The organism is Rhizobium sp. X9, assembly GCF_018873185.1.
Taxonomy (GTDB): domain Bacteria; phylum Pseudomonadota; class Alphaproteobacteria; order Rhizobiales; family Rhizobiaceae; genus Agrobacterium; species Agrobacterium oryzihabitans.
This window is the reverse complement of sequence record NZ_CP071312.1, coordinates 1,090,228-1,135,000: the sequence shown is the minus strand read 5'-3', so window position 1 is coordinate 1,135,000 and position 44,773 is coordinate 1,090,228. Positions and strand designations below refer to the sequence as shown.

At 59.2% G+C, this 44,773-nt stretch carries 36 protein-coding genes (2 of these 36 running past the window's edge); 24 read left to right on the top strand and 12 right to left on the bottom strand.

Annotation, left to right across the window (positions count from 1 at the left end; genetic code table 11):
• Positions 1 to 1,282, bottom strand: partial view of a formimidoylglutamate deiminase gene (locus tag JZY08_RS20095; protein ID WP_216333364.1) — the 5' portion only. Its footprint begins 65 nt before the window's first position; the window shows 1,282 of its 1,347 coding nt (coding positions 1-1,282); it begins with the start codon at positions 1,280 to 1,282; its stop codon lies beyond the left edge, outside the window.
• Positions 1,283 to 1,398: 116 nt separating this feature from the next.
• On the opposite strand from JZY08_RS20095, the gene hutI reads away from it, so the two are divergent.
• The 6 genes from hutI to JZY08_RS20065 all read left to right on the top strand — a co-directional run bounded on the left by hutI (position 1,399) and on the right by JZY08_RS20065 (position 8,553).
• Positions 1,399 to 2,658, top strand: coding sequence for an imidazolonepropionase (gene hutI / locus JZY08_RS20090; protein WP_216333363.1), 1,260 nt, complete (start codon positions 1,399 to 1,401; stop codon positions 2,656 to 2,658).
• A complete protein-coding gene (gene hutH / locus JZY08_RS20085; protein ID WP_216333362.1) occupies positions 2,655 to 4,190 on the top strand; it encodes a histidine ammonia-lyase in 1,536 nt (511 codons plus the stop codon). The genes hutI and hutH overlap by 4 nt, the downstream gene beginning before the upstream one ends.
• A 1-nt stretch (position 4,191) precedes the next feature.
• Complete coding sequence (hutG, locus tag JZY08_RS20080) at positions 4,192 to 4,992, top strand: N-formylglutamate deformylase (RefSeq protein WP_216333361.1); 801 nt, start codon at positions 4,192 to 4,194, stop codon at positions 4,990 to 4,992.
• An 11-nt stretch (positions 4,993 to 5,003) separates the two neighbouring features.
• A complete protein-coding gene (gene hutU / locus JZY08_RS20075) occupies positions 5,004 to 6,689 on the top strand; it encodes a urocanate hydratase (RefSeq protein WP_003498018.1) in 1,686 nt (561 codons plus the stop codon).
• A gap of 216 nt (positions 6,690 to 6,905) precedes the next feature.
• Positions 6,906 to 7,937 (top strand): alpha/beta hydrolase, encoded by a 1,032-nt coding sequence (locus tag JZY08_RS20070; protein WP_216333360.1) that lies wholly within the window; start codon positions 6,906 to 6,908, stop codon positions 7,935 to 7,937.
• 46 nt (positions 7,938 to 7,983) lie between these two features.
• On the top strand, positions 7,984 to 8,553 hold the full coding sequence (locus tag JZY08_RS20065; protein WP_216333359.1) for a HutD family protein: 570 nt from the start codon (positions 7,984 to 7,986) through the stop codon (positions 8,551 to 8,553).
• Between the two features lie 12 nt (positions 8,554 to 8,565).
• Here JZY08_RS20065 and JZY08_RS20060 read toward each other — a convergent pair whose 3' ends face one another.
• The 4 genes from JZY08_RS20060 to JZY08_RS20045 form a co-directional block, all read right to left on the bottom strand.
• Positions 8,566 to 10,044 carry a M81 family metallopeptidase gene (locus JZY08_RS20060; protein WP_216333358.1) on the bottom strand — a complete coding sequence of 493 codons (1,479 nt, stop codon included), beginning with the start codon at positions 10,042 to 10,044 and terminating at the stop codon, positions 8,566 to 8,568.
• A 72-nt stretch (positions 10,045 to 10,116) separates the two neighbouring features.
• Positions 10,117 to 11,205 carry a D-TA family PLP-dependent enzyme gene (locus tag JZY08_RS20055; RefSeq protein WP_216333470.1) on the bottom strand — a complete coding sequence of 363 codons (1,089 nt, stop codon included), beginning with the start codon at positions 11,203 to 11,205 and terminating at the stop codon, positions 10,117 to 10,119.
• A 31-nt stretch (positions 11,206 to 11,236) separates the two neighbouring features.
• Positions 11,237 to 11,632 carry a RidA family protein gene (locus JZY08_RS20050; protein ID WP_035242947.1) on the bottom strand — a complete coding sequence of 132 codons (396 nt, stop codon included), beginning with the start codon at positions 11,630 to 11,632 and terminating at the stop codon, positions 11,237 to 11,239.
• 318 nt (positions 11,633 to 11,950) lie between these two features.
• Positions 11,951 to 13,336, bottom strand: coding sequence for an FAD/NAD(P)-binding protein (locus JZY08_RS20045; protein ID WP_216333357.1), 1,386 nt, complete (start codon positions 13,334 to 13,336; stop codon positions 11,951 to 11,953).
• Between the two features lie 427 nt (positions 13,337 to 13,763).
• On the opposite strand from JZY08_RS20045, the gene repA reads away from it, so the two are divergent.
• The 6 genes from repA (at position 13,764) to JZY08_RS20015 (ending at position 19,721) form a co-directional block, all read left to right on the top strand.
• Positions 13,764 to 14,978, top strand: a complete 1,215-nt coding sequence (repA, locus tag JZY08_RS20040; RefSeq protein ID WP_080600398.1) for a plasmid partitioning protein RepA — start codon at positions 13,764 to 13,766, stop codon at positions 14,976 to 14,978.
• Positions 14,975 to 15,988, top strand: coding sequence for a plasmid partitioning protein RepB (gene repB, locus JZY08_RS20035; protein WP_216333356.1), 1,014 nt, complete (start codon positions 14,975 to 14,977; stop codon positions 15,986 to 15,988). Before repA ends, repB begins: the two co-directional genes overlap by 4 nt.
• Positions 15,989 to 16,174: 186 nt before the next feature.
• A complete protein-coding gene (repC, locus tag JZY08_RS20030) occupies positions 16,175 to 17,443 on the top strand; it encodes a plasmid replication protein RepC (RefSeq protein WP_216333469.1) in 1,269 nt (422 codons plus the stop codon).
• 475 nt (positions 17,444 to 17,918) lie between these two features.
• Entirely contained in the window at positions 17,919 to 18,131 is a 213-nt protein-coding gene (locus tag JZY08_RS20025; RefSeq protein WP_003497996.1) for a hypothetical protein, read from the top strand.
• A gap of 66 nt (positions 18,132 to 18,197) precedes the next feature.
• Positions 18,198 to 18,482, top strand: coding sequence for a hypothetical protein (locus JZY08_RS20020; protein WP_216333355.1), 285 nt, complete (start codon positions 18,198 to 18,200; stop codon positions 18,480 to 18,482).
• A gap of 39 nt (positions 18,483 to 18,521) precedes the next feature.
• Positions 18,522 to 19,721 (top strand): low temperature requirement protein A, encoded by a 1,200-nt coding sequence (locus JZY08_RS20015; RefSeq protein ID WP_003497992.1) that lies wholly within the window; start codon positions 18,522 to 18,524, stop codon positions 19,719 to 19,721.
• Here the strand turns inward: JZY08_RS20015 and JZY08_RS20010 are convergent.
• On the bottom strand, positions 19,718 to 21,187 hold the full coding sequence (locus JZY08_RS20010) for a glycosyl transferase family protein (protein WP_216333353.1): 1,470 nt from the start codon (positions 21,185 to 21,187) through the stop codon (positions 19,718 to 19,720). The genes JZY08_RS20015 and JZY08_RS20010 overlap by 4 nt on opposite strands.
• Before the next feature lie 147 nt (positions 21,188 to 21,334).
• On the opposite strand from JZY08_RS20010, the gene JZY08_RS20005 reads away from it, so the two are divergent.
• Both JZY08_RS20005 and soxR read left to right on the top strand, forming a co-directional pair.
• Positions 21,335 to 23,443, top strand: coding sequence for a TonB-dependent siderophore receptor (locus JZY08_RS20005; protein WP_216333351.1), 2,109 nt, complete (start codon positions 21,335 to 21,337; stop codon positions 23,441 to 23,443).
• A gap of 161 nt (positions 23,444 to 23,604) precedes the next feature.
• Complete coding sequence (soxR, locus tag JZY08_RS20000) at positions 23,605 to 24,060, top strand: redox-sensitive transcriptional activator SoxR (protein WP_035242944.1); 456 nt, start codon at positions 23,605 to 23,607, stop codon at positions 24,058 to 24,060.
• Between the two features lie 29 nt (positions 24,061 to 24,089).
• Here the strand turns inward: soxR and amyA are convergent, their stop codons facing one another.
• From amyA to JZY08_RS19970, 6 genes are all read right to left on the bottom strand, one after another.
• Positions 24,090 to 25,577: an alpha-amylase gene (gene amyA, locus JZY08_RS19995; protein ID WP_216333349.1), complete on the bottom strand. Its 1,488-nt coding sequence runs from the start codon at positions 25,575 to 25,577 to the stop codon at positions 24,090 to 24,092.
• 133 nt (positions 25,578 to 25,710) lie between these two features.
• On the bottom strand, positions 25,711 to 27,441 hold the full coding sequence (locus tag JZY08_RS19990) for a biotin carboxylase N-terminal domain-containing protein (RefSeq protein WP_003497983.1): 1,731 nt from the start codon (positions 27,439 to 27,441) through the stop codon (positions 25,711 to 25,713).
• 17 nt (positions 27,442 to 27,458) lie between these two features.
• Entirely contained in the window at positions 27,459 to 29,054 is a 1,596-nt protein-coding gene (locus JZY08_RS19985) for a 5-oxoprolinase/urea amidolyase family protein (RefSeq protein WP_216333468.1), read from the bottom strand.
• Positions 29,055 to 29,061: 7 nt separating this feature from the next.
• Positions 29,062 to 29,871, bottom strand: a complete 810-nt coding sequence (locus JZY08_RS19980) for a putative hydro-lyase (protein ID WP_216333347.1) — start codon at positions 29,869 to 29,871, stop codon at positions 29,062 to 29,064.
• Positions 29,872 to 29,883: 12 nt separating this feature from the next.
• Positions 29,884 to 30,651, bottom strand: coding sequence for a LamB/YcsF family protein (locus JZY08_RS19975; protein WP_216333346.1), 768 nt, complete (start codon positions 30,649 to 30,651; stop codon positions 29,884 to 29,886).
• 79 nt (positions 30,652 to 30,730) lie between these two features.
• Positions 30,731 to 31,972, bottom strand: a complete 1,242-nt coding sequence (locus JZY08_RS19970; RefSeq protein WP_026363401.1) for an NRAMP family divalent metal transporter — start codon at positions 31,970 to 31,972, stop codon at positions 30,731 to 30,733.
• A 265-nt stretch (positions 31,973 to 32,237) separates the two neighbouring features.
• On the opposite strand from JZY08_RS19970, the gene JZY08_RS19965 reads away from it, so the two are divergent.
• The 10 genes from JZY08_RS19965 to cysG form a co-directional block, all read left to right on the top strand.
• Positions 32,238 to 32,903, top strand: a complete 666-nt coding sequence (locus tag JZY08_RS19965) for a GntR family transcriptional regulator (RefSeq protein WP_216333345.1) — start codon at positions 32,238 to 32,240, stop codon at positions 32,901 to 32,903.
• Between the two features lie 101 nt (positions 32,904 to 33,004).
• Positions 33,005 to 33,592 (top strand): ANTAR domain-containing response regulator, encoded by a 588-nt coding sequence (locus tag JZY08_RS19960; protein ID WP_216333344.1) that lies wholly within the window; start codon positions 33,005 to 33,007, stop codon positions 33,590 to 33,592.
• Positions 33,593 to 33,629: 37 nt separating this feature from the next.
• Positions 33,630 to 34,925 (top strand): CmpA/NrtA family ABC transporter substrate-binding protein, encoded by a 1,296-nt coding sequence (locus JZY08_RS19955; protein ID WP_216333343.1) that lies wholly within the window; start codon positions 33,630 to 33,632, stop codon positions 34,923 to 34,925.
• A 379-nt stretch (positions 34,926 to 35,304) separates the two neighbouring features.
• Positions 35,305 to 36,597 (top strand): CmpA/NrtA family ABC transporter substrate-binding protein, encoded by a 1,293-nt coding sequence (locus tag JZY08_RS19950; RefSeq protein WP_216333342.1) that lies wholly within the window; start codon positions 35,305 to 35,307, stop codon positions 36,595 to 36,597.
• 115 nt (positions 36,598 to 36,712) lie between these two features.
• The gene (gene ntrB / locus JZY08_RS19945; protein ID WP_216333341.1) at positions 36,713 to 37,606 is read left to right on the top strand and encodes a nitrate ABC transporter permease; all 894 of its coding nucleotides are present in this window, start codon (positions 36,713 to 36,715) and stop codon (positions 37,604 to 37,606) included.
• A gap of 13 nt (positions 37,607 to 37,619) precedes the next feature.
• Complete coding sequence (locus JZY08_RS19940) at positions 37,620 to 38,417, top strand: ABC transporter ATP-binding protein (protein WP_216333340.1); 798 nt, start codon at positions 37,620 to 37,622, stop codon at positions 38,415 to 38,417.
• Positions 38,418 to 38,422: 5 nt separating this feature from the next.
• Positions 38,423 to 40,870 carry a nitrite reductase large subunit NirB gene (gene nirB / locus JZY08_RS19935; protein WP_216333338.1) on the top strand — a complete coding sequence of 816 codons (2,448 nt, stop codon included), beginning with the start codon at positions 38,423 to 38,425 and terminating at the stop codon, positions 40,868 to 40,870.
• Positions 40,871 to 40,875: 5 nt separating this feature from the next.
• Complete coding sequence (gene nirD / locus JZY08_RS19930; RefSeq protein ID WP_082185233.1) at positions 40,876 to 41,211, top strand: nitrite reductase small subunit NirD; 336 nt, start codon at positions 40,876 to 40,878, stop codon at positions 41,209 to 41,211.
• Positions 41,212 to 41,425: 214 nt separating this feature from the next.
• Positions 41,426 to 44,074 (top strand): nitrate reductase, encoded by a 2,649-nt coding sequence (locus tag JZY08_RS19925; protein ID WP_216333336.1) that lies wholly within the window; start codon positions 41,426 to 41,428, stop codon positions 44,072 to 44,074.
• A protein-coding gene (cysG, locus tag JZY08_RS19920) for a siroheme synthase CysG (RefSeq protein ID WP_216333334.1) crosses the window boundary here: on the top strand, positions 44,046 to 44,773 show its 5' end (the start). The gene runs 766 nt beyond the window's last position; only the first 728 of its 1,494 coding nucleotides appear in the window; the start codon lies at positions 44,046 to 44,048; its stop codon lies beyond the right edge, outside the window. The genes JZY08_RS19925 and cysG overlap by 29 nt, the downstream gene beginning before the upstream one ends.

The following is a 44,773-nucleotide window of genomic DNA, read 5'->3' as shown; positions in this document are numbered from 1 at the left end:
GCCGGCCCGATTGCACCAGCTTTTTGCCACGCACCCAGACGGTATCAACATGGACGCCACTCGCGAATATCCACTGGTCGATAATCTGGGATGCTGGAAGATAGGGAACGACCGAGATATCAAGCGCGACAAAATCGGCGCTTTCTCCCTCTTCTATTGCATTTCGTGAGGCCAGCGCCCTGCCACCACCCTCGAGCGCCTGCCGGAACAGTTTTTCACCCGTGGAACGGCCGGCATCGGCAATGACATTGCGCGCCCGAAGCGACAGGCGCTGCGAATATTCGAGCATCCGCAATTCTTCCGGTACGGAAATCAGAATATTGGAATCGGACCCGACACCGTAGTGGCCACCCTGCGCGATGAAATCCGGTGCGGGAAAAATGCCGTCGCCAAGATTGGCCTCGGTGATGGGGCAGAGACCGGCAACGGCGCCGCTTTTGGCCATGCGGCGCGTTTCTGCTTCGGTCATATGCGTTGCATGGATAAGGCACCAGCGGTCATCGACGGTCGCATTCTCCAGAAGCCACTCCACCGGCCGTGCGCCGGAAAAGGCGAGCGAATCTTCAATTTCCTTTACCTGTTCCGCGACGTGAATATGGATCGGCCCGCCTTTTGCCAACGGTTCGATCACCGCCAGCTCGTCGCCGGTCACGGCGCGCAGGCTGTGTGGCGCGATGCCGAGTACAGCACCCGGCAGCCTGTCCACCACGTTTTGCGCGCCCTGCATCAGCCTTTCGTAACTGTCGAGCGAATGGATGAAACGTTTCTGCCCGTCGATCGGCGCCTGGCCGCCGAAGCCGGAATGGGCATAAAATACCGGCAGCAAGGTGAGGCCGATCCCCGTAAGCGCAGCGGCCGCGCCAATGCGTTCGGCCATTTCGGCGATATTGCCGTAATGCGAGCCGTCTCTGTCATTGTGCAAATAATGAAATTCGCCGACCCGCCCGAAACCGGCCTCCAGCATTTCCATATAGAGCTGGGCGGCAACCGCCTCGACATGGTCAGGCGTCATCGACAGCGCAAACTTGTACATGACGGTGCGCCAGCTCCAGAAACTGTCATCGGCGGGCCCGCGAATTTCGGCAAGTCCAGCCATGGCCCGCTGAAAAGCGTGGCTGTGGAGGTTGGGCATGGCAGGGACGATCACGGCATGGCGCTCATCCTGCGACTGCGGGGAAACACCGGTTTCGACCGACAAAACAGCGCCGCCATTGATGACAATGCGAACATCCTGCACCCATCCATGCGCCAGAAGCGCTGCGCCCGCGTGAATTGCCGTCATGCCACTCTCTCCTCTTGGTCTCTTCCAGCGAGGCCACTTTCAACCGTGAAATTGCGGCTTGCCAAGCGCATTATTATGTATATACATTTGGCGCACAAAAGAAAGGCGAAAAGCAAATGCCAGGGAACAAATCTGCAAAGGGAATGGCACCGGAAAACGCCACTTCATTGTGGCGCAATGCTCGGCTCGCGACATTCACCCCTTCCATGGAAGGCATCGGCGCGATCGAAAATGCCGCCATTGCCGTCCGTAACGGCCGCATTGCCTTTGCCGGGGCTGAAAGCGATCTGCCTGCCTATCTGGCGGCAGCCGACGAGACAATCGATTGCAGTGGACGCTGGATCACCCCGGCCTTGATCGACTGCCACACCCATCTGGTGTTCGGCGGCAATCGCGCCATGGAATTCGAGATGCGGCTGAATGGCGCGACCTATGAGGAAATCGCCAAAGCCGGCGGCGGCATCGTCTCTTCGGTGCGCGATACGCGCGCGCTTTCCGAAGAAGCGTTGGTTGCGCAGGCACTGCCGCGTCTCGACACACTGCTGGCCGAGGGTATTTCAACCATCGAAATCAAATCCGGTTACGGTCTCGATATCGAAACCGAACTGAAAATGCTGCGCGTCGCGCGCAAGCTTGAGACGCTGCGCCCGGTGCGGATCGTCACCAGCTATCTCGCCGCGCATGCGACGCCCGCCGAATATAAGGGCCGCAACGCCGATTATATGACGGATGTGGTCCTGCCGGGGCTCGACGAGGCCCAAGCCGAGGGTCTGGTGGATGCGGTGGATGGTTTTTGCGAAGGCATCGCCTTTTCCGTTGAGGAAATGACCGGGGTTTTCGAAAAGGCAAAACAGCTGAAGCTTCCGGTCAAGCTGCATGCCGAGCAGCTTTCCAACCTCGGCGGCGCAGAGCTTGCGGCATCTTACGGCGCGCTTTCCGCCGATCATCTGGAATATCTCGATGAAGCCGGTGCAAAGGCGCTGGCGACAGCGGGAACGGTGGCCGTACTTCTGCCCGGCGCCTTTTACGCACTCAGGGAAAAACAGGCCCCACCGGTTCAGGCCCTGCGCGATGCGGGCGCTGACATTGCACTTGCGACCGATTGCAATCCGGGCACTTCGCCGCTCACCTCCCTGCTGCTGACCATGAATATGGGTGCCACGCTTTTCCGGATGACGGTGGAAGAGTGCCTGACGGCGACGACGCGCAATGCCGCAAAGGCGCTCGGCCTGCTTGCGGAAACCGGCACGCTGGAAACAGGAAAATCCGCCGATTTCACCATCTGGGACATCGAACGCCCGGCCGAGCTTGTCTACCGCATCGGTTTTAATCCGCTCCACGCCCGCATTTTTAAGGGACAGAAGGTTTACCCATGACTATCACGCTTCACCCCGGCAACGTGACTCTTGCCGAACTTGCCGCGATCTACTGGGATAACGGCACGGCCAAACTCGACCGTTCTTTCGATGCCGGCATTGAAAAAGCGGCGGCACGCATCGCCGAGATCGCCGCCGGCAATGCGCCGGTCTATGGGATCAATACCGGTTTCGGCAAACTCGCTTCCATCAAGATCGACGCAGCCGATGTGGCGACGTTGCAGCGTAACCTCATCCTGTCGCATTGCTGCGGTGTTGGTGCGGCCCTGCCGGAAAATGTCGTTCGTCTGATCATGGCGCTGAAGCTGATTTCGCTCGGTCGCGGCGCATCCGGCGTGCGGCTGGCACTGGTGCGATTGATCGAGGATATGCTGGAAAAGGGCGTCATTCCTTCCATCCCGGAAAAGGGTTCGGTTGGTGCCTCCGGCGATCTCGCGCCGCTTGCCCATATGGCCGCCGTGATGATGGGCGAAGGCGAGGCTTTTTATGAAGGCGCGCTTCTGCCCGCCGGCGAGGCGCTCGCAAGAGCCGGGCTGACCCCGGTCGTTCTCGCCGCCAAAGAAGGGCTGGCGCTGATCAACGGCACGCAGACCTCGACGGCGCTGGCGCTCGCCGGTCTTTTCCGCGCCCACCGCGCGGCACAGGCGGCGCTGATTACCGGCGCGCTTTCCACCGATGCCGCCATGGGTTCTTCCGCCCCCTTCCATCCCGATATTCACACATTGCGCGGCCATAAGGGCCAGATCGATGCGGGCGCTGCCTTACGCAACCTGCTGGAAGGATCCGAAATCCGCGTCAGCCATATCGAAGGTGACGAGCGCGTTCAGGATCCCTATTGCATTCGCTGCCAGCCGCAGGTGGACGGCGCCTGCCTCGACCTTCTGAGACAGGTGGCCCGCACGCTTGAAATCGAAGCCAATGCGGTGACGGACAATCCGCTGGTGCTTTCGGACAATTCCGTCGTGTCAGGCGGCAATTTCCACGCCGAGCCGGTGGCGTTTGCCGCCGACCAGACGGCGCTCGCCATCTGCGAAATCGGCGCGATCGCGCAGCGCCGCGTGGCGCTTCTGGTCGATCCGGCCCTCTCCTATGGCCTGCCCGCCTTCCTTTCGAAGAAACCGGGCCTGAATTCCGGCCTAATGATCGCCGAAGTCACGTCCGCCGCGCTGATGAGCGAGAACAAGCAGATGGCGCACCCGGCTTCCGTCGATTCGACGCCAACCTCAGCCAATCAGGAAGACCACGTCTCCATGGCCTGCCATGGCGCGCGACGCCTGCTGGCCATGACGGAAAATCTCTTCGCCATCCTCGGCATCGAGGCACTTTCGGCCGTTCAGGGCGTGGAATTGCGTGGGCCGCTGAAAACCAGCCCTGAGCTGCAAAAGGCAATCGCCGTGCTGCGGCAATTGATCCCCTCGTTGGAGGAGGACCGTTATATGGCGCCGGATCTGAAGGCGGCATCCGACCTCATCGCCTCCGGCGCTCTGGTTTCGGCTATTTCGGAAGGCATCCTGCCGAAGCTGGAGGTGTGAGGTGCGCGTCTTCGACATCAGAGAGGGTTCATCGCCGGTCATTCTCGGCCTGCCCCATACCGGCACCGAGGTTCCGGCGGAAATCTGGCAACGTCTGAACGACAATGGCAGGATACTCGCCGATACCGACTGGCATATTCACGATCTCTATGCAGATCTGATCCCCGATGCGACGACGGTTCGCGCCAATTTCCATCGTTATGTGATCGACGCCAATCGCGATCCCCAAGGGGTCAGCCTCTATCCGGGGCAAAACACCACCGGCCTCGTTCCGGACACCGATTTCGACGGCAAGCCGATCTGGAATGATGGGCAGGAACCCGATCAGGACGATATTGCCGATCGGCTGGCCACGTTTCACGCGCCCTATCACGCGGCGCTTGCGGCGGAAATCGAGCGGGTAAAGGCCATCCACGGCATCGCCATTCTCTATGATTGCCACTCGATCCGCTCGCATATTCCTTTCCTGTTTGAAGGCAAGCTGCCGGATTTCAACATCGGCACCGATATGGGCAGGACCTGCGACCCGGCGATCGAAAAAATAGCCGTGGAAGTGACCTCTGCCGCAGAAGGTTACGACTGCATTCTGAACGGGCGTTTCAAAGGCGGCTGGACAACGCGCCATTATGGAAAGCCGGAAACCGGCGTGCACGCCATTCAGATGGAGCTTGCACAATCCACCCATCTTGCAAGCGAGACGCCGCCCTTTGCCTATGACGCGGAAAGGGCGGAAAGCCTGCGCGTCCATCTCAAAACCATTCTGACGCGCCTCGAAAATTTCGCACTTGCGACAAAACGATAAGGGGAAACCACATGATCAATCCGCGCCACAATATCCGCGACGTCCGCGCACCGCAGGGCACTGAACTCAATGCCAAGAGCTGGATGACGGAAGCGCCGCTGCGCATGCTGATGAACAATCTCGATCCTGACGTGGCCGAGAACCCGCATGAACTGGTGGTCTACGGCGGTATCGGCCGTGCTGCCCGCACCTGGGAGGATTTTGACCGCATCGTCGCGACGCTGAAGGATTTGAACGAGGATGAAACGCTCGTCGTACAATCGGGCAAGCCGGTCGGTGTTTTTCGCACCCACAAGGATGCGCCGCGCGTGCTGATCGCCAATTCCAATCTCGTGCCGCACTGGGCGACCTGGGATCACTTCAACGAGCTGGATAAGAAGGGTCTCGCCATGTACGGCCAGATGACGGCCGGCTCGTGGATTTACATCGGCACGCAAGGCATCGTTCAGGGCACCTATGAGACCTTCGTCGAGGCTGGCCGTCAGCACTATGGCGGCAATCTGAAAGGCAAATGGATCTTGACCGGCGGTCTCGGCGGCATGGGCGGCGCACAGCCGCTGGCGGCCGTGATGGCCGGCGCCTGCTGCCTTGCCGTCGAGAGCGACGAAACCCGTATCGATTTCCGCCTGCGCACCCGTTATGTCGACGAGAAGGCAAAGACGCTGGATGAAGCTTTGGCGCTCATCGACAAGTGGACCAAGGCCGGGGAAGCCAAATCCGTCGGACTGCTCGGCAACGCGGCCGAAATCTTCCCGGAACTTGTCAAGCGTATGAAGAATGGCGGCCCGCGCCCCGATATCGTCACCGACCAGACATCGGCCCACGACCCGCTCAACGGTTATCTGCCGATTGGCTGGAGCGTTGCCGAACACAAGGCCAAGCGCGAGAGCGATCCCAAAGCCGTCGAAGCCGCCGCTCGTGCCTCGATGAAGCAGCATGTCCAAGCCATGGTCGCCTTCTGGGATGCCGGCGTGCCGACATTGGACTACGGCAACAATATTCGTCAGGTCGCCAAGGATGAAGGACTGGAAAATGCCTTCGCCTTCCCCGGCTTCGTTCCAGCCTATATTCGTCCGCTGTTCTGCCGTGGCGTCGGCCCGTTCCGCTGGGCGGCCCTTTCCGGTGATCCGGAAGATATCTACAAGACCGATGCCAAGGTGAAGGAACTGCTGCCCGACAACAAGCATCTGCACAATTGGCTGGACATGGCGCGCGAGCGCATCGCCTTCCAGGGTCTGCCGGCACGCATCTGCTGGGTCGGGCTTGGAGACCGCCATCGCCTTGGGCTTGCCTTCAATGAAATGGTGAAGAACGGCGAGTTGAAGGCGCCTGTTGTCATCGGCCGCGACCATCTCGATAGCGGCTCCGTCGCGTCGCCGAACCGCGAGACAGAGGCCATGAAGGACGGCTCGGACGCCGTTTCCGACTGGCCGCTCCTGAACGCACTGCTCAACACGGCGTCGGGTGCGACCTGGGTTTCCCTGCACCACGGCGGCGGCGTCGGCATGGGCTTCTCCCAGCATTCCGGCATGGTCATCTGCGCTGATGGTTCCGACGATGCCGCCCGGCGGCTTGAGCGGGTTCTGTGGAATGACCCGGCAACCGGCGTCATGCGCCATGCCGATGCCGGTTACGATATTGCCGTGGAATGCGCGAAGGAACAGGGCCTGCGCCTGCCCGGCATCCTTGGCAACTAAGGGATAAAACTCGGCGCAGTCTTCGGGCTGCGCCGTTTATCTGATCGGAGAGGACGACCGCGATCCGCCTTCCCTTGCACATTGCCGAATGCGGTGCCTCATCCGTGCCGCGTCGGCGGCGGTGGAACTTCTGCGCTCTCTGCGGCTTTGCTCGTTGCTGTTTTTAACCGACCGGCTTTATGCTCGTTTGAAAGCCGCGCTAACCGTGAGGCGGGCATGAAGGACATGGTAGATCGAAGAATGGCGCACAGGTTCCTCCCGCTTGCCTTTACCCTTGTTTTCGGAGCGCTTTTCCCGCTTTCCGCCACACAGGCCACGACTTCCGAAAAAGAACATATCGTTCCCGTGCGAATTGATGTGGGCGGCTACAAGCTGAACAGCGTCTTGTTCGAGCCGGGAAAAAGCGCCGATCTTCCGCCGATCCTCTTCATTCACGGGGCGAGCGCCAGCCTTTACGATCCGATGTACTCCTTTCTCACAAAGCTCCGCGGCCGGGCGCAATTGCTGTTTGTCGACAGGCCGGGGCACGGCAACTCGGATATCGGCAGCAAAGGCAATATTCTCCCGGATGGGCAGGCCGACGCCATCGCACTTCTTATGAAGAAGCGAGGGATTCCGAGAGCCATTGTCGTCGGGCATTCCTTTGGCGGCGCCATTGCGGCGGCGCTTGCCGTCCGTCATCCAGATATGGTCACCGGCCTCGTATTTCTCTCTCCCGCGGTCTATCCGTGGGAAGGCGGAATTGCCTGGTATTACACGGCGGCAAACGCGCCCTTCACCGGCCCGCTCTTCAGCACCTTCATTGCGCCGCCCGCCGGTCTTCTGGCGCTGGATCAGGCAACGCGCGGCGTTTTTGCACCCAATTCCAGGCCCGCCGATTATGTGGAGGCAACGCATGCCGTGGCAGCCCTGCGGCCCAAGGCTTTCCGGCACAATGCCCAGGAAGTCGCGGCCCTCAACGAATGGGCGCGTGGAGCTTCGTCGGACTATCGGCGCATCAAGGCGCCGACTGTCATCATAACGGGTCATACGGACACCATCGTCTCACCAGAGGTACATTCCCGTCACCTCGCCAGAGATATTCGCGGATCCACTTTGATCGTCGTGCACAATCTCGGGCATAAATCCGACTATGTCGCCAACGACCTTGCCATCGCCGCCATCGAAAAAGTGGCCGGCCGGCCGTCGGATCTCAAGACGGCGCAAAGAGCGGTCGAGCGACGCATCGAGAATGATCGCGGATCATAAACCTCCGCTCCCCCGCCCCCAATAACGACCCGATTCTGGACATCACATGAAAATATTGCGCGCTTCCGAATACAAGACCATGCCGTGGAAAAACGGAGGCGGCGTTACGGTGGAAATCGCCATCCACCCGCCAGGTGCCTCCATGGATGCATTCGACTGGCGCATCAGCATGGCGACCGTCGCTCAGGACGGACCGTTTTCCAGCTTCCCAGGCATAGACCGCACACTTGCCATTATCGAGGGAAACGGCATGGCGCTCGCTATTGCAGGAGATGAGCCGGTGCCGCTGACGACAAAGAGCACCCCTCTGCCCTTTGCTGCGGATGTTCCCGTTGACGCGACCCTGATGGATGGCTCGATCGTCGATCTGAACATCATGACCCGCCGCTCATCCTTCAGCCACAGCGTGGAAAGGCTCTCCGTCAGCTATTCCGCGGAAGCGGGAACGGGCACGACGATGATCCTGTCGCTCCATCCTTTGACGGTTTCCTTCGGTAACGATAGTGCCCGGCTGGAGGAGCTGGATAGCATTTTCATCCCGGACAGCCTGCCTTTCACCGTCAGGCCCGACCATGATGACGGCGCGTTCTTTCTGATCACGCTGCGGCGGATATAAGCTGCCGTAGCCTCAATCCAGACCCAGCGGATCGGCCAGCCTTGGCCAAAGTTGCAGGCTTGCCTTGCGATAGGCGGTTTTTGCCGGGTCGGTCGGATAGGATGTCGGCGCGGCGATATAGACGATCTCCGAGGCGATCGGCGCAAACCCGGCATGAAAGTGGTTTGTGGACTTTACAAGCAGCACGTCTTTTCTGGCAAAATCGATGCCGAGATTGGAAAAGATATCCGGCTCATAAGTCTGCGTTCTGCTGGTAATGAGAATGATATCGATCTCCGTTCCAACCGGTCTTACAACGGCGGCGCGGCCGAGCGTAACGCGGCTGTTACGGAAACTCTGCCAGCCAGCCTCTGCGGTGCGCATCACCCTGATCCGGAAATCCAGCGGTTCACCGCCTTCAGGACTGGATTTGCCGCCGATGCGCAGATCGATCTCGGCCCCCTCACCCGCCGCATGACAGAAGGACACGGCAATCGGATCCCAGATCGTCGCAACACCGATATTATCCATGCCGCGCTCCACCATGCGCCGCAGAATATGGGTGGCGTCACCCGCGACGCCACCGCCTGGATTGTCCCATATATCCGACACCACGACCGGCATATCCGGATTATTGCCGCGGATATTGAGCGCCATGTCCAGGCCAGCCTCCGTGTCGAGCATCGGCATCGCTGTCAGCTTGCGCATGGCATAAAGCTCATGGCCAAGCTTTTCGGCCAGCGCGTCGCCCTTTGCCCTGTCATTATCTGTGACGACAACGATGCGTGTGCCCATATCCGGCACATCGCCAGCCATGAAACCGTGAATGACGGAAATCGACAGTATGCCATCCTTGCCCTCCAATGCCTTCAAACGGTCGACATAGGAACGCATCGGCTCGCGGCTGGTCGGATAGATGGTGATCATGCGGCAGTCGAAAGTGGAGATAACCGGCCTGATTTCTCCACGCAGGGTGCGCAGCGCCATTTCCACCACATGCTCGCCGCGTTCCTCGAAATCCGTATGCGGGAATTCCAGGAACGTTGCCATGATGTCGAGATTGGCGACCCTTAGCGCCGTCAGATGGCTATGGGGATCAAATTCGGCCGCGATCAACACATCCGGGCCGACCAGCGCGCGTATCCGCGACAGGAAATCGCCTTCGGGATCGTCATAACCCTGTGCCACCATGGCGCCATGCAGGCCTAGAATCACCGCATCGACCGGCAAGGCCGCCGTGAGCTCCGCAAGAATCGTATCGCGCAGCGTTTCATAGGTCTGGCGCTGGATGAGCCCCGCCGGCTCCGCCCAGCACGATGTGCCCTCGATGACCGTGAACCCCTCCATTTTGCCACGACGGCGCAGGATTGGCACCGGCGACGAGCAAAGCGTTGGCGTTTCCGGATGCTCGCCCGGGCCGGCGTAAAAGGCCGCGCGGAAAGCGTCCATATCCGTTGGAACGGGTGAAAACGTATTGGTTTCGGTGGCGAGTGATGCCGTAAATATGCGCATGACTGTGTTACTCTTTGCCGGTGCCGGTTGGTCCGAAGCACCCATTTCGCTAACTTAATTAGCCGGGTAATATTACCAGACGGTACCGCGCGCTGCGACATCTTCCACGCGCGTTACCAGGCCATTTCGATGGAAAACCATTCGGTCGAAGAGATTGCTGACGACGCAGGTGTGGTTCGGCACGACCTTGACGACATCACCAATGTCAGGCCGGGCGGAACTGCAGGCCGACAAATCGACAACCGCATGTTCTTCCGAAAGCGAAATGATCTTTGCGCCCTCATACCCCTCGATCATGCCGTAATCGCTGAAACCCAATAGATCGGAGGTCAAGGCCTTCGAGCCGCAATCAAGCACGGCGCGATCGGCGGTAGGTCTCGATACCACGGTGGCGAGGACGTGCATTGCCAGATCGCCAACGGTGCAATGTCCGGCGCGCAGCATCGAACGGTCATTATAGACATAGGTGCCCGCCCGATGTTCGGTGGCGGAAGGAACAAGGTGAGCCGAGAAAAAATCAGGTGAGCCGCCGCTTGAGCGGACCGGGCAATCAATGCCTTTTTCCGCGAGCAGCGCCATGGTTTCGCGTATGAAGTCTTCCACCTTTTCCGCCCCGCCAGGGGCCGGATAGGTCAAAATGCCCTTGAATTTGAGGCCCGTCGCCGCGACGATCTTCTCCGCAAGCTCCAGCGCTGCCCGTGGGGTCTGCACGCCGCAACGCTTTCCACCCGTATCGCATTCGACAAGCACTGCAAGCGGTCTTTCCGCATCAAATGTGCCGGCAAGTCCGGCAACCGTTACAGCACTGTCGGCAACAACGCTCAGTCTGCCGATGCGCGCGTTCAGCGACTTTAATCGCGCAAGTTTTGCCGGGCCGAGAATATTGTAGGTAATCAGGATGTCGTCGAACCCGGCATCCGCGAAGACCTCCGCCTCGCTGACTTTCTGGCAATTGATGCCGATGGCGCCCGCCTGAAGCTGCTGTCTTGCGATAGCCGGTATCTTGTGCGTCTTGATATGGGGACGGAAAGCTTTGTCATGGCTATCGAGATAGGATTGCGCCCTCAGAATATTGGCAGCAAGCCGGTCCTCGTCGATCACCGGCATTGGTGTCGAAATCGCATCGAGTGGTGTGCCTGCATCAGGCCAGGGATAGGTCATCATATGCTCTCAAAATCAGCAAAATCGGGCATCAAGCCAGCGGCTTATAGGCGATAACATCCATTTCCACCTTGGCATCCACCATCAGGGGCGACTGCACGGTCGATCGTGCCGGCGGATGATCAATGAAATATTTCTGGAAAACGGCATTGAAGCTCGAAAAATCACGGGCATCATCCAGCCAGACATTGACCTTAACAACGTCAGCGAGCGTGCAATCGGCAAGCGCCAGGACATCCTTGATGTTGGCCACAACCTGCTCGGTCTGCGCCACGATGCCACCGGTCACCACCTCACCGTCAACAGTCGGCACCTGACCGGACACATAGACAAAATCTCCGGCCCGGACGGCTTTAGCGAAGGGTCGGCGCTGACCGCCAGCCTGACTATCAGCCGTCTCGAACCGCACCAGCCTGTGTTTTTCCATGATCGCCTCGCAAATAATTTTCATCAATCTCGTATTTTTATCGTTTTATAGCCGGTTTGGCAGCGATATTCCATAAGCGATGTAAATTATTTAGCAAATCCGCAAATTCAACGTTTTTGACGCAAAGAACGCGCATCTTATTCCGGCCGCCGATAGGCGTCCGCATCACAGGCTGCCACAAACCGATAGGGATAGATTCGTTACAATAAGAAGGCGAAGTTTGCCGCGGCTAACTTCAGAATCCAATACTATCAGGAGCTGCCATCGCCGTCGAAATGTCTTACAAACCAACCCGTTTCCAACTGCTTTCTTACTCCGTCAGCCGTGCGCCGATATCCGCCCATTCGACGTCACTCTTTCCGTCACACCTTGGGCAATGTTCTGTGACTGGACACGAATATCCGGAACGGCAGTTATCTCCCAGAAACGGCCTGCCGTCAGTGCGCCGGCGGCAAAAAGGCCCGGCCAGACTTCTCCGTCCGCTCGATGCAAGCGGGATTGCGCGTCAACCTCTACTCCCAGACCAAGGCGATCGAGCAGGAGGATGCCATCACCATGCATCGTTTCGAGAAGACGTGAGTGGCCGATCCCTGCTCGCTCCATACCCGTGCAATTGACGACCCAGTCGACCTGAAACTCCCTGACGTCCTGCGTATGCCTGCGGCGATAAGAAACCGTGATTCCGTCTTCCTGCTCATAAAGCGAGCGTAGATAACCGGCATGAATCTCAAGAACGCCGTCAGAAAGGAGCTTCTCAAACGCCTTATGGACTTCAGGCGCGATGCGGTGCCGATGTATATTCCACCAAGGCAAGGCGTGGCGAAGAAAGCGACTGCGTTGCACGGGCGTCAGGCGTTGCCACAGGGCCTGCGTTATCGGTCGCAAGCCGTCCATCACCGTGCGCCAGGGCGCACCGTCCTTCACCTGTTTGCGTAGTGACTGCAACAGTCGGCTGATCTCCGTAGACCCATCGGCCAACTGAAGGTCGGCTGCAGTCAGTGGCGGACTGATATGGGGATGCGGCACCAGCCCTCGCCGGGACAGAACGTGGATCGGACCGCGATGGCCCTTTCCTCGCAAGGTAAGGACCTGATCGATCATCGTGAGACCAGAACCAAGAATACAGATGCGATCACCCGCCCTCACTTTCGACAACCATCCGGGTTGCCAGCAGTGACCGATGACGCGCTGTGGTCTCTCTTCTTCTTTCGCGACGGTTTGCACCGGCAAACCGGCCGCCCCCACACCCAGACATAAAACAACATTATGCGCACGCAACGTCTCGCCATTCTCCAGACTAAAGGAAAATGCGCCATCGCGATCCGGCCGGCAGGCGGAAGCCTTTGCACGGATGAAATCCACCCTCGCCCGCTGGTCCCGGCTTCGGAGCAAGGAGGCAAGTCTGTCTCTCAGATAGAGACCGTAGTCCCCGCGCGAGGCGAACAACAGGGGATCCCGTCCGATCCCGTTCTCGCGTAACCAGTCAAGAAAATCATCGGGCCGGTCCGGGAAGACGCTCATCCGCCCCGCAGGCACATTCAGTCGATGATAGGGCAGCTCCGTTCGGTAGGCGGTGCCGCGCCCGAAATCTGACTCGTCCCCGACAATGGCTACTGAGGCCTCAGGCGGTAGCGAGGACAGGAGATGAGCGGCGGTACAGATGGCCGAAAACCCCGACCCGACGATAGCGACATCATAGGACATTCTTTCCTCCAACCTGCGACGGTATGAACACGGTCAGACGGTGCCGAGCGCGTGGATACCCTAGTCGTTGAGTAGAGATTAAACACCTCCGAATGTCTACCCTTCACTTCCTTCTCTAGCACGGTGACCGTGCGGTCAGGTTGCCAAAGTTAGCCGCGGCAAACTTTCCGACCGTTCTCCATCAACGACGTAAAACAATGGAAAAAAGCGACATCGCCGCGTGAACAAAAGCGAAGTTAGCCGCGGCTAACCGTCAAACTGTCACAAAACGCAAATCTGATTCTTCCACAATGCCTTAGCGGCACTTTCGCATCTGGGAAAAAAGCCTATTGCGCCAAAAAGAGAATCGGCGCTTATATCTCAGTTGCGGAAAAAACCGCCTTTTTCGGAAAAAACCGCTACTGCAATATCGAGCGAAAGAAGACAGATGACACAGAGTGCCGACTCAAGACTTGCTGCAGGGGCACCCGACCTCACGAGCCTTATACAACAGCATTCGGCTGCATTGTCAGCCCAATTGCAGGCGCATAACGCAAATACATTTTCACCCCATACCGAAAAGAGCATGCGTCATTTTTCGCCTGCTGAAACCGCTCGGCTGATTGGTATCGGCGAAGCCTATCTTCGTCAGATCGCCGCCGAGCGTCCCGAGCTGGATGCAGCGCAGGCCTCCGGTCGCCGTTCCTATTCTGTCGAGGACATGGACGAGATCAGGCGCTTTCTCGATCAGGGCGCACGCGGCACTCGTCGTTACCTGCCCCATCGTCGTGACGGTGAAGAATTGCAGGTCATCGCCGTCATGAACTTCAAAGGTGGTTCGGGCAAGACGACGACCTCGGCGCATCTGGCGCAATATCTGGCGCTTCGCGGTTACCGCGTGCTCGCCATCGATCTCGACCCGCAGGCAAGTCTGTCTGCGCTCTTCGGCCACCAGCCGGAGATCGATGTCGGCCCGAACGAAACGCTCTATGGCGCAATCCGCTACGATGATGAACGCCGGCCGATGGCTGAGATCGTTCGCGGCACCTATATTCCCAATCTTCATATCGTTCCCGGCAATCTGGAGCTTATGGAGTTCGAACACGACACGCCGCGCGCTTTGATGCGCCGCGCACCGGGCGATACGTTGTTTTTCGCCCGCATCGGTCAGGCTATCGCCCAGGCCCAGAACTTCTATGACGTGGTGGTCATCGATTGCCCGCCACAACTCGGTTACCTGACGCTTTCTGCACTGACTGCTGCGACATCGGTTCTCGTCACCGTTCATCCGCAAATGCTGGATGTGATGTCCATGAACCAGTTCCTTGCCATGACGGGTGATCTTCTCGCTGAAATCGGCCGGGCTGGCGCACGTTCCGACTATAACTGGATGCGTTATCTCATCACTCGTTTCGAACCGAGCGATGGGCCGCAGAACCAGATGGTTGCTTTCCTGCGCTCGATCTTCGGTGAAAACGTCCTCATTCACCCGATGCTCAAGAGCACGGCCGTCTCGGATGCCGGATTGACCAACCAGACGCTGTTTGAAGTGGAAAGAACCCAGTTCACCCGCTCGACCTATGATCGCGCGCTGGAAGCCATGAACAACGTCAATGGTGAGATCGAGGGACTGATTAAAAAAGCGTGGGGTAGGGCAGCATGAGCAGGAAACAGATATTCGCCAATCTCGGCACGCCGGGTACCGACAACAATGACGCCACTCCAGAGCGGTCGCGACCACGCATCCGGCCAATTCTCGGCTCTCCGGAACTTGTAACGGATGTCGTCAATTCGCCTGTCGGCATGATCGGCCAGTCGCTGAACGAGGTATCAGAACGCGCCAAGCGTGCTGAAGCGATCGAAAAGCAGCTCGCAGAGGGCCTGACAATCGTTTCTCTCAATCCGGCGGATATCGATCCCTCTTTCATTCCCGACCGCATGCCGGCCTCGGAAGAGGCGGATGCCGGTCTTGTGGAAGCCATTCGCGAGCAGGGCCAGCAGGTCCCCATTCTGGTGCGCCCGCATCCCGATTTCCCGGGCCGTTATCAGGTCGCCTTCGGTCATCGCCGCCTGCGTGCCGTGACGAGCCTCGGTATTCCCGTCAAAGCGGTCGTGCGCGATCTCAGCGATGAACAGCTGGTTGTTGCCCAGGGGCAGGAAAACAACGAGCGCCGCGACCTCACCTATATCGAAAAGGCCCGCTTTGCCCAGAAACTGCAGATGCGGTTTCCAAGGGACACGATCATGGCCGCAATGTCGCTGCATAAGGGCGACCTTTCCAACATGCTCTCTGTTGTCGGCCGCATTCCGGAGGATCTGGTTGATCTCATTGGCCCGGCGCCAAGCGTCGGCCGCCGCAACTGGATGGATCTAGCCGATCAGCTCTCGTCATCGCAGGTCAAGGAAGCGGCGCGCGCCTATGTAAGGGAACCGTCCGTTGCCTCACTTCTTTCGGAAGAACGTTTCAAGTCGCTTCTCGATTTTCTGAAACCCAAAGCACAGGCGAAAAAGACCGGTGTCTGGTCATCGGAAACAGGCGGACGACTGGCAAAGGTTGTCGAGAGCGACCGAAAGCTGGACATATCCATCGACAAGAACGAAGCGCCGGAATTTGCCGATTTCGTTCTGGAACATCTTCAGGCGCTGTTTGCCGAATACCGGTCCAAGCAGTGATTTCTAATCTTAACGACTAACAGGAGACGCATCACAAAAGAAAAAAGCCCCCGAACGTTGCCGCACGGAAGCCTTTCTTTGATCTAAGCAACCAAAGAATCTCATTTCCGCGAATCATAGTCAAGAGTCTTTGGCATCGAATTTTTCGGTGAGCGATTTTCTTTTGCCTTGTGAAAGGTGAAAGACATGGACAGCATATGTGTAACGACGCCATTTGGGCGGCGAGCGATGTCGTTTGGCGTTCTCGCAACCCAGTTTGCCGCGCAAAAGAACAAAAAGACTGAGACGGTCGATAAATGGAAACTCTATCGTTCGGTCTGTGAAGCAAGACCATTGCTCGGTGTGACCGATCGTTCTCTCGCAGTCTTGAACGCGCTTTTGAGTTTTTATCCGAAAAACGAACTGTCCAGCGAAGCCGGACTGGTGGTTTTCCCTTCCAATACGCAATTATCGCTGCGTGCCCATGGCATGGCGGAACAGACTTTGCGCCGGCATCTCTCGGCCCTTGTCGAAGCCGGCCTCATCATCCGCAAGGATAGCCCGAATGGAAAACGCTATGCCCGCAAACACAGGGGCGGAGAGATCAGCGAGGCCTATGGTTTTTCACTCGCACCGCTTCTTTCCCGCAAATCAGAAATCGAGGAGCTGGCCGACCGTATCGTTCGTGAGCGGCTCGATCTTCAGCGCCTTCGTGAAAACATCAGCCTTTGCCGTCGCGATATCCAGAAGCTTTGCGAAATGATTGCTGCAAGCGGTAAGGTCGAGACCTTCGAAGGGTTTCAGACGCGCTATAATGCGATCGCCCGTTCCCTTGGACGCAATTCAAAGCCTGCCGAACTCAAGGAAATCGCCGGTTTTCTGGTCTCTCTGCGCGCTGAAGTGACCAACTATCTGGAAAATATTGAAAAATCTGAAAAAATGGGCGGCAATGACTGCCAAAATGAGCGCCTCATAAAGAATTCAGAATCCGAATCCATATCTAAACCGCAGGATTTTCGTGAACCGGCTAGCGTTCCACCCACAAGCACGGTTGGCATCCAGCCAGCCTATGCCGCAGCCATCAGCGCAAAACCCTCAGCACATCCGCCCAAGCCTGTTGTTCATAAGCAATTTTTTGTTCCTGATATTGTTTTGGTTTTGAAGGCTTGCCCGGATATTTCCCTCTATGCCCCTGGAGGAACCGTCACCGGCTGGCGTGATCTCGAAGTGGCAACATCCGTGATCAAAACCATGTTCAATGTCAGCCAGTCAGCTTATCAGGATGCCATGGCTACCTTCGGACGGCAGGGAACTGCGGCCATCCTTGCATGCCTGCTTCAAAAGGCGGATCAGATAAGCTCACTCGGCGGATATCTGCGCAATCTGACACGCAAGGCCCATGAGGGTGGTTTCGATCTTCAGGCCATGCTTCTGGCGCAGCTCCGCGGGCGGCAGGACGAGATGGAGAGGGGCTGACGGGGTGAGTAGCCGCGGAACCCCGCCTCAGCTTGCGGAAAACCCCGTCTGAAGTTACATTGAGGTCGTTCCTGCAAGATTCGAAAGATTCGGTGTGAGGCTGGTGATGTCTAAACGAATATCCCTGCCAAATGGCAATCTATGGTTAATGCAAGGTAGTGAAAACTAAGTGCCGATTAGCTTTCGTTTGCGTTTTTCCGCTATTGGTTTCAATCGCTTGAGTCCGGATGTTTTTTAACCGAACTGACCGTGATAGAGACGGGAAAAGCGGTTTTCATGCATAAGTCACCACCGCAGGACCGTCGTTGAAGAGCACTAAACAGTGTTGGCGACAGGGCGGGGGCGAGAAACAGCCAGTCCGACTGGCGAGCGGCAATCCGGAGCACAAAGAAAACGTCAGGCTTCGAACTCATGAAATTGAACCTTCGCTGAGATGCCACGTTCTATTTCATCACTTCAACGGATCACTGGCATTATGGTTTTCTCGGACGATATGGAGCTCGCCGTCGCTCTTTACATGGCGGACATTGCCTTGCCCCGGCACATGGCCGTTGAAAAGCTTTTGAAGGCGGGACTTGAAGACGCGGGTTATTTAACCGGAGGTAAGGGTCGGCCGCCGGAAATCGTCGATGGGCAGACAAGCGCGGACTATGTGCAATATCGCACCTATCTGGACGAGGATAGCTGAAAGACGGCGGGAACCAAACCGGACGGGGGCTGTTTATGGCGCAGTCAATTGTGTCAGGATATTCCGATGTTTCCCAAGCCCCTCCTTCTCGCGGCAATTCTCATCTCCGCGCCGAGCTACCCGATATTCGCTCAGCCTCTGGAGGTCAGCACTCTGGAACCCATAAAGACCCGTAGCGCCGCAGTCTCGCCTATAGAGACCGCATCCGACTACATTACCGATGTCTCCGGCAAGAAAGTGCGTCTGGTGGGCCCGCGTTTTTATCCCGACAATGCACGGGCGCTGCAGTTTCCGGGCCGAGCCTCAACCATTGATACTTCGGCTGAAGAAGACCGTCTGTCGCAGCGATGAAGCAATCGCAATAACGCATACTTGACGAACAGGGGCAGAATGGGAACCGAGAGCGAAACGTCCGGGCCGAAACCGGATGCGCAAAGCTGGATCAAAAAGGAAGGGCAGGAGGCCGAAAAGGCGACCTTTCCTGAACTGTTCTTCGATCTGGTCTTTGTTTTCGCGCTCATCCAGCTTTCCCACGCGCTTGCCAAGGACTTTGGACCGACGGCCGCACTTGAGGCGGGCATTCTGATATTGTCGCTTTGGTGGCTGTGGATACACACCACATGGATCACCAACCTGCTGAATACGGAAAAGGAGCCGGTCCGGCTTCTGCTCTTCGTTCTGATGTTCGGCGGGGTGCTTTTGGCAATCGCGCTACCGGAGGCATTTGCGGAACAGGGTTTCGTGTTCGCGCTGATCTATAGCGCCATGCAGGTGGGCCGAAGCCTGTTTGCGCTTTATGCTTTCAAGGGAGAAGACCGGCAGTCTTTTCTGGTTTTTGTGCGGGTGACGATCTGGCTCGTCATATCGAGCCTGTTCTGGCTCGCTGGCGGGCTCGCCGATCTGACGGATCGCATCCTGCTGTGGGGTATCGCGCTGGCGATCGAATATGCCGGACCCGCCTGCCGTTATGTCGTGCCGGGATTAAAAGCAAGCGATGCGGACAAGCTGCATCTCTCCGGCGAGCACCTTGCGGAGCGCTGTGCGCTTTTCGTCATCATCTGTCTCGGGGAAACGATCCTCACCACGGGCCGCACGGCCACGGAATATATGAACTCCGGCCTGACATTTATCGTCTTTTGTTCTGCCTTCGTCAGCACGGTGACAATGTGGTGGATCTATTTCCATCACGGACAGGAAGAGGCTTCCAGAAAGGCTGAACATGCGGACGAGAAAGCGAAGATTGCCCAGAATCTTTTCAACTACGGGCATCTGCCCATCGTGGCCGGCATTATCCTGACGGCAGTGGGAGAGGATTTCAGCCTGTCTCATGCCCATGAAGGGACGACGATGAGGGAGTCCATCGCCATTCTTGGCGGTCCGATCCTGTTTCTGGCCGGTAATATCGGCGTCAAGATTGCCGCCACCTATCAGCGACCCATCTCGCATTTTGCAGGCGTAGCAGCACTTTGCCTGCTTTTGCCGGTGCCGGGCGTGCCGCTTTTTGTGCTGCAACTGGCAAGCACCGGCATTCTGCTGCTCGTTGCCCTCTGGGAATATCTGGCGCTGAAAAAATCAGTCGCCAACGCCTAGGCAGTGGCGAAATTGCGTGCCCTGTCGTTCCATAGCCGCAGGCTGCGGGCATAGGCCTCTTCGAAAGGCAGCATCATATCATTGACCAGCATCAGGGCGATGGCTGCGGTGGAGACGATGATGGTTTCCGCTCTCTCGTCTCTCGCCGCCCCCGTCCAGACGGCGCGCCAATATTCGAAGGTGGTGAACATGGTCGGCATTTCGGCCGGTGGAGTTTCGCGGGCGGGAATGACGAACTCAACATCCTCGCCCTTGGAAAGACCGAAGATGCGGGTGCTGCGAAAGGGGGTAAACTGCGCGAAATCCCGTGTATTGCCGAGAATGGCCAAGCTCTCGACGGAAAGCAGCCGCGCCGTATCGCGATGAAGCTCCTGATAGGAGGGGCGGGCGACGCCGATGATGGTGCTTCTGGCGCGAAGCGGATTGAGAAGATGCACGACCGTATTGAGCGGCAGGCGCATTTCCAGAATGCCGTGCAGGCCAAGCAGGCTCTGAAACTGTAACGACAGTCCACCGATCGGCAGATAGGCGATCCCTTGCGAAGCCGTGGCCTTGGCCGCCTCAGAAATCGAGTGGCAGAGCGGTATCCCGCAGGCTTCAGCGGCGAGTTCGAGCTTGCCGCCATTTTCTCCCTGGCCCACATGGCCGTGCAACAGCACGCTATATCCCGCCATGGAAACAAGACGTGCGGAATGCAGGAACCAGGGCGCATCGCGATGTTTGGGCGACATATAGGCGGGCCAGTCGAGATCGACCGATGCGGGCGCTTGCTGGTCTATTTTTATATGGCCCCACATGGCTTCGATAAAACCGGCAAGCTCTGCCGCGGTCACACCGCGATAATGCATGGTCGCAAGCAGCGCGCCGATCTGTATGGGATCTGCATCGCCTTCGAGAATGATCGAGAGCGCGTCCATCGCCTCTTGCTGGCTGAGCGGGCGGCTGTTGCCGATGCCCATCGCCGAGGTCGCGATATATTTGGCGAGCCTGTGCTGCGGATCGGCATTGTGGCCGATGCGGGCAAGGCGGTCCGCGATATTTTCCGGTGTCGGCTGACCTTCGAGAAGAACGCTGGGGCGCAGCGAAAGAGGCGGCGCCTTCATCAGCACCGGCCGTTCCCAGCCGCTAACATTGGCGGCGGCGGGGACTGCGGCTTTTTCCTGTGAATAATCGATCAGGTTTTCCGCCTCCGCCGCCAGTGACCGAATGCGCAGCCGCATGGTCTCGGCAAAGGGGGTGGGCCGCAGACCCTGGCCGGTGCGCAAGAACAGCTGGTCGCCGTATTTCTCGCGCAGCTGCTGTAATATCCGGCTCATCGATGATGTCGGTAGTCCCATGCCTGCCGCTGCGCGGCTGACGCTTCCTTCACGCAACAACGCATCGAACGCGACAAGGAGTTTCAGCTGTCCAAGCCTGTCCGGCTTTGTCGGGGAAGCTGGTTCTTCTTTTCTCTTGCCGGTTGTCATCTTGCTGTTTTTTTACCCCGCTGCCGAATGGCGGAGCCCTTTTTGCAATTTCTGGAATTTAGAACTGTTCGAAAACAAACGCGTTGCGCCTGCACTCCCTCCTAAATAAGTGGGGTTAAATTCTCAAGTTAAATGCGGGGGCGTAACATGGAATTGAAGTACCGCGGCCGGGATATGGCCGCGACGATAATAAAGGCTGGCCTTTCGGCGGCACTGGCAGGAACGGCGCTCAGCGCCGCATTGCCCGCTTTCGCACAGCAGGCGTCCGAGGGAACCACCGTCCTGCAGCAGATCGTGGTCACCGCGTCGGGCTTCGAGCAGAATGTGAAAGACGCTCCCGCCAGCATCACGGTTGTGACGCGGGAGGATCTTGAAAAGGGATCCTATCGCGATCTGACCGACGCCTTGCGCGAAGTTCAGGGTGTATCCGTCACCGGCATCGCCAATGAGAAGGACATTTTCATTCGCGGATTGCCCGGCGCCTACACGCTGGTGCTTGTTGACGGCAAACGGCAGAGCACCCGCGATGCCCGCACGAATGGTAATTCCGGCTTCGAGCAGAGCTTCGTGCCGCCGGTTTCGGCCATCGAGCGTATCGAGGTCGTGCGCGGCCCGATGTCGTCTCTTTACGGTTCCGACGCCATGGGCGGCGTCATCAACATCATCACCCGCAAGGTCGGCGATGTCTGGTCCGGTTCCGTCACCACCGAGGGCACGGTTCAGCAGCATTCCAAATTCGGCAATAGCGGCCAGGTCTCCTGGTATGCCAACGGGCCGATCCTCAAGGACCAGCTGGGCCTTCAGGTCTGGGGCAGGGGCTTCAACCGCGGCGAAGACCGTATTCTGAGCGGCACCACCGGCGCCAAGGAATATGATTTCAACGGCCGTCTGACCTTTACGCCGAATGAAGACCACGACATTTATCTCGAAGGCGGCAAGACGCGGCTGCGTCGCAGCGCCGAGCCGGGCGAGACACTGGCGGCGACCGACGCCAACGGCACCTACAATACCAATACGCGCGACCATTGGTCGTTGTCGCATACCGGCCGCTGGGGACCGACCACATCCGAATTCTCCTTCCAGCAGGAATGGGCCGAGCGCACCAATTTCACCAGAAATACCCGCACGGGACGCGTCACGGAAAATCCGCGCTCGCCGGAGGTTCGCAACACCGTTCTTGATGGCAAGTTCACCACGCCCTTCGAATTGTTTGGCAACCACACGCTGGTCACGGGCGGTCAATATTTCGAGGCGCGGCTGACGGACCAGAACCCGGGGCGGCGCACCAGTGTTGATGAAACCTTCTCGGCGACGCAATGGGCGCTCTTTGTCGAGGATGAATGGCGCATCGTCGATAATTTCGCGCTGACGGGCGGTCTTCGTCTCGATAACCATGAGAAATATGGCAATCATTTCAGCCCGCGCCTTTACGGTGTGTGGAGCGCGACGGAAGAGCTGACGATCAAGGGTGGTATTTCCACCGGTTTCCGCGCGCCTGAAATCCGCCAGATTGCGCCGGGTTATGCCTATACGACGGGCGGTGGCGGTTGCACCTACGGACCGAGCGGCACCTGCGGCGTGATCATCGGCGATCCCGGTCTGGAAGCGGAAAAGAGCACGAGCTACGAAGTGGCCGCGCTCTGGGATAATGGCGATGTCACTCTTGGCGCCACCTATTTCTACACCGATTTCAAGGACAAGATCTCCAACGCGCTGGTGCTCAATCCGGATGGAACGCCGGCCCGCTGGAGCGAGGATCGCAATTATCGCCTCTGGTATAACTACAATATCGATGATGCGGTCATTCAGGGTGTGGAACTGACGGCAACCTGGTATGCGACGCCGGAGCTGACGCTGCGCGGCAACTATACCTACACGCATTCCGAACAGAAGACTGGCGACTACGAAGGTTTCCCGCTGGCGCGCACGCCCGAGCACATGGCCAATCTGCGGGGTGACTGGGTAACGCCGATAGACGGGCTGGAAGCCTGGGCCTCGGTGAATTATCACGGATCGGAAATCAATGCCGGCCCGCGCATCGGCACGAATGGTACGCCGGTGACGATCAACGGCAAGGCCGGGCGCAAATATGAGGCCTACACCACGCTTGATATTGGCGCGAAATATGCTGTCGCCGAAAATGTCGATCTCAATGCTGCCGTTTACAATGTCTTCGACAAGGATGTCGGCACCGATGATTTCAACACGGTCATGGAAGGCCGCCGTTTCTGGATCAGCATGACAGCAAAATTCTGATGCCGGCCATATCCAAGATTTCAGAGGCGCCCATCGGGCGCCTCTTTTTTTGGCCATCTGGTCTATTGACCTCAACTATGGTTGAGGAATTATACCGGCTGCTCTTTAATATATTTCCGCGTTTTTCAAGAGCGGAGATCGTTCAGAAAACCGGAGCCGGCATGGAAAATACCATACTTAAACACAGCCTGACGGTTGGCGAGGTTGCGCGTCGCAGCGGCGTCGCCGTTTCCACCGTCCATTTTTATGAGGCGAAAGGATTGATAGAAGGCTGGCGCACCAGCGGCAACCAGCGCCGTTATCATCGCGCCGTGCTGCGGCGTATCGCGATTATCCGCATCGCCCAGCGGGCTGGTATCCAGCTTGGGATCATCAGGGATGCGATGGCGGATTTGCCGCAGGATCGGGTGGCGACGGCCGCTGACTGGCGCAGGTTTTCGCAGTCCTGGCGGGAAATGCTACAGCTTCGCATCAACAGCCTGATTATGCTGCGCGACCAGCTTACCGGCTGCATCGGTTGCGGTTGCCTTTCGCTGGATGACTGTCCCTTACGCAATCCGGACGATGTTCTGGCCGATGACGGCGCTGGCCCGCGCCGTCTCGTATCCGCCGAATGAACGGTGTCGTTGGTTAAAGCGATTGTTATTCACTCGGATTCGGCAGGAACCCAGACGCTGACGCTGCCGCCATTGGTGGGGAACACGCCCTTACCGCTCTCATCAAGGGTAATCCGCTCGTCCCGGTGGCCGAGAAAGTCGCGCCATGCCGCGCCCGCATGTTCGGGGCCCAGATCAATCTGCTTCTCCGCCGGTTCGCCATTTGACATTACCACCACGCAACCCGGCTCATCGGCGGTGCCGTGGCGGATAAAGGCGATGCAGCTCGGATCGTCGAGAATATCCGTCTGGGCGCCGTTGGCGAAACGGCTGCGAGCCTCGACGAGCTTCGGCAGGCATTCGATCGCCGGCATGTCGATCTCATGTTCGTTGCCGTCATTGCCGGTGTCGGTGTAACGCGTGCCGAACAGATCGGGATAAAAGACGCAGGGAACGCCCTCTTCGCGCAACAGGATAATTGCATAGGCCAGGGGCTTGAACCACGGCTCAACCGGCGCTTCCAGCGATTGCAGCGGCTGGGTGTCGTGATTGTCGACAAGCGTGACCGCATGGTCGGGAACAGCCGAAAGCAGCGACCCTTCGAAGATGGTCCGCATGTCGAAATCGCCGCCCTGTTTGGAGGCGTCGTGGAAACGGTGGTGAAGGGCGACATCGAAAAGCATCAGCTGCTTGTCGACCAGATCAAGATAGCTTTTCAGCGCCTCTATGTCGGGGTGCCAATATTCCGCCACGACGAAAAGATCGGGATCGACCGTGTCGCGCATATGGCCGACCCAGTCGCGGAAGAACCAGGCCGGGATGTGTTTAGCGGCGTCGAGACGGAACCCGTCGACCTGAACCTGCTCGGCAAGCCAACGGCCCCAATATTTGAGTTCCTCATAGACCGCCCTGTTTCTGAATTCGACGTCCGCACCCATCAGGTAATCGAAATTGCCGTTTTCCTGATCGACTTCCTCGTTCCATTCGCCATCGCCATATTCGTTGACGAGGCGGAAAATGCCGTCCTCCGTCGGTTCCTCGATGTGGTCGACACCGCTGAAGCACTTCAGATCCCAGATGAATTTGGAATATTTGCCGTTTCGTCCGGGAAAGGTGAACTTGGTATAGGCAAGTGCCTGGAAATCCTCGTCATCTATCTCGGTGCGGTCCTCGGGATTGACGCGGCGGACCCGCACCTTTTCCTTTTCGTCGGCACCCATCTTGTGATTGAGAACGACGTCATGAATGACGCGAATGCCGTTTTCCTTCAGCGTCCGGCCCGCATGTTCGAGGGCGCCGCGATCGCCATATTTGGTGGCGACAGTTCCCTTCTGGTCGAACTCGCCGAGGTCAAAGAGATCGTAGGTGTCGTAACCCACCGAATAACCGCCGGCGGCGCCCTTGTAAGCGGGCGGCAGCCAGACATCGGTGATTCCCATTTTCGCAAGGCTTTCGGCTTTTTCGCCCACCTCGCTCCATAGTTTCCCTCCGTCCGGATAATACCAATGGAAGAACTGAAGCAAGGTGCGTCCGGCCATATTTCCCTCACGATGGTTAGCAGGTCGCGCCATAAACGGACCGGCGGCGAAAGGGTTCCGCCGCCGGTGCCGACCGAGCATCGATTGTGGGTGCCGCCTTCCCTGAGTGGTTGGCGGTTCGGCTGTCTTCGCGTTAGCCGGTGATTTCCAGAAGTGCTGCGCCAGCCTGCAGATAATCGCCTTCCTTGACGATCAGGCGCACCTTGCCGGCCCTGGTGGCGACGATTTGCGTCTCCATCTTCATGGCTTCCATGACCGCCAGCAGATCGCCTTCGGAAACGGTTTCACCATCCTTTATCTTGAAGGATTGCAGGGTGCCGGAAACCGGGGCGGTGATTTCGCCTTCCTTCTCTTTGACCGCAGCGCCGGGCGCAGAAGCGTTGCCGCCGCTGGCGGCGCCAAGACCGGATAGCAGCAGGCTCGGCAGACCGACCGAGACGCGCTTGCCGTCGATTTCCAGAAAGGTCCTTGTGATGGAAGGGTCCTCGACCGGTGCCGGGCGCTCCATCGCATCCGGCATGGCGGCGAAATCGGTCTCGATCCAGCGGGTGTGAACCTTGAATCCGTCCGTGCCGATGAAGTCCTCCGTCTCGATTGCGGCGCGATGGAACGGCAGGACCGTGGCGATGCCTTCGATACGGAATTCCTTAAGCGCACGGCGGGCGCGGCGCAGAACCTGATCGCGGTCCGCACCCGTGACGATGAGCTTCGCCATCAGCGAGTCGAACACGCCGGGCACGCTGGAGCCGCTGACGACGCCGCTATCCATGCGAATACCGGGACCGGAGGGCGCGTCGAAGACCGAGATCGAGCCGGGTGTGGGCAGGAAACCCCGGCCGGGATCTTCGGCATTGATGCGGAATTCCATCGAGTGGCCGCGCGGTTCCGGCGTTTCAAGAACCCGCAGCTTGTGGCCTTCGGCGATGCGGAACTGCTCGACAACGAGATCGATGCCGGTGGTTTCTTCGGTGACGGGATGTTCCACCTGCAAGCGCGTATTGACCTCCAGGAAGGAAATCGTGCCATCGACGCCGAGCAGGAATTCGACGGTGCCGGCACCGGAATAACCTGCCGCAGCACAGATCGCCTTTGCGGCATCGTGGATTTTCTGCCGCTGTTCGGCAGACAGGAATGGAGCCGGAGCCTCCTCGATCAGCTTCTGGTTACGGCGCTGCAGCGAGCAGTCGCGGGTGCCGAGCACGAGCACATTGCCATGCTTGTCCGCCAGAACCTGCGCCTCGATGTGGCGGGGCCGGTCGAGGAACCGTTCGAGAAAACACTCGCCACGGCCGAAAGCGGCTGTCGCCTCGCGAACGGCGGATTCGTAGAGATCGGCGATCTCTTCCATCTTCCACGCAACCTTCAGGCCACGTCCACCGCCACCATGCGCCGCCTTGATGGCGACGGGCAGGCCGTGTTTTTCGGCAAAGGCGGTGACTTCGGCAGCGGTAGAGACCGGGCCGTCACTGCCGGCGACCAACGGCGCGCCAACACCGGTGGCGATACGCCGCGCTTCGACCTTGTCGCCCAATGCTTCGATGACATGGGGGTCTGGGCCGATCCAGCTAAGGCCGGCATCGATAACGGCTCGCGCAAATTCGGCGCGTTCGGACAAAAAACCGTAACCGGGATGCACGGCATCCGCACCGGCGCGTTTGGCAATCGCGATCAGCTTGGCGATATCGAGATAGGTCTCGGCGGGGCGCACGCCCTCCAGCGCAAAGGCCTCATCCGCCAGCCGGACGAAAAGAGCATCCTGATCGGGGTCGGCATAAACGGCGACCGATTGCAGGCCGTAATCGCGGCATGCGCGGATGATCCGCACCGCGATCTCGCCACGATTGGCAATCAGCACTTTTTTCATCGCTCTTCTCCTCAAAATTATTTGTTTTTGGCCGCGATTTCGGCGAAGGGGCCGATCGGGCGGAATTTGATTTTGGCATTGACGGGGATTTGCCCGGCAAGATCGAGATGATATTCGGCAACCGCGCCGATGACGGGATAACCACCGGTCAGTGGATGGTCGGCAAGGAAGAGGACGGGCTGGCCGCTATGGGGAATCTGGATCGCCCCTGTTGCGGTGCCCTCGCTCGGCAATTCGGCGCTGTCCTTACGTTCCACCGGCACTTCGCCGGCAAGGCGGATGCCGACGCGGTTCGATTGCGGGGTGACCTGCCAGAGCTGGCTGGTCAGGGTCTCGATACCCTTCTGCGTGAACCAGTCAGTGCGGGGGCCGAGAACGACGTCCAGTGTCACGACTTCACCGGTTGCCGGCGGTTCGAAGGCCGGAACCTCGTTGATCGATACACTGGAGAGGCCCGCCTTTTCACCTTTCAGCGGCAGTATCGTGCCCGCGGCCACGCTTTCTGGCCCGACGATGGCGAGCGTGTCCGTCGCGAAGCTGCCGAGCACGGGTTCGACATCGAACCCGCCGCGGACGGAAAGATAACAGCGCATGCCCTTTTGCGGCTGACCAAAGGTGACGACATCGCCGGGTTCCAGGGAGACGGGAACATGGGTCTGCACTGTGAAACTGCCATCCGCCGTCTTGATGGTGACGGGGCAGGGTGCACCGGCAATGCCAATGACCGCGCGGCTTGTGCTCTTGAAGGAAAAACCGCCAAGCGTGAGTTCGAGACACGGCGTGTTGACCGGATTGCCGACAATGCGGTTTGCGGCGTTAAAAGCACCGCGATCCAGCGCGCCGGAGGCCGATACGCCCTGTCCGGTCTGGCCGAAGCGGCCGAGATCCTGAAATATGGCTGGCATGGGTGCTGCGAGCACCTCGAAATGCGGGCCTTCCCTTGCTGCATCCGGCTGGGAGGTTCGCGGTGCCGAGGCAGAAATATCGACTGTCCTGCCGGACTTGTCCATATCGAAGAAGCGCACCCGATAACCCGGCTGGAAAAGCGCGCCGGGATCGCGGTCGATATCCCACATCTTCACCGGCGTGGTGCCGATGATCTGCCAGCCGCCCGGGCTGTTTTGCGGATAGACGCCGCTGAATGCGCCGGCGAGCGCCACCGAACCCGCCGGAATGCGGGTGCGCGGGCTTTGCCGGCGCGGCACGTGAAGGGCCGGATCGCCGCCGACCAGATAACCGAAGCCGGGCGCGAAACCGCAAAAGGCCACGGTGAATTCACTTTCGGTGTGGCGACGGATGACCTCATCGACGCTCATGCCGGTCAGTTCGGCCACGTCGGTGAGATCTTCGCCATTATAGTGGACGGGGATTTCCACGAGATTGTCCGAAGGCGCGATTTTTGCCGAGAGATCGCGGCTGGAAAGCCGTGCGACCAGTGCTTGCGCGCCGATCTTCTCGGGGCGGAATCGGATCATCAGGGTGCGGGCAGCCGGAACCGTCTCTTCGATGCCCTCGACCGGATCGTTCTGAAGCGAGGCGAAAAGCGCCAGCGTTTCGTCGAGATCGGCAAGTTCAACGAGAATGGTTGTGAGGCTGACGGGGAGAAAACGCATCATATCCTCACGCGTGATAGGCTGAATCGGGAATGTCGGTGATGAACATGTGTCCGGGCGCATGGGTGATCGCAAAAGGCACACCGGACGCCATGACGGCGGCCTGTGGAGTGACGCCGCAGGCCCAGAACACCGGAACCTCGCCGGGCTCGATCCGTACCGCGTCACCGAAGTCGGGTTTCGCAAGATCGGTGATGCCGATCTCTTCCGGCGCGCCGACGTGCACGGGCGACCCGTGAACGGCCGGAAAACGCCCCGAAATGGTCGCGGCATCGGCGACCCGCGAAGCCGGGATCGGCCGCATGGAAACGACCATATTGCCTTTCAACCGACCCGCCGGACGGCACGGCCGGTTGGTCAGATACATCGGAACATTGCTCTTGTCGGTCATGTGGCGGATTTCGATACCCGCTTCCACCATCGGCGTTTCGAAGGTGAAGCTGCAGCCTATCAGAAAGGCGACGAGATCGTCGCGCTCCGCCCAGGCCGCGGTTGCATCCGGCGTTTCCTCGGCAAGCTTGCCGTCTCGCCAGATGCGGTAGAGCGGCAGGTCGGTCCTGAGATCGGCACCGGGAGCCAGAAGCGTGGTGGGCGAGCCGGGATCGGAAACATCGAGTACCGGGCAGGGTTTGGGATTGCGCTGCGCATAAAGCAGGAAATCGAAGGCCCAGTCGCGCGGCAGCACGATCATGTTGGCCTGCGTGAAGCCGGGCGCGACGCCGGAGGTGGGCGCGACGAGGCCGCCGCGATAGGTGGCGCGGGCCTTTCGCGCGGCTTCCGCGTCGGTGTGATTGAGAAAGGATGTCGGTATGGTCACTGGCCGCTCCTTTTAGAGAATGGAGACAAAAGAGCGGATAACGATACCTTCGGCTTCGAAACGGCGGCGGATTTCCTGGGCAATGGCGACTGCACCGGGGCTGTCGCCATGCACGCAGATGGATTGCGCCTCGATTTTTACGATGCTGCCGTCGATCGCTTCCAGCGTTCCTTCGCGGGCAAGCCGCACCATCCTGTCAGCGATTTTGGCGGCGTCGTGAAGAACGGCGCCGGCTTCCCTGCGTGAGACGAGCTGGCCTTGCGGCGTATAGGCGCGATCCGCGAAGGCTTCGGCAACGACGGCAAGGCCTGCCTTGCGGGCAAGATCCAGGATGGGCGCATTGGCAAGACCCATCAGTACCAGCGAGGGATCAACGGCCTTGATGCCGTCGATGACCGCCTGCCCCTGTTTTGCGTCGTTGGCGATGCGGTTGTAAAGCGCGCCGTGCGGCTTGACGTAGCGCACCGTGGTTCCCGCAGCGGCGGCAACGCCTTTCAGCGCGCCGATCTGGTAGATGACATCGGCGATCAGCTCTTCGGAGGTGACGTCCAGATCGCGGCGGCCAAAGCCGACGCGGTCCGGATAGGAGACATGGGCGCCGACGACCACGCCTTTTTCGGCGGCGGCCTTGACGGTGCGGTAGATGCCGGCCGGGTCGCCGGCATGAAATCCGCAGGCGATGTTGGCGCTGGAAACGATGGCGAGCATCGCCTCATCATCTCCCATGCTCCACGCACCGTAACTTTCGCCAAGATCGCTGTTGAGATCGATAGCGGCCATGTTTGCCTCCCTTTAGAGCATTTCCAGCAAAAGTGCGTAGCGGTTTTGCGTCCGGAAAATGCGTAAAAACACTAGTTTATTACAGGCCGAGCAGGCCGAAGATGGTGCCAGCGGACTTGTAGCCCATGTACCAGGTCAATGCGCAAGTCAGAACGCCGAGCAACAGCAGGACGCGCGGATAGCGGTAGCCACCCATCAGGTCTTCGCGTTTCCACGCCGCAAACAGGAAGATGCTGAGGCCGATCGGCAGGATGAGGCCGTTGAGGCCGCCGACGAAGACCAGCATGGCGGCGGGCGGCGTGGTGATCAGCAGGTAGCAGACGAGCGAGACTGCGATGAAAATGACCGTCGCCATATTGCGGGCACGCTCGCTCATATCCTGCTTGAAGACGGGCAGGAATGAAACGGAAGTATAGGCTGCGCCGATGACGCTGGTGATGGCCGCTGCCCAGAAGATGATGCCGAAGAGGCGGAAGCCGAGATCGCCGGCAGCCGAACGGAAGGCCTGCGCGGCGGGGTTTGCGGCCTGGCCCGACGTATCGATGATGACGCCGCTGGCGACAACGCCGAGAATCGCGAGAAACAGCACGTAACGCATGATGCCCGTGACGGCGATGCCGGTCAGAGCGGCGCGGTTGACGGCCGGAAGATTTTCAATGCCGACCATTCCCCGATCCAGCAGGCGGTGTGCGCCGGAATAGGTGATGTAACCGCCAACGGTGCCGCCGACGATGGTGGTGATGGTTGCGAAATTGATCGTGTCGGGCAGGAAGGTCTGGCGGAAAGCATCGCCCACCGGCGGAGCGGAGACGAAGGCCACATACAGCGTCAGCACAATCATCAGAATGCCGGCGAAAATGATGAACCGGTCGACAGCGAGACCTGCCCGCTTGGAAACGAAGATGGCGATGGAAAATATCGCGCTGATGGCGCCGCCGATTTTCGGATCGAGCCCGAAAATGGCGTTCAGGCCAAGGCCGGTGCCGCCGATATTACCGATATTGAAGAACAGCCCGCCGATGATGACGAGAATGGCGAGCAGATAGCCGGCGCCGGGAATGGCGGCATTCGCAATATCGGATGCACGCATGCGCGTCAGCGTCACGATACGCCAGATGTTAAGCTGGACGACGAAGTCGATGACGATGGAGGCAAGAATGCCGAAGGCGAAGGCTGCGCCAAGCTGGGTGGTGAATGTCGCCGTCTGGGTGATGAAGCCGGGACCGATGGCGGATGTCGCCATCAGGAAGATCGCTCCCATCAGGGATGCGCGTTTTGACATTTTCATATCGGCAGTCGGGGTGAGCTTTTTTTGCTCCATGGATTTTCTCCGCTCCTGTCGCAATCCGCCCCTCGCGGATGCTTTATGCCCCCGATCTTGTCGTGTTCTGCGAAATTGTCAACTTTGTTCAACAATATAAAGTTATCGTTCTTTCATTTTGTCTATTTGTTGGACGTCGTGGGCAGGATTTAATCATGTTTTTTTCGTGCTTTGCTAAAGCTTTGTGCTATGGGCAATCATGCCGTGTCCGAACTTGCCTGTCACGGAATTCCCGATGCTGCATTGCCTTAAGGAAAGAAGCGCCATGACGGAAACGATAGAAGGTCTTCCGCTTGCGGATCGATTGGCGAAGGGTATACGCACCTTGCTGATCTCCGGTGAGCTGATGCCGGGGCAACGCCTTTCGGAAGCAGCCTTCAGCGAACGTTTCGATGTCTCCCGCAATTCCCTGCGCGAAGCCTTCCGTCTTCTGACGAAGGATGGCCTGTTGCGTCATGAGGCCAATCGCGGCGTTTTTGTCGCCGTTCCCACCATGTCCTCCGTAATCGATATTTACCGCGTGCGACGTATGGTGGAATGCGGTGCTCTGCGCCAGGCATGGCACAAGCATTCGGCGATTCGGGTAATGCGCGCGGCGGTCGAGGATGCAAAGGTCAAGCGTGAAGAGGCGGACTGGCTGGGTGTGGGCAGCGCCAACATGAAGTTCCACGCCGCCGTGGTCGATCTTCTCGACAGCGCCCGTCTCAGCGATTTTTACGAGCGCATCGCCGCCGAACTCCGGCTTTGTTTCGGCCTGCTGAAAGATCCCGAACAGCTCCATTCTCCCTTCGTCGATATGAACAGCAAGATCCTGTCTCTGATGGAAGAGGGCAAGGCGGTTGACGCGAGCGACGAGATGGAAATCTATCTCAATCTTTCCGAGCGCACGGTCTTGAAGGCGCTTGAACGCGCGGTAGAACACGCTTCCTGACATCTCTGGCGGGGAGGGCAACAGCCTCCATTGTCGCTCCGCCTCATTTTTGCATCCGCTGCCGATTGCCAAGTTTGCTGCGCTGCGTCATCAATGCTGCCATGACGCTTCGCGACCTGACCATTCTCGTTATTGACGAAAACGCGATCCGCGCCTCGATCATCGAGGAGGGGCTACGCGAGGCCGGATATCAACGGGTGACGGTCATCCATGAGGTGCAGGGCGTGGCGCGCACCATCGAGACGCTGCAGCCCGATGTCATCTTCATCGATCTTGAAAACCCCAACCGAGACATGATGGAGCATCTGTTCCAGCTCACCCGCACGGTCGGCCGGCCGATCGCCATGTTTGTTGATCGTTCGGACACCGCCTCCATCGAGGCCGCCGTCGAGGCGGGTGTTTCCGCCTATGTCGTCGACGGGCTGAAGAAAGAGCGGGTCAAACCCATTCTCGATATGGCGGTCAGCCGCTTCAACGCTTTCAGCCGCCTGCAGCGGGAGCTTGCCGACGCCAAATCGGCGCTGGAGGAACGCAAGATCATCGAGCGCGCCAAGGGCATCCTGATGAAGATGCGCGGCCTTTCCGAAGAGCAGGCCTTTGCGCTTTTGCGGCAAACGGCAATGAACGAGAAAAAGAAAATATCCGAGATCGCGCAAAGCGTGGTCACCGCAGCGGGTCTGTTGATGTGACGAACCCCGCCGGTTGGACAGTCGAGGAGTGCATGATATGGCGGCACCGGAAAAAACGGCCGGATCAAAAAGTGGAATGACACAAGCTGCAGGTGCACCCGCAATCGTGGGCAGCGACCGGCAGAAGGTTCTGCGCGCCGGTTTTATTCCCCTTGTCGATGCGTCCGTGCTGATCGCGGCGGCCGAATTCGGTTTCGCCGCCCGCGAAGGCCTGACGCTCGATCTCGTCAAGGATGTGTCCTGGGCGAATGTGCGTGACAGGCTGGCCTTCCGGCAATTCGATATCGCTCATATGCTCTCGCCAATGCCCGTTGCTTCCATGCTGGGGCTCGGCTCCAACCCCTCGCCGACGATCACGCCCTTTTCACTCGGGCGCGGCGGCAATGCCATCACGCTTTCGACCCGGCTTTTTGCGCGAATGAAGGCGTTGACGGGTCTGTCTGAAACGGCGGGAGCGCTCGAAAATGCCAAGGCGTTGAAGCAGGTGCTCGATGATATGCGGGCGCGGGGCGAAGCACCCCCGACACTTGGCATGACCTATCCGTTTTCGTCGCACAATTACGAATTTCGCTATTGGCTCGCTGCTGGCGGCATTCACCCCGATCATGACGTCAAGCTGGTGGTCGTGCCGCCGCCATTAACGTCGGATGCACTCGCCGCAGGAGCCATCGACGGTTTCTGCGTCGGTGCGCCGTGGAACATCGTCGCCGCCGAGCGCGGTGTCGGCAGGATCGTTGCGGCCAAGCAGGATCTGTGGCCTTCCGCGCCAGAAAAGGTCATCGGCATGCGGCCCCAATGGGCCGAAAGCCAGCAGGAAACGGTCGGCCGGCTGCTGACGGCGCTTGATGCGGCAGCGCGGTGGTGCGACCTTTCGGAAAATCACGACGAACTGAGCCGGGCGCTCGCCGATCCCCGTTATATTGGCGCGCCGCAAGGCATCATCCGTCATGTGCTCGCCGGCGAATTCTCAATCGACAGCCAGGGCAACCGCCGGGTGATCGACAAATATTTCATCTTCCACGGCGGCCATGCCAACTATCCGCGCCGGAGCCAGGCATTGTGGATTTACAGCCAGATGATCCGCTGGGGGCAGGCGGAGTTCTCGCAAGCGGGCGTGGAAGCCGCGCTGTCCGCCTATCGGCCGGATATTTATCGGGCAGCACTGGGAGACACCAATGCGCCCGGCGATGCCGATATCCGCATTGAAGGGCAGGAAAAGGGGGACCGTTTCGTGGATGGCCTCGTTTTCGATCCTGCCGACATTGCGGGCTATGTAAACGGCTTTTCAGTGCGTACATCCGCGCCGTTTTCACCGCCTGCCGGAGAGACGTGATTGGCGTCAGGCCTTGCAGGTTGCGCAAATTTCAAGCGCGAAACTTTTTATTTTGCATAAACGGTAGACAAAAATGATACTGATTAAAATTTGATCAACTGCCTGAATTCCAAGAATTATCATTATTTTTCAACAGTATATTCTTGAATCCATAAACTGGCACGCTCTTTGCTCCTTCCTGTTTGCACCGGTCAACGGCGATCGGGGCAAGCAGAGCGCGGCATAGGCGCTTTCAAAGACATAGACGTCGCAAGGTTTTGCTGCCCGGAACACCTCCCGTTCCGCAGGCGCAAACACCGAGCGGCGTTTTTTTATTTTCAGGTTTTTTCGCAAGCGAAAACGTCACCCGCAGAGGTGGCCCAATAAGGGGAACATGCGAATGAAAAAGATATTCTCCGGCGATGTCAGCCGCCGCACGATACTGAAGACGACAGCCACCGCCGCCCTTGTCAGCGCCGTGCGTGTGGCCTTTCCGTCCGGTGCTTTCGCAGCCACTGCTGAGCCCGAGGTGAAAGGCGCAAAAATCGGCTTTATCGCGCTTACCGATGCCGCCCCGCTCATCATTGCGGCGGAAAAGGGCCTGTTCGCCAAACACGGTATGCCGGATGTCGAGGTTCTGAAACAGGCCTCCTGGGGTGCGACGCGCGACAATCTCGTGCTCGGCGGCGCCTCGAACGGCATCGACGGCGCGCATATTCTGACGCCGATGCCCTATCTCATGCATACCGGCAAGGTAACCCAGAACAATGTGCCGGTGCCGATGGCCATCCTCGCCCGCCTCAACCTCGACAGCCAGGGCATTTCCGTCGCCAGGGAATATGCCGAAACCGGCGTTCAGCTCGATGCTTCCAAATTGAAGGCGGCTTTCGAGAAAAAGAAGGCCGAGGGCAAGGAAATCAAGGCCGCGATGACCTTCCCCGGCGGCACGCATGATCTGTGGATCCGCTACTGGCTGGCTGCCGGCGGTATCGATCCGGACAAGGACGTCTCCACCATCGTCGTTCCGCCGCCGCAGATGGTTGCCAATATGAAGGTCGGCAATATGGACGTCTTCTGTGTAGGCGAACCCTGGAACGAGCAGCTGGTCAATCAGGGCATAGGCTTCACAGCCTGTACCACCGGCGAACTCTGGAAGGGTCATCCGGAAAAGGCGCTCGGCATGCGCGCCGACTGGGTGGAAAAGAACCCCAACGCCACCAAGGCGCTGCTGATGGCCGTGATGGAGGCGCAGCAATGGTGCGATGAGATGGCGAACAAGGAGGAAATGTCCGCCATTCTCGGCAAACGCCAATGGTTTAACGTGCCGCCGAAGGATGTGCTTGGCCGCCTGAAGGGCAATATCAATTACGGCAACGGCCGCGTGCTCGAAAATACCGGCCTGCAGATGAAGTTCTGGCAGGACCACGCCTCCTATCCCTTCCGCAGCCATGACAGCTGGTTCATCGCGGAAAACATCCGCTGGGGCAAATTCGCGCCTGACACCGACGTGAAGGCGCTGGTGGAGAAGGTCAACCGCGAGGATATCTGGCGCGCGGCGGCCAAGGATCTCGGCGTTGCCGATCTTCCCGCCTCCACTTCGCGCGGCAAGGAAACCTTCTTCGACGGCAAGGTCTTCGACCCGGAAAATCCGTCGGCCTATCTCGAAAGCCTGTCCATCAAGGCGGCCTCCTGAGGAGGAGACCCGGGGTATCGCCCCTCATCCGCCAGATGCGCTGCCCAACCGGCGCGACTGAAGACCGGATGAGGGGCGAGCCCCAGACCGCAACCGAAATCAAGAGGAAACGTCCATGTCCGCATTGGCCCGAAAATTCAAAGAAGAGCCGCAGCAACCGGTGGCACAGAAGGCAAACGTCGTGGCACTGGCGCCGAAATCCGTCTCGCGGATCGATCTGCGCAAATGGGGCGCGGCGGCGGCCCGTAACATCATACCGCCGTTCATCGTCCTCGCCGTGCTGCTCGGTATCTGGCAGCTTCTCTGTTCCGCCCCCGGCTCATCGCTGCCGCCGCCGAGCCAGGTCTTCGAGGAGAGCTACGATCTCATCGTCTCGCCCTTCTTCCATAACGGTTCGCAGGATATCGGTCTCGGCCTGCGCGTTTTGGTCTCGCTTGAGCGGGTGGCCTATGGTTTCGGCCTTGCGGCCATTGCCGGCATCATCCTCGGTGCGGTGATCGGCCAGTCGGTCTGGGCCATGCGCGGTCTCGATCCGATCTTCCAGGTGCTGCGCACCGTGCCGCCGCTTGCCTGGCTGCCGCTTTCGCTCGCTGCCTTTCAGGACAGCAACCCGTCGGCCATTTTCGTGATCTTCATCACCTCCATCTGGCCGGTCATCATCAATACCGCAGTCGGCGTGCGCAATATTCCGCAGGATTACCGAAATGTCGCGCAGGTGCTGCGGCTCAACCAGATCGAATTCTTCTTCAAGATCATGCTGCCATCGGCCGCTCCTTACATCTTCACCGGCCTGCGCATCGGCATCGGCCTTTCCTGGCTTGCCATCGTGGCGGCTGAAATGCTGACCGGTGGCGTCGGCATCGGTTTCTTCATCTGGGATGCGTGGAACTCCTCGCGCCTGCCCGACATCATCGTGGCGCTCGCTTACATCGGCGTTGTCGGCTTCATGCTCGACAAGCTGGTGGCGGCGCTCGGCAAGGTCATCACCCGCGGCGCAGCGGCTAATTGAGAGGGCCAAAATTATGAACGCTTATTTGAAGCTCGATCACATCGACAAATATTTCGACAAGGGCGGCTCGCGCGCCGAGGTGCTGAAAGGCATCAACCTCACCATCGAAAAAGGCGAATTCGTCTCCGTCATCGGCCATTCCGGCTGCGGCAAATCCACCATGCTCAATCTCATCGCTGGACTGACGAAAGTGTCTGCAGGCGCGGTGCTTCTCGAAAACCGGGAGGTCAACGAACCTGGCCCGGAACGCGCCGTCGTGTTCCAGAACCACAGCCTGCTGCCATGGCTTTCGGTCTATGAAAACGTCAACCTCGCCGTGGAAAAAGTGTTCCGCAACACCAAGACACGGGCCGAGCGGCATGACTGGGTCATGCGCAATCTCGATCTGGTGCAGATGGCCCATGCCAAGGACAAGAAACCTTCGGAAATTTCCGGGGGCATGAAACAGCGTGTCGGCATTGCCCGCGCGCTCGCCATGGAGCCGAAAATCCTGCTGCTGGACGAGCCCTTCGGCGCGCTGGACGCGCTGACCCGCGCCCACCTTCAGGATGCGGTGATGGAAATCCACACCCGGCTCGGCAACACCATGGTCATGATCACCCATGATGTGGACGAGGCGGTGCTGCTCTCCGACCGTATCGTGATGATGACCAACGGTCCCGCCGCCCATATCGGCGAAGTGCTTGACGTGCCGCTGCCGCGCCCGCGCAACCGCATCGAGCTCGCATCCGACAAGACCTACCTTAAATGCCGCGAGGCCGTGCTGAAGTTCCTTTACGAACGTCACCGCTTCGTCGAAGCTGCGGAGTAACGCCCATGACGCAAAAACTCGTCATCATCGGCAATGGCATGGCGCCGGGGCGCATGTTGGAAAACCTGTTCGAAACCGCTCCCGGCCTTTACGACGTCACCATTTTCAACGCCGAGCCGCGCGTCAATTACGACCGCATCATGCTCTCGCCGGTGCTCTCAGGCGAAAAGAGCTATGAAGACATCGTCATCCACAATGACGAATGGTATGCGGCTAACAATGTCACGCTGCACAAGGGCGCGAAGGTCACCGGTATCGACCGCGACAGGAAGACCGTGACCAGCGAAAACGGCATCACGGCCTCTTACGACAGACTGGTGATCGCCACCGGTTCCCTGCCCTTCATCATACCCGTTCCCGGCCATCAGTTGCCTGGTGTGCTTGCCTATCGCGATCTCGACGATGTGACGAAGATGCTGGAAATCGCCGAGGGCAAAGGCCGCGCCATCGTCATCGGCGCGGGTCTTCTCGGACTGGAAGCGGCTTACGGCCTCAAGCGTCAGGGCATGGATGTCACCGTCATCCACCTGATGCCAACGATCATGGAGCGCCAGCTCGATCCGGCAGCGGCTTATCTTCTGGAAAAGGCGCTGAACGAGCGCGGCATCGACATCATCACCAAGGCCAACACCAAGTGCATTCTCGGTGAGGAGAAGGTCGAAGGAATCGAGCTGGAAGACGGCCGCGTGATTAAAGGCGACATGGTGGTGATGGCGGTCGGCATTCGCCCGGCCTCCGGCCTTGCCAAGGAGGCCGGCATCGCCGTCAATCGCGGTATCGTGGTGGATGACGGCATGATGACGTCGGACGCTTCCATCTACGCACTCGGCGAATGCGCCGAACATCGCGGCATGTGTTACGGCCTCGTCGCGCCGCTTTATGAATCGGCCCGCGTGCTGGCCGATCGGCTGTGCGGCGGTTCGGCCGAATATTACGGCTCCGTCACCAATACCAAGCTGAAGGTCACCGGCATCAACCTGTTTTCCGCCGGCGATTTCGCGGAGGGCGACGACCGCGAGGAAATCGTGCTGCGTGACGCCACCGCCGGTGTCTACAAGCGCCTGATCCTCAAGGAAAACCGTATTATCGGGGCGGTTCTCTATGGTGAGACGGCGGATGGTTCGTGGTTCTTCGATCTGATGAAGAAATCGACCGACATTTCCGCCATGCGCGAAACCCTGATCTTCGGCCAGGCCTATCAGGGAGGGTCTCCGCTGGACCCTATGGCGGCCGTTGCAGCCTTGCCGGATGATGCGGAAATCTGCGGCTGCAACGGCGTCTGCAAGGGCAAGATCACCTCGGCCATCACCTCCAAGGGGCTGGCTTCTCTCGACGATGTGCGCGCCCACACCAAGGCGTCCGCCTCCTGCGGCAATTGCACCGGCCTTGTCGAGCAGCTGATGACGCTGACGCTTGGCGACAGCTACAACCCCGCTGCCGTGCAGCCCATGTGCAAATGCACCGATCTCGGCCATGACGATGTGCGCCGTCTCATCAAGGCCAAGGGGCTGAAGACAATTCCCGCCGTGATGCAGGAACTGGAATGGAAAACCTCCTGCGGCTGCGCCAAGTGCCGGCCGGCGCTCAATTATTACCTCGTCTGCGACTTTCCCGACGAATATGCCGACGATTATCAGTCGCGCTATATCAATGAGCGTGTCCACGCCAATATCCAGAAGGACGGCACCTATTCCGTCGTGCCGCGCATGTGGGGCGGCGTTACATCCTCCTCCGAACTCCGGGCAATTGCGGATGTGGTCGACAAGTTCGAAATCCCGATGGTGAAGGTGACCGGCGGCCAGCGCATCGATCTTCTCGGCATCGAGAAAGAGGATTTGCCGGCGGTCTGGGCCGATCTTGGCAAGGCCGGTTTCATCTCCGGTCAGGCCTATGCCAAGGGGCTGCGCACCGTAAAGACCTGCGTGGGCGAACAATGGTGCCGCTTCGGCACGCAGGATTCCACCGGCCTTGGCATCCGCATCGAAAAATTCATGTGGGGCTCGTGGACGCCCGCCAAGTTGAAGCTCGCCGTCTCCGGCTGTCCGCGCAACTGCGCGGAGGCGACCTGCAAGGATATCGGCGTCATCTGCGTCGATTCCGGTTTCGAGATCCATTTTGCCGGTGCCGCCGGTCTCGATATCAAGGGCACGGAGGTGCTCGGTCTTGTCAAAACCGAGGATGAGGCGCTGGAGCATATCGTGGCGCTGACGCAGATGTATCGCGAACAGGCGCGCTATCTCGAGCGCATCTACAAATGGGCCAAGCGCATCGGTTACGACGAAATCCGCCGCCAGATCATGGACGATGCGGGCAAGCGTCGGGCCTATTTCGACCGCTTCGTCTTCAGCCAGAAATTCGCGCAGGTCGATCCCTGGTCCGAACGCGTGTCCGGCCACGATAAGCATGAATTCAAACCCATGGCGGCAATCGGTTTCAGTGAGGCGGCGGAGTGAGAACGATGAACAGCAACTGGATCGATATTGGCGACATCTCCGACATTCCGCTGCGCGGCGCACGTTGCGTGAAAACGCCGATGGGCAAGATCGCCGTATTCCGCACGGCGGAAAATCAGATCTTCGCGATTGAGGATCATTGCCCGCACAAGGGCGGGCCGCTGTCTCAGGGCATCGTGCATGGGGTGTCGGTGACATGTCCCTTGCATAATTGGGTCATTTCGCTGGAAACGGGCAAGGCGCTGGGGGCGGATGAAGGTGAGGTGAAGACCATACCCGTCCGCAATCTGGATGGACGACTCTCAATTGCGCTTGAAACCTTGATGATTGCGGCGGAGTGAATTGCGATGGCAGCGGCGTTACCCCCCTCTGTCCTGCCGGACATCTCCCCCTCAAGGGGGGAGATCAATCGCGGCACAAACTTCCATTCACAACTGGCGTCGTCGCCGGTGGAGAGGGAACGGGGAGCCATCCGCTTGGCGATCTCCCCCCTTGAGGGGGAGATGTCCGGCAGGACAGAGGGGGGTAACAGCCACGCACTGAGAGGGCAAACCCATGCCCACTGAAACAAAAACCACCTGTCCTTATTGCGGCGTCGGCTGCGGCGTTATCGCCACCGTCAATGATAATGGCGTCGTTTCCGTCAGGGGAGATCAGGACCACCCCGCCAATTTCGGAAGACTATGTTCCAAGGGTTCGGCTCTGGCTGAGACCATCGACCTCGACGGTCGCTTGCTCCACCCTGAAATCAGCGGCAGGCGGGCGGCATGGGACGGAGCGCTTGACCTCGTCGCTTCCCGGTTTTCTCAAGCCATCGCCGAACACGGACCGGACTCCGTTGCCTTTTACGTCTCCGGCCAATTGCTGACGGAGGATTATTATCTCGCCAACAAGCTGATGAAGGGTTTCATCGGTTCGGCCAATATCGATACCAATTCAAGGCTCTGCATGTCGTCTTCCGTCGCCGGCCATCGCCGTGCCTTCGGGGCCGATACGGTGCCGGGCACCTATGAGGACATGGAGCTTGCCGATCTGGTGATCCTCACCGGTTCCAATCTCGCCTGGTGCCATCCGGTGCTTTACCAAAGGCTTGCGGCGGCAAAGGTCGCGCGGCCGGAAATGAAAGTCGTCGTTATCGATCCGCGCCGGACGATGAGCGCCGATATTGCCGACATGCACCTCGCCATTCGCCCGGATGGGGATGTGGCGCTGTTTACCGGCCTGCTGGCGCATCTTTCCGATAGTCCCGCAATCGATCGCGGTTATGTGGGAAACCATACGGTCGGTTTTGATGCTGCGATGAGGGCAGCAACCGGGCACAGCCTGCCGGAGATCGCCGAGGCGACCGGCCTGACAGTCGCCGAACTGATTTCATTCTACGAATTGTTCGAACGCACTGAAAAGACCGTCACCTGTTACAGTCAGGGCGTCAACCAGTCGCAGAGCGGCACGGACAAGGTCAACGCCATCATCAATTGCCACCTTGCCACCGGCCGCATCGGCAGGCCGGGCATGGGCCCGTTTTCGCTGACCGGCCAGCCGAACGCCATGGGCGGCCGCGAAGTCGGTGGGCTGGCCAACATGCTGGCCGCCCATATGGCCATTGAAAGCGCCGAAGACCGTGATCGTGTGCAGCGTTTCTGGGCCTCGCCTGCCATTGCACAAAAGCCCGGCCTGAAAGCGGTTGATATGTTCAGGGCCGTGGCCGAAGGCCGCATCAAGGCGCTGTGGATCATGGCTACCAACCCGGTCGTTTCCATGCCGGATGCCGGTGCAGTCGAGGCGGCCATCAAGGCCTGTCCCTTTGTCGTGGTATCCGATGTCATGGCCGGTACAGACACGGCCCGTCATGCCCATGTGCTGTTGCCATCACTCGGCTGGGGGGAGAAAGACGGTACGGTTACCAACTCCGAACGGCGCATTTCCCGCCAGCGCGGCTTTCTCGATGCACCCGGCCAAGCAAAGGCCGACTGGTGGCAATTGGCGGAAGTGGGGAGGCGCATGGGTTTCGACGCCGCTTTCACTTACCGGCAACCATCCGAGATTTTTGTCGAACATGCGACTCTCTCCGGCTTCGAGAATGCCGGAAGCCGCGATTTCGATATCAGCGGGATCGACCGGCTCTCCTACGAAACGATGCCGCCCTTTCAATGGCCGAAAGCCCGGCCCGGCGAGATCGCCGTTACCCGCTTTTTCGCGGATGGCCGTTTTTATCATGTCGATGGCAAGGCGCGGTTCATCGCCACCGCCTTGCCGCAGACCGGCAGAACATCGCCGGACTATCCGCTGACGCTGAATACCGGCCGCATTCGCGATCAATGGCACACCATGACCCGCACGGGCAAAAGCGCCCGGCTTACCGCCCATATCGCCGAACCCTTCGCCGAACTTCACCCGCGCGATGCGCAGACGCTGGGAATTGAAAGCGCCGATCTGGTGGAACTGGAAAGCCCGCATGGCAAGGTTCTGCTGCGGGCGTTGGTCAGCGAAAGGCAGGCGCGCGGCTCGGTCTTTGCGCCGATGCACTGGAACGACCAGTTCGCCTCGCGGGCGCGGATCGATATGGTTGTGGCTCCGGTAACGGACCCGCATTCCGGCCAGCCCGCCTCGAAAAACATGGGCGTGAAGGCAACACGGTTCGAGGCCAAGGCCTATGGTTTCGCCATCTCCCGCACGCGGCCCGTTGCGCCGGATTGTGCGTACTGGGCCATCGCCAAGGCGGATGGCGGCTATCGCATAGAGCTTGCTTTCGAAGAAGAACCGCAGGACTGGACGCTCTGGGCGCGGCAGGTCTTCGGCATAGATGCCCGGATCGAGCCGCTGGGTTACAGCGACCGGCAGACCGGCGATTTGCGCATTGCCTTCTTCGACGGCGAAACGTTGCTGGCGGCGCTGTTCGTCGCCAGAGAGCCGGTGGCCGTTGCCCGCAACTGGGCGATATCGCAACTGAACGAACGCCATGAGGATTTGCGCATGCGTTTTGCGCTGGTCGCCGGTCGTCCGGGAGCCGGCCGGGCCGATCCGGGCGCGACTGTCTGCTCCTGCTTCAATGTCGGGGTGAACCAGATCACAGCTGCGATCCGCGATGGCTGCCACAGCGTCGAAGCCATCGGCAAGGTGCTGAATGCCGGGACCAATTGTGGCTCCTGCCGCGCTGAAATCAGGGGGATCATCGATGGATGCCTTAAAACCGCAGCGGAATGAACCGGCCCGCATGGAGAAGCTCGCCAAGTTGCCAGTCTTCTGGGGGCTCGAGGGCAAGCGCGTGGTGTTAGCGGGTGGATCGGACGGTGCCGCGTGGAAGGCTGAACTGCTGCTGGCCTGCGGGGCGGAACTTCATCTCTATTGCGAGGAAAGCGAGCTTGCGGAAAGCTTTGCGGCGCTCTTCGCAAAAAGCACGATGCTGACATGGCATGACCGTTCGTGGGCTCCGGATATTTTCAAAGGTGCGGAACTGGCGCTGGCGGATTGCGAAACCGATGCGGAAGCCGGAAGATTTTACGATGCCGCGCGTGCGGCCGGCGTTCCGGTCAACGTCATCGACAAGCCGGAGTTCTGCCAGTTCCAGTTCGGCTCCATCGTCAATCGCTCGCCGGTGGTGGTGTCGATTTCCACGGATGGTGCCGCACCCATTCTGGCGCAGGCCATCCGCCGGCGCATCGAAACCCTGTTGCCGCTTTCGCTGAAAGATTGGAGTGCACTTGCCCAGACGATCCGCGAGCGCGTCAACCTGCGGCTCGTTCCCGGTTCGGCGCGGCGGTCTTTCTGGGAAAAATTCGTCGATCGGGCGTTTACCGAAAGGCTGGATGAGGGAAGTGAAGAACGGCTGCTCACGGATATCGGAACACAGGCCGGGCGAGGGGGATCGGGTCGCGGCCTTGTGACGCTTGTTGGTGCTGGACC

Bases quoted from the DNA above. Each gene is read 5' to 3' on its own strand.
- JZY08_RS20055 (WP_216333470.1), bottom strand. From the start codon at position 11,205: ATGACCTATCCCTGGCCTGATGCAGGCACACCACTCGATGCGATTTCG.
- nirB (WP_216333338.1), top strand. From the start codon at position 38,423: ATGACGCAAAAACTCGTCATCATCGGCAATGGCATGGCGCCGGGGCGC.
- JZY08_RS20060 (WP_216333358.1), bottom strand. From the start codon at position 10,044: ATGCGCATATTTACGGCATCACTCGCCACCGAAACCAATACGTTTTCA.
- repB (WP_216333356.1), top strand. From the start codon at position 14,975: ATGAGCAGGAAACAGATATTCGCCAATCTCGGCACGCCGGGTACCGAC.
- JZY08_RS19950 (WP_216333342.1), top strand. From the start codon at position 35,305: ATGAAAAAGATATTCTCCGGCGATGTCAGCCGCCGCACGATACTGAAG.
- JZY08_RS19960 (WP_216333344.1), top strand. From the start codon at position 33,005: ATGACGCTTCGCGACCTGACCATTCTCGTTATTGACGAAAACGCGATC.
- JZY08_RS20070 (WP_216333360.1), top strand. From the start codon at position 6,906: ATGAAGGACATGGTAGATCGAAGAATGGCGCACAGGTTCCTCCCGCTT.
- hutI (WP_216333363.1), top strand. From the start codon at position 1,399: ATGCCAGGGAACAAATCTGCAAAGGGAATGGCACCGGAAAACGCCACT.
- JZY08_RS19925 (WP_216333336.1), top strand. From the start codon at position 41,426: ATGCCCACTGAAACAAAAACCACCTGTCCTTATTGCGGCGTCGGCTGC.
- JZY08_RS20065 (WP_216333359.1), top strand. From the start codon at position 7,984: ATGAAAATATTGCGCGCTTCCGAATACAAGACCATGCCGTGGAAAAAC.
- JZY08_RS19975 (WP_216333346.1), bottom strand. From the start codon at position 30,651: ATGGCCGCTATCGATCTCAACAGCGATCTTGGCGAAAGTTACGGTGCG.
- repC (WP_216333469.1), top strand. From the start codon at position 16,175: ATGGACAGCATATGTGTAACGACGCCATTTGGGCGGCGAGCGATGTCG.
- JZY08_RS19955 (WP_216333343.1), top strand. From the start codon at position 33,630: ATGGCGGCACCGGAAAAAACGGCCGGATCAAAAAGTGGAATGACACAA.
- repA (WP_080600398.1), top strand. From the start codon at position 13,764: ATGACACAGAGTGCCGACTCAAGACTTGCTGCAGGGGCACCCGACCTC.
- JZY08_RS20050 (WP_035242947.1), bottom strand. From the start codon at position 11,632: ATGGAAAAACACAGGCTGGTGCGGTTCGAGACGGCTGATAGTCAGGCT.
- JZY08_RS20015 (WP_003497992.1), top strand. From the start codon at position 18,522: ATGGGAACCGAGAGCGAAACGTCCGGGCCGAAACCGGATGCGCAAAGC.
- JZY08_RS19940 (WP_216333340.1), top strand. From the start codon at position 37,620: ATGAACGCTTATTTGAAGCTCGATCACATCGACAAATATTTCGACAAG.
- JZY08_RS20045 (WP_216333357.1), bottom strand. From the start codon at position 13,336: ATGTCCTATGATGTCGCTATCGTCGGGTCGGGGTTTTCGGCCATCTGT.
- ntrB (WP_216333341.1), top strand. From the start codon at position 36,713: ATGTCCGCATTGGCCCGAAAATTCAAAGAAGAGCCGCAGCAACCGGTG.
- JZY08_RS19990 (WP_003497983.1), bottom strand. From the start codon at position 27,441: ATGAAAAAAGTGCTGATTGCCAATCGTGGCGAGATCGCGGTGCGGATC.
- JZY08_RS20025 (WP_003497996.1), top strand. From the start codon at position 17,919: ATGGTTTTCTCGGACGATATGGAGCTCGCCGTCGCTCTTTACATGGCG.
- hutH (WP_216333362.1), top strand. From the start codon at position 2,655: ATGACTATCACGCTTCACCCCGGCAACGTGACTCTTGCCGAACTTGCC.
- JZY08_RS20005 (WP_216333351.1), top strand. From the start codon at position 21,335: ATGGAATTGAAGTACCGCGGCCGGGATATGGCCGCGACGATAATAAAG.
- nirD (WP_082185233.1), top strand. From the start codon at position 40,876: ATGAACAGCAACTGGATCGATATTGGCGACATCTCCGACATTCCGCTG.
- JZY08_RS19985 (WP_216333468.1), bottom strand. From the start codon at position 29,054: ATGCGTTTTCTCCCCGTCAGCCTCACAACCATTCTCGTTGAACTTGCC.
- JZY08_RS20020 (WP_216333355.1), top strand. From the start codon at position 18,198: ATGTTTCCCAAGCCCCTCCTTCTCGCGGCAATTCTCATCTCCGCGCCG.
- amyA (WP_216333349.1), bottom strand. From the start codon at position 25,577: ATGGCCGGACGCACCTTGCTTCAGTTCTTCCATTGGTATTATCCGGAC.
- soxR (WP_035242944.1), top strand. From the start codon at position 23,605: ATGGAAAATACCATACTTAAACACAGCCTGACGGTTGGCGAGGTTGCG.
- hutU (WP_003498018.1), top strand. From the start codon at position 5,004: ATGATCAATCCGCGCCACAATATCCGCGACGTCCGCGCACCGCAGGGC.
- JZY08_RS20010 (WP_216333353.1), bottom strand. From the start codon at position 21,187: ATGACAACCGGCAAGAGAAAAGAAGAACCAGCTTCCCCGACAAAGCCG.
- JZY08_RS19965 (WP_216333345.1), top strand. From the start codon at position 32,238: ATGACGGAAACGATAGAAGGTCTTCCGCTTGCGGATCGATTGGCGAAG.
- JZY08_RS19970 (WP_026363401.1), bottom strand. From the start codon at position 31,972: ATGGAGCAAAAAAAGCTCACCCCGACTGCCGATATGAAAATGTCAAAA.